Raw genomic sequence first — 47,669 nt, 5'->3', positions numbered from 1 at the left:
GCCCGGTTACATTCCGAACCCGGAAGCTAAGCCTCATAGCGCCGATGGTACTGCAGGGGGGACCCTGTGGGAGAGTAGGACGCCGCCGAACTAATTTTAAGGGAAACCCCCGCACCATTGGTGCGGGGGGTTTTCTGCGTTATGGCGCAATAGCGCAGTTCAGTCTGGCAATTGCTCTTCTGCCCTCTCTTACAGGCGGCCGCCGGCCTTGAGGGACAGGTATGCGTCTGCCAGGGCAGGAGCCAGAGCCTCTGGGGTTGCGTCCACGACCGTGACGCCGTGACGCGTGAGTTGTTCCGCGGTGCGGTGTCGTTCCGATTGCGCCTGAGCGGCTGCTGCCGCGTCGTAGACCGCTTCCGCTGTTCCACGAGCGGACGTCATCTGCTGAATGTGAGGGTCGGCCACAGACGCGATGACGACCTTGTGGCGCTTGGTGAGACGAGAAAGTACGGGAAGCAGGCCCTCCTCGACCGGCGCACGGTCGAGGCTGGTGAGCAGCACGATCAGCGAGCTGCGCGGAGCGGTCCGTAGGGCCATCGACGTCAGGCCTTGAGCGTCGGTTTCGATGAGCTCGGGTTCCAGCGAGGCCAGTGCGTTGACCACAGAGGGCAGGATGTCGCCCGCCGAACGGCCCTGGACGAGGGCGCGAACCCGGCGGTCGTAAGCCAGCAGGTCGACCCGGTCGCCGGCTCGCGAGGCGAGGGCGGCCAGAAGCAGCGCCGCGTCCATGGAGGCGTCGAGGCGCGGGGTGTCACCCACCCGGCCGGCTGAGGTGCGGCCGGTGTCGAGGACCAGGAGGATGTGCCGGTCGCGCTCCGGGCGCCAGGTGCGGACTGCGACCGTGGACCGGCGGGCTGTGGCGCGCCAGTCGATGGAGCGAGTGTCGTCACCGGGAACGTAGTCGCGCAGGCTGTCGAATTCGGTGCCTTGGCCGCGTGTCAGCACGCTGGTCCGGCCGTCGAGCTCACGCAGACGTGCCAGCTTGGCGGGCAGGTGCTTCCGACTGGTGAACGGGGGCAGCGCGCGTATCGTCCAGGGAGCCTTGTGGCTGCCCTGGCGGGCGAAGAGACCCAGCGGACCGTACGAGCGGATGGTCACGCGGTCGGCCTGGTGGTCGCCACGGCGGGTGGGGCGCAATCGCGTCGTGAGGCGGCGCCGTTCGCCGGCCGGGATCGTCAGGCGATGGCGGGACGCGGTGGCGTCGGCCGTGGGCTGTCGGCTGCTCGGGGGCCAGGCGTCGCGAATGACGGCGCGCAGAAGGCGGCCGGAGGGGTTCGTGACGGTGAGGTCCACATCGGCGGTTTCCCCGAGACGTACGGAGGTCTCGCCGGAGCGTGTCAGTCCGATACGGCGTACGGGGGCGGCCAGGGCGAAGTCACACGCGCAGGCCAGCGCCAGTGGGGTGTTGACGGCGAGGATGCCGGTCCAGCCGGGTTCCCAGATGCCCACGGGAAGGCTGCCCAGAGCCGCGAGGAGGACGGCGCGTCCGGTGAGGGCCATCAGCGGGGGACCGGGACCTGGGCGAGGATCGCGTTGATGACGGAGTCGGCGGTGACGCCCTCCATCTCGGCTTCCGGGCGGAGCTGTACGCGGTGGCGGAGCGTGGGGAGGGCCAAAGCTTTGACGTCGTCGGGGATGACGTAGTCGCGGCCGGTGAGCCAGGCCCAGGCGCGGGCCGTGGAGAGCAGTGCCGTCGCGCCGCGGGGGGATACGCCGAGGGTGAGGGAAGGCGATTCGCGGGTGGCGCGGCAGACGTCCACCACGTAGGCGGTGATCTCGGGTGAGACGGAGGTCTTGGCGACCGCGGTGCGGGCGGCTTCCAGGTCGGCGGGGCCCGCGACAGGGCGTACGCCGGCGGCGCGCAGATCCCGCGGGTTGAAGCCTTCGGCGTGGCGGGTGAGGACGTCGATCTCGTCCTGGCGGGAGGGCAGAGGCACCGTCAGCTTCAGGAGGAAGCGGTCCAGTTGGGCCTCGGGGAGGGGGTACGTGCCCTCGTACTCGACCGGGTTCTGGGTGGCTGCCACGAGGAACGGCTCGGGGAGCGGGCGTGGCGTGCCGTCGACGGTGACCTGGCGTTCTTCCATCGCTTCGAGGAGCGAGGACTGCGTCTTGGGCGGCGTGCGGTTGATTTCGTCGGCCAGGAGGAGGTTGGTGAAGACAGGGCCCGGCTGGAAGGAGAACTCGGTGGTGCGGGCGTCGTAGACGAGGGAGCCGGTGATGTCGCTCGGCATCAGGTCGGGGGTGAACTGGACGCGCTTCGTCTCCAGTTCGAGGCTCGACGCGAGGGCGCGGACGAGCAACGTCTTGGCCACCCCGGGGACTCCTTCGAGCAGGACGTGGCCGCGGCAGAGCAGGGCGACGACGAGTCCGGTGACGGCTGGGTCCTGGCCGACCACGGCTTTGGAGATCTCGGCGCGCAGGGCTTCGAGGGAAGCGCGTGCGCTGTCGGAGTCTCCGGTGGGCCCGTTGTCAGTGGTCGGGTCCATCATGAGTGGCGTACCTCACTTTCGAGGGCGTCGAGTTGGTCGGCGAGGGCGATGAGTGCTGCGTCGTTGCTCGGGGCCGGCCCGAAGAGGACGAGGTGCAGGTCGTGGACGGGGGAGCGAAGGTGCGTGGACAGGGCGGGGACCAGGGTTTCGGGTGTGTGCGCCTGCGTGGGCGATACGCCGACGAGAGGTGCGAGGCGGCTGCGGGTGGCGGTGCGCAGGGCGGAGGCCGCGCGGTCGCGGGCGTTCGCTCTGCGATAGAGGCGGGCACGGCCTTCGACCGTCTCTGAGGCGCGGATGACCACGGGGAGGCGTTCGGAGACGAGGGGGCCGAGACGTCGGGCGCGCCACAGGGCGGCGAGTACGGCGGCGATGGCGAGCTGCACAGTGGCCCATCGCCAGCCGGAGGGGATCAGGTCGAAGAAGCCCCGGCGCTCGGTTTCTGTGGCCGCCTGGTCGTCGGAGAGCGAGGGGAGGTACCAGACCAACTCGGGCCGGGAGCCCAGGAGCTGGAGGGCGAGCGAGGCGTTGCCCTGCTTGTCGAGGCGGCTGTTGTAGAGGATGTCGGGCGCGCCGAGGACCACGGTGTCGCCCTTACCGCGGGGGGCGGGGAGATGCAGGAGGCTGGGGAGGCCGTCGCTGAGGTAGCAGGTCTCGGCGTCGGGGGCGCTGGTGTCGTATCGGATGCCGCCCATGTCGGCGGTGCCCGCGCGGCGGGCCGCCGGGAGGGAACAGGCGGGGGCCAGCGTCGAATCGGTGCTGGGGGTCGCGTCGGCGGTGACGCCGGGGGCCAGGGTGCCGGTCGAGCGGGGGCCCGGTGCGATCAGGACGGTACGCCCGCCGGAGTCCTCGGTGGCCGCGTGGAGCCGGGACCTCTGCCGTTCCGTGAGCAGGTCGGGGTTGGCCACCAGGAGCGTCGTATCGGAGCCGGCCGCGGACCGGGCCTCTTCGGTGGTGGTGACCACGCGGGTGGAGACTCCTCGGTCGGCGAGGAGTTCGGCGACGGCCCGGCTGCCGTTGGGCTCGGCGGAGCGCGGGTCGAGGCGGCCGTGGTGGCCGCCGGAGCGGACCACGGCAATGGCCACGGCCGCGGCCAGGAGGACGACCAGGGCGAGGGCGATGCCTCGGGAGCGGGTCCAGAGCTGGCGTGGCGTGGGCGAGATCGACGTCGAGTCGGCCTGCTGCCGTGCCGTGGCCGAGAGCGCGGAGGGCTGCTGTTCGGCGGAGTGAGGCGGCTCGGTGGGGCGAGGCGGCTCGGTCGTGTGTGGGGAGCCGGTCATTCGGCGGCCCCTTGGGAGCTGCTGCTCGGTGTGGTGTGGGCGGTGCTCGTCAGGGTCGGTCTGGTGCGTTCCAGGTCACGGTCGAGTCCGGCCAAGCGGCGGTACGCCGACTCGTCGGCGGTGCGGCCGCCGTACGTCACGTCGTCGAACTCGCGCGCCGCCGCCCGGAGTTGCCCGGAGTGGGCGGGCAGGGTGCGGCCCGCCTCCGCGGCGGCCTCGTCGGCGGTGCGGCCGGGGCGGGGGTCGAGGAGCGCGCGCTCCTCGAGTGCGCGGACGATGGCGCGCATGCGTTCCTGGACGGCTTGGTTCCAGTGGGCCTGGGCGGCGTGTGCCTCGGAGGCGGCACGGTGTTCGGCGGCGCTGCGGGGGCGGTCGTCGAAGAGGGCCGGCGCGGAGGTGGGGGCGCGCCGGGGTGTGCCCAGGCGCCACCAGAGGGCCGCGGCCAGGAGCGCCGCGGCCAGGACGATGACGAGGAGGCCGACTCCGCCGCCCGGGGTGGCCCCCGCGGCGGCGGAGAACAGGTCGTCGATCCAGTCCCAGAAGCGGTTCAGTGCGCGCTGGAGGAGGCTGGGGTCGTTCTCGTGGTACCTCGGCTCGGACAGTTCGCGCTCGGCCGCTTCCCGCGCGGGGTCGCGCGGAATCGTCACCGGCGGTTCGTCGCCGGAGCGCGGCAGGAGCGGTGTGGCTCCGAACCGTATGAGCACTGCCCCCGCCGCGGTCACCGCATCAGCTCCCCGGGGTGCCGGGCGGGTTGGTCGCCTGGCCGGAGAGGCCGGCCGCGCGGGTGAGTTCGAGGTCGAGTGCCTCGCGGCGGATCCGCTGGTCGATGTAGAGGAGCACGGTGACTCCGGCCGTGATCGGGAACGTCAGCATCGAGCCGATCACCGAGCCGACGCCACTCACGATGAGGAAGGTCCAGCCCAGGTCACCGGTGTTGTTGAGGAAGCCCGTGACGCCGTCGCCGCTGAGGGCACCGGCGATGAAGGTGAACGGTATGACGATGATCGACGCCACGATGTTCGCGATGAGGGCGGCGAGCAGCTGGATGCCGAAGACCCGCCACCAGGAGCCGCGGACCAGCTTGACCGAGCGCGCCATGGATTTCTTGACGCCCTGCTTCTCCAGCATGAGCGCGGGAGAGGCGAGCGAGAAGCGGAGCACGGTCCAGACGGCGACGACGGTCGCGGCGAGTCCGCCGAGGACGGCGAGTGCCGCGCCGGCTTCGGAGGAGCCGGCCAGCGCGACGAGGACGCCGGGCAGTACGCCGACGGCGACGATGGCCGTGCCGATGAGCGGGATGAGCAGGGTCAGGCCGAACAGCTTGACCAGTTGGGGGCGCGAGTCCTGCCAGGCCTCGGCCGTCGTCACCGACTTGCCGAGCACCGCACGGCTGGTGACCATCGTGAGCAGGGCCGTCGCGACGATGGTGCCGAGCAAGGTGATCACGAGGACGACGCCCGAGCTCAGCAAGGTGTCGCCCATGGCGCGGGTGAGCTCGCCGAGGGTGGCGCTCGGGTCGTTGAGGGCTTCGGTGTCGGCGGCGTCGTTGAGGACGAGTCCCTGAAGGAGGACGACGACGATTTCCGTGAGGACGGCGACGGTCAGCGAGATGCCGAGGACCGTGCGCCAGTGGGCGCGCATGGTGGACACCGCGCCGTCGAGGATCTCGCCGACGCCGAGCGGACGGAGCGGGATGACGCCGGGCTTGGCCGCGGGCGGGGGACCCTGCCAGGCGCCCCAGCCGGGGTAGCCGCCGCCGGGCCCGCCGGGAGCGCCGGGGCCGCCGGGTCCGCCCGGAGGCGGGCCGCCCCAGCCCCAGCCGCCGCCCTGGCCGGGCGGAGGGGGCGGGGGAGGCGGGGTCTGGCCCGCGTTCGGGTTGCTGGGCGGGGACCATTGGGCGGGCGGCGGCTGCTGCTTGGACCACTTCGACGGGCCGCTCGGCCCGCCGTGATCCGTGGGCTCGCCGGCGTCCGGCTTGCCGGAGTCCTGCCCGTCGGAGGGGGCGGATCCGGGCGAGGCCCAGCCCGGAGTGTCGTTCATCGTCGCTCCTTCACGGTGCCCGACCGCGGGTGCGGCGGCTGGTTGTCAGCCATCGTGCCACGGGGCACCGGCCGGGTGACCGGGGGCCGGAGAGGCTGGACACCTTCAATTGTCCGCGGGGTACGGGGCAGACTGGTCGGATGGCTGATCAGTACGCGCAATCCGGCGAGGACATACGGCCGACCGGCACCCCCGCGATTCCCGCGATCCGCTGGGACGACCCGCCCGAAGGACCCGTTCTGGTCGTCCTCGACCAGACCAGGCTGCCGGGCGAGGAGGTCGAGCGGGTGTGCACGGACGCGCCGGCTCTGGTGGAGGCGATCCGAACGCTCGCGGTGCGCGGGGCACCGCTGCTTGGCATCGCGGGGGCGTACGGCGTCGCGCTCGCCGCTGCCCGTGGGTTCGACGTGGAGGAGGCGGCGGACTCGCTGGCGGGGGCGCGGCCCACCGCGGTCAACCTCGCCTACGGCGCGCGCCGGGCCCAGGCGGCCCACCGCACGGCGCTGATGGGCGGCGCCGACCACGAGGCGGCGGCGGGTGCCGCGCTGGAGGCGGCGCGGGCGCTGCACGCCGAGGACGCGAGGGCCAGCGCGAGGATGGCGGCGCACGGCCTGGCGCTGCTCGACGAGCTGATGCCGGGCGGCGGTCATCGGATCCTGACGCACTGCAACACGGGGGCGTTGGTGTCCGGCGGGGAGGGCACTGCGTTCGCGGTCGCCCTCAAGGCGCATCGGGCGGGGAGGCTGCGCAGACTGTGGGTGGACGAGACGCGGCCGCTGCTCCAGGGCGCGAGGCTCACGGCGTACGAGGCGGCGCGGAGCGGTATGGCGTACACGCTGCTCACGGACAACGCGGCGGGGTCGCTGTTCGCCGCCGGTGAGGTGGACGCGGTGCTGATCGGTGCCGACCGCATCGCGGCGGACGGTTCGGTGGCGAACAAGGTGGGGAGCTATCCGCTCGCCGTGCTGGCGCGGTACCACCATGTGCCGTTCATCGTGGTGGCTCCGGTGACGACCGTGGACCCGGGCACCCCGGACGGGGCGTCCATCGAGGTGGAGCAGCGGGGGAGCCATGAGGTGACGGAGGCCGTGGTGCCGCATGCGCCGGCGTTCGGGAGGGAGGCGGGGGGCGGTGTGCCGGTGGCACCGCTGGGGACGCAGGCGTACAACCCCGCGTTCGACGTGACGCCGCCCGAGCTGGTGACGGCGATCGTGACGGAGGAGGGTGTGCTGTCGCCGGTGACGGCCGAGGGCCTCGCCGAGGTGTGCGCGAGGTCGGGGCAGGTGCCGATCAGCTGAGAGGGTGGCGTGTCGCGGTACATCGAGGTCACGTGACGACGCCGACGCCGACGCCCGAGCCGTCGTCACGTGACGACGACCGCCCCGCCGGTCTGTCGCGGGCGCTTCGGCCTCGGGCGGGGGTGGCGGTTCCGGGCGGGCGTGGCGGTTTCGGGCCGGGGAGAGCTGGGCCTGCTGGAGGAGCCGGAGGCCGTCCGGAGGCCGGTGATCGTGCCGGCCGGGGGCTCGGCAGCCGCTGCCGGGCGGTCCAGCGGTCCCGCAGTCGCGCGGTTCAGCGGCTCTGAGGCGCGGATTCCTGCGCGTGGCGGGGCCGTGGAGGAATGAGGGTGGTGGCTGTTCGAGCAGCCACCTGTGGAGGGGGAGGGCACCTGGCCTGGCGGTCATGGTGCCGGTCGTGGTGCCGACCGAGGGCTGGGATTGGCGGGATTTTGCCGGTCCTCGAGGGCCGTCGTGGCGGCTGTCGGGCGGGCCGGAGCCCGGTCGGGGGACCGGCCACTGTGGATCAACGCACACAGTGATGGCTTTATACGACTATCGTCACAGGTCAGTGACCTCTCTCACCAGCAGCCCAGTCACTGTTACGAGAATGGGATGATGTCAGGCATGAAGGGACGAGTCCTTGTCGTCGACGACGACACCGCACTGGCCGAGATGCTCGGGATTGTGCTGCGTGGTGAAGGTTTTGAGCCGTCGTTCGTAGCTGATGGCGACAAGGCGCTGGCCGCTTTCAGGGAGGCCAAGCCGGATCTTGTGTTGCTCGACTTGATGCTGCCCGGACGGGACGGCATCGAGGTGTGCCGCCTGATCAGGGCGGAGTCAGGTGTTCCGATCGTCATGCTCACGGCCAAGAGCGACACCGTGGATGTGGTGGTCGGTCTGGAGTCCGGGGCGGATGACTACATCGTCAAGCCGTTCAAGCCGAAGGAGCTCGTGGCCCGGATCAGGGCGCGGCTGCGGAGGTCGGAGGAGCCGGCGCCGGAACAGTTGGCCATAGGTGACCTGGTCATCGATGTGGCCGGGCACTCCGTGAAGCGGGACGGGCAGTCGATCGCGCTGACGCCGTTGGAGTTCGACCTGCTGGTGGCGCTGGCGCGCAAGCCGTGGCAGGTGTTCACGCGTGAGGTGCTGCTCGAGCAGGTCTGGGGCTACCGGCACGCGGCGGACACCCGCCTGGTGAACGTGCACGTCCAGCGGCTGCGCTCCAAGGTCGAGCGCGACCCGGAGCGGCCGGAGATCGTGGTGACCGTCCGTGGCGTCGGTTACAAGGCCGGACCGAGCTGACGTGTCCCGGGACAGTTCCACCTCGGCGCCCGGGGGTCCGGGGGCTCGTCCGGGGCGGACTGGCCCGGGGCGGCGCGCGTCCCGGTTCGGGCGGCTCGTCGACGGCGGGCTGCTGTTGCAGGGCGGGGTGCAGGGCAGCCCGGTGCTGCGGCTCTTCGTGCGCTGGGTGCGCCGCCCGCTGCTGCCGGCGGTGCGTCTCTGGCGGCGGAACATCCAGCTCAAGGTCGTCGTCACGACCCTGCTGATGTCGCTCGGCGTGGTCCTCATGCTGGGCTTCGCCGTCATGAGTTCGGTCAACAACGGCCTGCTCAAAGCCAAGGTGAAGGCTTCGCAGAGCCAGGCAGACGGTGGATTCCGGGCCGCGCAGGACAGTGTCAACGCCGCGCGGCAGAGCACCGGGCAGGACGGCAGCACCGTCGACGGGCGGAACGCCGCCGTGTGGATGTCCGACCTCGTCGAACAGCTCTCCAGCGGCGGGCAGAACGCGTTCGCCGTGGTGACGCTCACCTCCGCGAGCGACGTGGGCGTACGCGGCTCGCGGGCCTCGGGCGGTGTGGAGCCGTTCCTGAGTGTGCCGGAGGAGCTGCGCAGCCGGGTCGACAAGGGCGCCGGCGCCTATCAGGCCAACACGCGGATCGTGTTCGACGACGGCCGTGAGGCGCAGCCGGGCCTGGTGATCGGCAAGCGGCTCAACGACCTCCAGGGTGATCCGTACCAGCTCTACTACCTCTTCCCGCTGACGCAGGAGGAGGAGTCGCTCAACTTCGTCAGGACGACCCTCGCCACCGCGGGGCTCTTCGTCGTGGTGCTCCTGGGCGCCATCGCCTGGCTGGTGGTGCGCCAGGTGGTCACGCCCGTACGGATGGCGGCGGGGATCGCCGAGCGGCTGTCCGCCGGGCGCCTTCAGGAACGTATGAAGGTCACCGGCGAGGACGACATCGCGCGGCTCGGCGAGGCCTTCAACAAGATGGCGCAGAACCTGCAGCTGAAGATCCAGCAGCTGGAGGAGCTGTCGCGGATGCAGCGGCGGTTCGTCTCCGACGTCTCGCATGAGCTGCGTACGCCGTTGACGACCGTGCGGATGGCCGCGGACGTCATCCATGAGGCGCGGGTGGACTTCGATCCGGTGACCGCGCGGTCGGCGGAGCTGCTCGCCGATCAGCTCGACCGGTTCGAGCTGCTGCTCGCCGACCTCCTGGAGATCAGCAGATTCGACGCGGGAGCCGCCGCGCTGGAGGCGGACGCCATAGACCTGCGCGAGGTCGTGCGCAGGGTCGTCGGCGGCGCGGAGATGCTCGCCGAGCGCAAGGGCACGCATATACGGGTGGTCGGGGACCAGCAGCCGGTGGTCGCCGAGGCCGACGCCCGGCGGGTGGAGCGGGTGCTGCGCAATCTCGTGGTCAACGCCGTGGAGCACGGCGAGGGCAAGGACGTCGTGGTGCGGCTCGCCGCCGCGGGAGGCGCGGTCGCCGTCGCCGTGCGGGACTACGGCGTGGGGCTCAAGCCCGGCGAGGCGACCCGGGTCTTCAGCCGCTTCTGGCGGGCGGACCCGGCACGCGCGCGTACCACCGGTGGTACGGGGCTGGGCCTCTCCATCGCCCTGGAGGACGCCCGGCTGCACGGCGGGTGGCTACAGGCGTGGGGGGAGCCCGGAGGCGGCTCGCAGTTCAGGCTCACCCTGCCGAGGACAGCGGACGAGCCGCTGCGGGGTTCGCCGATACCGCTGGAGCCCGACGACTCGCGCCGTCACCGCGGGCTGAACGACGCGGGGCTGCCGCTGGAGGGCGCCGGCAAGCAGGCGACCGTTCCGGCGCAGACGTCCGCGTCGCCCGAGAGGGTGTCGCCGCCGGTCCCTGCGAAGGGGCCGATACCGCCGCGTCTGGCGCAGGCGGCGGCCGTGGATCCGACGGCGTTGCCCGGCAGCGGCTCGCGGGTCGTGCCGCGCCGGACCCCGGAAGGCGAGCGTCCGGCTCCGGGGCCTCCGGGATCTTCGGGGCCTCCGGGGCTCGAGGGTGAAGCAGGGCGTGAGGCTGGGGCAGGCTCAGGGGCGGTTCGGGGAGAGGAAAGCAGTCGTGGGCGCTGAGCGTACGGGGCGTGGCCCGGCCGGAGGCCGCGGGCGGCGTCCACTGCGTACGGGGCTGTTGCTCGGGGGTTGCGGGGCGCTCCTGGCGGGCTGCGCCTCGATGCCCGACAGCGGCAATCTGAAGCCCGTCGACGCCTCGCAGCGCCCGGACTCGCAGTCGCAGCGGGTCTACGCGCTGCCGCCACGCGAGGGCGCCCTGCCCGTGGAGATCGTCCAGGGTTTTCTTGAGGCGCTGACCAGCGATGATCCGCAGTTCGCGATGGCGCGGAAGTATCTGACCAAGAGCGCGGCGCGCAAGTGGGACCCGGAGCGGACCACGACGGTGCTCGCCGACGGTCCGAACACGGATGCGGGCAACGCGGGCAATGACAGCGACGGCAGCCGCCGGTTCTCCCTGACCGGGCGGCAGGTCGCGAAGGTGGACAGGCAGCACGCGTACCGCCCGGCGGCGGCCTCCTACAACCAGTCCGTGCACCTCAGCCTGGTGGGTGGTGGTCACGGCCGCAAGGAGTGGCGCATCGACGAGCCGCCGCCCGGCGTGGTGCTCGGCGAGTCGGACTTCCAGCGCATCTACCGCTCCGTCAACAAGTACTACTACGCCGGGTCTCCTGGCTCGGGCCCCGACGGCCGGGCGGGCCTCGTCGCCGACCCCATCTACATACGGCAGCGGATCGACCCGCTGACCCAGACGGTCAAGCTGCTCCTGGCGGGGCCGACCAACTGGCTGGGAGACGTGGCGGAATCGCGGTTCCGCAGCGGTACGCAGCTCAAGGAGCCCGGCAAGCCGCTGACGCCGGACGACCAGAACCGGCTGACCGTACAGCTGAACAGCCGGTCCGACGGGGCGAGCCAGACGAGGTGCCGCGAGATGGCGGCCCAACTGCTCTACACACTGGAGGACTTGTCGCCCTCGGGGGTCGAGCAGGTGACGCTCCAGCGGTCCAACGGCTCGATGCTCTGTGTGCTGAGCCAGGGCCACGCGGAGAGCGTCGCGGCGAACCGCAGCGCGGACCGGCCCGCCTACCAGTACTTCGTCGACGACGAGCACCGCCTGGTGCGGATGCCGGCCAACTCGGGAAGCACCGCCGATCCGGCGCCGGTGAGCGGTGTCCTCGGCACCGGTGACCAGCCGCTGCGTTCGGCGGCCGTCTCGCGGGACGAGAAGCGTGCGGCCGGGGTGTCGCTGGACGGGAAGTCGCTGTACACGGGGTCGCTGGGCTCCGGCGACACGCTCGGCAAGGCGCAGGTGCGCAGCAGGGCCAAGGCCGAGGAGGACCGTCTCTCCACGCCGAGCTGGGACGGCCACGGCGACCTGTGGGTGGCCGACCGCGACCCGAAGCGGCCGCGGCTGCTCTGGCTCGGCCAGGGCGAGGGCAAGCCGGTGCAGGTCGAGGTTCCGGCGCTGGACGGCCGCGTCGAGGCGGTGCGGGTGTCGGCGGACGGTGTACGGATCGCGCTGCTGGTGAAGAAGGACGGCAAGTCGTCCCTCTGGATCGGCCGCGTCGACCGGGGCGAGGGCGCGAAGCCGCGGATATCGGTGCTCGACCCCACCCAGGCGGCACCGCAGATGGAGGAGGTCACCGCCATGTCGTGGGCGGGCGGCAGCCGCCTCGTGGTGGTCGGCCGGGAATCCGGCGGGGTCCAGCAGTTGCGGTACGTCCAGTGCGACGGCTCGGTCCTCTCGGGCACCACGCTGCCGGGGCTGACGGGCGTGAAGGAGATCGCCGCGTCCGAGAGCGACCAGCAGCCGCTGGTGGCGCACTCCGACGACGGGATCGTCCGGCTCCCGGCGGGCTCGCAGTGGCAGACCGTGGTGAAGGAAGGCGCGGCGCCCGTCTATCCGGGATGAGCGTTCCGGCTGATTGCCTCTGATTCCCGCCGCTTCCCGCTGATTCCCGCCGGTTCTCGGGGTCGGGCCGGAGTTATCCACAGGGGTGGTGGCGGCGCCCGCGCATTGGCACAGTGGTGGCCATGCGGGGGTGGTGGCAGGACCTCACCGACCTGGTGCTGCCGGCCGAGTGCCAGGGCTGCGGGAGGCCTCGGACGGCTCTGTGCGAGCGGTGCCGGGCGGGACTGTGCGGCAGGGCGCCGCGGCGGGTGCGCCCGGATCCGGAGCCATGGGGGCTGCCGGTCGTGCACGCGGCGGCGCCGTACGAGGACGCGGTGCGGGCCGTGCTGCTCGCGCACAAGGAGCGTGGCGCCCTGGGCCTGGTGGGGCCGCTGGGGGCCGCTCTCGCGGGGGCCGTGCGTGCCGGTCTGCGGGGCGAAACGCGGGATCCGGGTGATATGGGTGCGCCATCGTGGGTAGACGGCACGCACGGCGGCTCACAGGGGCGCGCGGTGCCGTTGACGCTCGTCCCCGTGCCGTCGGCGCGTGCCGCGGTCCGGGCGCGCGGGCACGACCCGGTGCGGCGGACCGCGTTCGCGGCGGCCGGGGAGCTGCGGCGGGCGGGGATTCCGGCGCGGGTGCTCGCGGTGCTGCGGCAGCGGCGTGCGGTGGCCGATCAGTCGGGGCTCGATTCCCGGCAGCGGCAGGCCAATCTGGCGGGTGCCCTGGAGGTGACCGCGGGGGGAGGCCGGCTGCTCGTCGGCGGCGGGCGGGTGGTGGTCGTGGACGACCTGATGACCACCGGCGCGTCACTGACGGAAGCCGCACGCGCAATACGTGACCTGCACACGGAATGGAAGGCGCGATCGGAGGCCTTGCGGGGACTGGGAAGCGGGAGCGCGAGAGGGCCGGAATTGGGCCGCGGAAACGTGATCAGCGCTGCGGTTGTCGCCGCCTCACCGGATTCTTTCGAAATAAACCGGAACTGAAGGAGAAGTTGCTTCGTTGCAGGTGGTGAGAGGGTCGTCCCACCCGAATGGAGGTATGCGGCAGTAGAGGGTGACGACATAGCTCCGGGCGAGATATGTTCGGTTGTGAGGAATGGCGAACGCCCGACCTCGCATATCGGATTGCCGGTCCGCGGGATTTTCCGCAATCACCCGGACCGGTGGGTGGAGATCTTGCCCATGGGGGAGGAGGAGGTGGAAGTCACCGAGTCCGAGGCCCCGGGAGATCACCGGGGTCTGGTGCAAAAGGGAGATGCTCCGCCGCCGAAGCGGAGCGATCCGGGAACGGAGTTCTGCGTGGACATCGTCGTCAAGGGCCGCAAGACCGAGGTACCCGAGCGGTTCCGCAAGCACGTGGCCGAGAAGCTGAAGCTGGACAAGATCCAGAGGCTCGACGGCAAGGTGATCCACCTCGACGTCGAGGTGTCCAAGGAAACCAATCCGCGTCAGGCCGACCGTTCCGACCGTGTGGAGATCACTCTCCGCGGGCGCGGGCCCGTGATTCGCGCGGAGGCATCGGCAGCCGATCCGTACGCGGCACTCGACCTGGCCACGGCCAAGCTCGACGCGCGGCTGCGCAAGCAGCACGAGAAGCGCCACAACCGCCGGGGCACCGGCAGGCTCTCCGCCGCCGAGGTCACCGAGCGGGTCCCGGACGCGGCGACGCTCAACGGAAACGGCACCGTCGTACGCGAGGAAGAGCCGGACGGCGTTCCGGTCAAGAGGATCGGTTCCCTGGAGATCCAGGGCGAAGGACCCCTCGTGGTCCGCGAGAAGACGCACGTCGCGGCACCCATGACGCTGGACCAGGCGCTCTACGAGATGGAACTGGTCGGGCACGACTTCTACTTGTTCGTCGACTCCGAATCCAAGGAACCCAGCGTCGTCTACCGACGGCACGCCTATGACTACGGCGTCATCCGTCTCAACACCGACCCCATGGTCGCCAGGGCCGAATCGGCCGGTGGCGGCGGAGCACTCGGCGGCTGACCGCCGCCCCCGTGAACCGCTGACGTGGTGCCCCTGGAGCGCGTGTGCGCCCCCAGGGGCACCCTCGTGCGACCAGTGCGCGCACCGCACCGGCGCCAGGCATGAAATCATGACCTCGCCGGCCAACCGGTGTGCTGCCGCCTCGGGTTGGCGCAGCAGAGCCACAACAGGCCACGGCCTTCATGGGGGAGGAACGATGGCGGACAGCTTCGGACCGATGCATCACGGGCATGCCGGGGACGGCATCGGCATCGGCACGGACACGGGCGCCCCGCGCAAGGAGCCGATCAGGGTCCTGGTGGTGGACGACCACGCCCTCTTCCGTCGTGGCCTGGAGATCGTCCTCGCCGCCGAGGAGGACATCCAGGTCGTCGGGGAAGCGGGCGACGGCGCGGAGGCGGTGGACAAGGCCGCCGATCTGCTGCCCGACATCGTGCTCATGGACGTACGCATGCCGAAACGCGGCGGCATCGAGGCGTGCACCTCCATCAAGGAGGTCGCGCCGAGCGCCAAGATCATCATGCTGACGATCAGCGACGAGGAAGCCGATCTCTACGACGCGATCAAGGCGGGCGCCACCGGATATCTCCTGAAGGAGATCTCCACGGACGAGGTGGCCACCGCTATCCGCGCGGTGGCCGACGGGCAGTCCCAGATCAGCCCGTCGATGGCATCGAAGCTGCTCACCGAGTTCAAATCCATGATCCAGCGCACCGACGAGCGCCGTCTCGTGCCCGCGCCCCGGCTGACCGAGCGCGAGCTGGAAGTGCTCAAGCTCGTCGCCACCGGGATGAACAACCGCGACATCGCCAAAGAGCTGTTCATCTCCGAGAACACCGTGAAGAACCACGTGCGCAACATCCTGGAGAAGCTTCAGCTGCACTCCAGGATGGAGGCCGTCGTCTACGCGATGCGGGAGAAGATCCTCGAGATCAGATGAGGGTCGCGGCACCGGGTGCGGGTCAGGCGAGGGCCCGCACCAGGCCGGCCGTCAGCTCGGGGCGGTTCACCCGCTCCACCCGAACGGAATCGCAGCCGACCCACGACGCCGCCTCCAGGAGGGCCTGGGCCATCGGCGCGACCGCCTTCGGAGCGTCGAGCGAGACCTGCTTGGCCACCAGCGTGCTCCCCTCGCGCGCCGGATCGACGCGGCCCAGGAGCCTGCCGCCCGCGAGCAGCGGCATCGCGAAATAGCCGTGTATCCGCTTGGGCTTGGGGACATACGCCTCCAGGCGGTGCGTGAAGCCGAAGATCCGCTCCGTGCGCGCCCGCTCCCAGACCAGGGAGTCGAAGGGCGAGAGCAGCGTCGTGCGGTGCCGGCCGCGCGGCGTCGTCCGCAGGGCCTCCGGGTCGGCCCACGCGGGCTTGTCCCAGCCCTCGACCGTCACCGGCACCAGACCCGAGTCCGCGACCACCAGATCGAACTGCTCGCCCTTGAGGCGGTGATAGTCGGCGATGTCCGCGCGCGTGCCGACGCCGAGCGACTCACCGGCCAGGCGCACCAGGCGGCGCAGGCACTCCACGTCGCTCAGGTCGTCGTGCAGCAGCGCCTCCGGGATCGCGCGCTCCGCCAGGTCGTACACCCGCTTCCAGGAGCGGCGCTCGGTGCACACCACCTCGCCGTACATCAGCGCGCGCTCCACGGCGATCTTCGACTCGGACCAGTCCCACCACTCGCCCTTGTTCTTCGCGCCGCCCAACTCCGTGGCCGTCAGCGGGCCCTCCACGCGCAGTTGCTTGATGACCTGGTCATACGCCCCGTCGGGCAGGTCGTGGTGCCAGTGCGGGCGGGAGCGGTAGGCGCGGCGGCGGAACGCGAAGTGCGGCCACTCCTCGACGGGCAGGATGCACGCGGCGTGCGACCAGTACTCGAAGGCGTGCGGCTGGACGCGGTCCTTCGCCCCCCAGTACGCCGCCTCCACGGTGTCGCGGCCCACGGCGCCGAGCCGTGCGTAAGGAACGAGCTCGTGCGAGCGGGCCAGGACCGAGATCGTGTCGAGCTGGACCGCGCCGAGATGCCGCAGCACGCCTCGCACACCGGCCCTGCGGTCCGGGGCGCCGAGGAAGCCCTGGGCGCGCAGGGCGACGCGGCGGGCCTCGTCGGCGGAGAGTTCCATGGCAGGGCGCGGCAGGCTCGTCATGGTCGAAACGATAGGCGGCGGCACTGACAACCGGGCCCGGAATTCCGGACCCCCGGGATCCGGTTCTCAGGGCCTCGCGGGCAGGTACGGGTACGGAGTCGGCATGCCGAGGTCCGAGGGCAGCAGGGCGCCGACCCAGGCGTCACGGAGCGTGCCCTTGTTGAGCAGGCCCGCGCGGAGTACGCCCTCGACCGTGAAGCCGGCCTTCTCCGCGACCGCGCGCGAGCCGTTGTTGCCCACCTCCGCGCGCCACTCCAGGCGGGGGCAGCGCAGCTCCGTGAAGGCCCAGCGGGCGAGGGCGAGCACCGTCTCGGTCATGTGGCCGCGGCCGCGGTGCTCCTTGGCCGTCCAGTAGCCGACCTCCCAGGTGCCCGAGCGCGGGTGGTGCAGGCTGGCGGCGGCGATCAGGGGGCCGCCCCCGCGGGGCCGTACGGAGAAGGTGTACTCGGAGTCGTTGTGCCATCCCGCGGGGACCATGGTGGCCACGAAGTTCTCGGCGTCCACGCGCGCGTACGGCGAGGGAATCGTGGTCCAGCGCTGGATGTCCGGGTCCTGGCACGCCGCGAAGATCTCGTCGACGTCGGCGGACGTGAAGACGCGCAGGCACAGGCGTTCGGTGGTGAGTGTGACGGGCTCCATCAAGCGATGATGCGGGGGCGCTGTTCCGGGTGCCAGCCCTTTTTGTCCGCTCGTCGCGATCGGCCCGCGCGGGGCACTCGCGGGCCCCACCCGGCACCTTCGGCGGCCCTCGTCCGTTGACCTGAGAGCAGACCTCCCGGCGCAGCCGGGTCCTCGCATACGATGGCCGTTGCCCGACGAGTAAAACCGACCATGCCAGGCCCGACCGGCAAGGAGACCAACCCCCGTGTCCGTCCTCTCGAAGATCATGCGTGCAGGCGAAGGCAAGATCCTGCGCAAGCTGCACCGCATCGCGGACCAGGTCAACTCCATCGAAGAGGACTTCGTCAGCCTCTCCGACGCCGAGCTGCGCGCGCTGACCGAGGAGTACAAGGAGCGTTACGCCGACGGCGAGACGCTCGACGACCTCCTGCCCGAGGCCTTCGCGACGGTCCGCGAGGCCGCCAAGCGCGTCCTGGGCCAGCGCCACTACGACGTCCAGATGATGGGCGGCGCCGCGCTGCACATGGGCTATGTCGCGGAGATGAAGACCGGCGAGGGCAAGACCCTCGTCGGCACGCTCCCCGCGTACCTGAACGCCCTGTCCGGCAAGGGCGTCCACATCATCACGGTCAATGACTACCTGGCCGAGCGCGACTCCGACATGATGGGTCGCGTCCACAAGTTCCTGGGCCTGAGGGTCGGCTGCATCCTCGCCAATATGACCCCGGCCCAGCGCCGTGAGCAGTACAGCTGTGACATCACGTACGGCACGAACAACGAATTCGGCTTCGACTACCTCCGCGACAACATGGCGTGGTCGCAGGACGAGCTGGTGCAGCGCGGCCACAACTTCGCGATCGTCGACGAGGTCGACTCGATCCTCGTGGACGAGGCCCGTACGCCGCTGATCATCTCCGGCCCCGCCGACCAGGCCACCAAGTGGTACGGCGACTTCGCCAAGCTGGTCACGCGACTCACCAAGGGTGAGCCCGGAAACCAGCTCAAGGGCATCGAGGAGACCGGCGACTACGAGGTCGACGAGAAGAAGCGCACCGTCGCCATCCACGAGCCCGGCGTGGCCAAGGTCGAGGACTGGCTCGGCATCGACAATCTCTACGAGTCGGTGAACACGCCCCTGGTGGGCTATCTCAACAACGCCATCAAGGCCAAGGAACTCTTCAAGAAGGACAAGGACTACGTCGTCATCGACGGCGAAGTCATGATCGTCGACGAGCACACCGGCCGTATCCTCGCCGGCCGCCGCTACAACGAGGGCATGCACCAGGCGATCGAGGCGAAGGAAGGGGTGGACATCAAGGACGAGAACCAGACTCTCGCCACCATCACCCTCCAGAACTTCTTCCGCCTCTACAAGCGCGAGGGCTACGACAGCGGCCTGTCCGGCATGACCGGTACGGCCATGACCGAGGCCGCCGAGTTCCACCAGATCTACAAGCTGGGCGTCGTGCCGATCCCGACGAACCGGCCGATGGTCCGCGCGGACCAGTCCGACCTGATCTACCGCACCGAGGTCGCGAAGTTCGCCGCCGTCGTCGACGACATCGCCGAGAAGCACGAGAAGGGCCAGCCGATCCTGGTCGGCACGACGTCCGTGGAGAAGTCGGAGTACCTCTCCCAGCAGCTCTCCAAGCGCGGCGTCCAGCACGAGGTGCTCAACGCCAAGCAGCACGACCGAGAGGCGACCATCGTCGCCCAGGCCGGCCGCAAGGGTGCCGTCACCGTCGCCACGAACATGGCCGGACGAGGCACGGACATCAAGCTCGGCGGCAACCCCGACGACCTCGCCGAGGCGGAGCTGCGCCAGCGCGGCCTGGACCCCGTCGAGCACGTCGAGGAGTGGGCCGCGGCGCTGCCGGCCGCCCTGGAGAAGGCCGAGCGGGCCGTCAAGGCCGAGTTCGAAGAGGTCAAGGACCTCGGCGGGCTCTACGTCCTCGGCACCGAGCGGCACGAGTCGCGCCGCATCGACAACCAGCTCCGCGGCCGTTCCGGCCGTCAGGGCGACCCCGGCGAGTCCCGGTTCTACCTCTCGCTCGGCGACGACCTGATGCGTCTGTTCAAGGCGCAGATGGTCGAGCGCGTGATGTCCATGGCGAACGTGCCGGACGACGTGCCGATCGAGAACAAGATGGTCACGCGCGCCATCGCCTCCGCCCAGTCGCAGGTCGAGCAGCAGAACTTCGAGACGCGCAAGAACGTCCTGAAGTACGACGAGGTCCTCAACCGGCAGCGTGAGGTCATCTACGGAGAGCGTCGCCGCGTCCTGGAGGGCGAGGACCTCCAGGAGCAGATCGCGCACTTCATGGACGACACCATCGAGGCGTACATCGCGGCGGAGACCGCCGAGGGCTTCGCCGAGGAGTGGGACCTGGACCGGCTGTGGGGCGCCTTCAAGCAGCTCTACCCCGTCGCGGTCACCGTCGAGGAGCTGGAGGACACGGCGGGTGACCGCGCGGGTCTGACCGCCGAGTTCATCTCCGAGTCCATCAAGGACGACATCCACCAGCAGTACGCGTCGCGTGAGGAGCAGCTCGGCTCCGACATCATGCGTGAGCTGGAGCGGCGGGTCGTCCTCTCGGTGCTCGACCGCAAGTGGCGCGAGCACCTCTACGAGATGGACTACCTCCAGGAGGGCATCGGCCTCCGCGCCATGGCGCAGAAGGACCCGCTGGTGGAGTACCAGCGTGAGGGCTTCGACATGTTCAACGCCATGATGGACGGCATCAAGGAGGAGTCCGTCGGCTACCTGTTCAACCTGGAGGTCCAGGTCGAGCAGCAGGTCGAGGAGGTCCCGGTCGAGGACTCGGCGTCCGCCACGTCGCTCTCCAAGGACGGTGTCCAGGACGCGGTTCCCGCCGGGGCGCGTCCCGAGATCCGCGCCAAGGGCCTTGAGGCCCCGCAGCGGCCCGACCGTCTGCACTTCCAGGCGCCGAACGCCGAGGGCGGCGTCGACGAGGGTGACTTCGCCACGGACGGCGCCGGTGTGCGGTCGGAGTCGGACGGGATGACCCGCGCGGAGCGGCGGAAGGCCCAGAAGGGCGGGCGTCGCCGCAAGAAGTGACGTGACGCTGTCGCTGTACTGGGCGGCGTCGTCCTCGGCGACTTCGCTCTGAGCCGCTGACGGTGGCTTCGGAAGGGGCCGGAAGTTCTGCTTCCGGCCCCTTCGGCTTGCCCGAGGGGGCCCAAGCGGGGGCCGCTCTCAGCCGCCGCCTCCGTTGCCGTCCAGTGCCATCTCCACCGCCGTGCACCGCCACTTGCGGTCCGCGCCCAGGGCCAGGCGGAACGCCAGGGCCCGCAGCCTCGGGCCCGCCGCGACGCGGGCGAAGACCTCGTAGGCGTCCGGGTGCGGCTGGTAGTGGCCGATCCGGTGGACGGTGGGGCGGCGGCCGTCCGCGCGGAGCGGGTTCAGCTCGGCGAGGCGGACCAGTTCGTCGTAGGCCGTGTTGGCGATGTGCCTGGCCACCCAGTGGATGGGCCGCTGGCCGCTGAGGACGAGGACCAGGCGCTCCGCGAAGAGCTCCGTGGGGTGCGGGGGCGGCTGGGCCGGGACCGTGCCGGGCGGGCGGCCCGCGGAGCGGCTCGTACGGGTGTCCCTGCGGTTCGGGGGGCGGCCTGCGGACGGGCGGGTCACCGACGGGCGCCTTGTCATCACCTTGCGCATCGAGCGCCTCCTTCGTACCGGGGAGTAACTTTGTGTAGCCGTTCTTGTACGGGGATGGCGGGGCGCGGCGCAAGGTCCGGCGCGGGTGCGGAGCGCTGGTCCTGAAGTCACCTATCCGGGTGAGCGGAGGCTCTGGAAGTGCGGTGGCCGTTGGGCGGTACCGGGTGAATCGGTGGCGTGGGGGTGACAGTTCCGCGAGGGGTGGGGGGAGCTCGATGGGGGACTCCCGGACGTATCCTGGGGGTCCTTTCCACGGCTACGGGCCGGCTCCGCGCGGGCCCCGAGTCCGCCCCGTGCGGACGTGAGCGAAAGCGGTCTTTCCATGCGTGTCTACGTTCCCCTGACCCTTCCCCGGCTCGCCGAGGCGCACAAGGCGGGCGAGCTGGGGCCGGGGCCGCTGGTCGCCTACGCGGTGACGCCGGCGCTGCGGGAGTGGTACGTCTCCGACGACATCGAGGAACTGGAGTACGCGGCTCTGAACCGGGCGGCGCTCGCCTCGCTGCGGCTGGTCGCGGGGGATCCCGGGGCGGCGCGGCGGCGGGTCGTCCTCGCGGCGGACGTGCCGGACGGGGCGGCCGTCGCGGACCCCGACCGGGGGCTCGACGAGGGCGCGCTGGGAGAGGTGCGGCTCGCTGCCGCCCTGCCGCTGGCCAAGGCCGCCGCCGTGCATGTGGACTCCGACGAGGCGGAGGAGGACGTCGCGGCCGCGGCCGCCGCGTTGGGGGCGGCGGATCTCGGGGACGCGGACGCGGGGTTCCTCGTGGACGGGGCGGAGGGGCATGAGCTGCTCTGGTTCGCCACGCAGGAGATTCCTGGGCTGCTGAGCTGAGGTGTCAGCTCGGGGGGAGGGGACTCGGTGGCCGGCCGGGTGGGTAGGTTTGTGGGATGGGGAAAGTCGGGCGCGGGGCGCACATCGTCTGGGACTGGAACGGGACTCTGCTGCATGACATCCATGCGGTGATCGAGGCCACGAATGCCTCCTTCGCGGAGCTCGGTCTTGAGCCGATCACGCTGGAGCGGTATCGCGAGCTGTACTGCGTGCCCATCCCGCGGTTCTACGAGCGGCTCATGGGCCGGCTGCCGAGTGACAGCGAGTGGCAGCTCATGGATGCCGTCTTCCACAAGCACTACTGGGCCCGGGCGCAGACCTGCGGGCTCGCCGAAGGGGCCGCGCAACTGCTGGCCGAGCGGCGGGCCGGTGGGCGTACGCAGTCGTTGCTTTCGCTGGCCCCGCACGAGCATCTGGTGCCGATCGTGCGCAGGCACGGGATCCACGAGCACTTCGTACGGATCGACGGGCGCACCGACACCTCCCACGCGGGCAAGGCCGAGCGCATGGCGCGGCACCTGGCCGCGCTCGAAGGTGTCGTCGCGGCGGCCGAGCGGGTCGTCGTGATCGGGGACGCCGTGGACGACGCGGTCGCCGCCGCGCACGTCGGGGCGCGGGCCGTGCTCTACACCGGCGGCTCGCACAGCCGGGTCAGCCTGGAGACCGCCGGGGTGCCCGTCGTCGACAGCCTGACGGAAGCGGTGGCAGAGGCGGAACGCCTCGCGGCCTGAGCCCGGCTGAGCGCCCCGCCCCAGCCGACCCCCAGCCCTACGTCGCCGGTGCCTTCGCTCGTAGGACCGTGAGGAACTCGCGCATCCAGCCCGAGTGGTCCGGCCAGGCGCGGGAGGAGACCAGGGTGCCGTCGACCACGACCTCAGCGTCCTGGTAGGTCGCCCCGGCCGTCTGCATGTCCAGTTCCAGGGCCGGGTACGCCGTGACGCGGCGGCCGCTCAGGCTGCCGGTGGCCGCCGTCAGGAGCGGGCCGTGGCAGATCTGGGCGACCGGCTTGTCCGCGTCGAAGAAGGACTTGAGGATCTTGCGGAGCTCCGGGTCGTTGCGCAGGTACTCCGGGGCCCGGCCGCCCGGGATCACCAGGGCGACGTACTGGCCGGGATCCACCTCGGAGAAGGCGAGGTCGGCGGGCCAGGTGTAGCCCGGTTTCTCCGTGTACGTGTCGAAGCCCGGCTCGAAGTCGTGGACCACGAACCGCAGCGTCTTGCGGGCGGGGGCGGCGATGTGGACGCCGTAGCCCTCCTCGCGCAGCCGCTGGTAGGGGTACAGGACCTCCAGCGACTCCGCCGCGTCACCGGTCACTATCAGGATCTTGGCTGCCATCGGCGCTCGCTCCCCGAGTCCGTCGCGCACGTCCGTTTCCCGTCCTGCTCAACGTGCACGCCCGCGTCCGGTTTGCCAAGGGGGCCGACCACGGGGCGGGCGCCGGCCGGACTGTGCAGACTGTCCATGTTCGGGTCCTGGTTTTGTACACATACGGCTCATGACGGTTGCCCGGTGCGGAGCGATAGCCTTGACCCGTGATCAGCGCGATATCCCGCGGGGGCATGGACGCCCCCGCCCTGCGCCCGGGGAACACGGAGGACATCCGTGCCCGGGGCCTCGCTGACGCTTCTTCGCGGTACGGCCGACAGAGCCAACCCAGCCATCCGTCAGCGAAACCGCTGAAAATGGCGGAAAGCCGTCCGCTCTTCTTTCACCGCGGCATAACGTCGATCCCGGCCGGAGAACCCGCGTCGTGGCGTTACGTCACATCACTTCCTTCTACGTCACGCAACGGCGCGCGACAGGAGTCAGAGGACAATGCAGACCAAGCTGGACGAAGCCAAGACCGAGCTGCTCGCGCGGGCCGCCCGGGTAGCTGAGAACAGCCCGGTCGGGGGGCGCCTACCGAACGGTGCACCGACCGGGACGACGAGCGGGGCCACGCCGGACCAGGACACGGCTCTCGCGTTCCTCCAGCGCTACTACCTGCACACCGCCCCGGAGGACCTGGCCGACCGCGACCCGGTCGACGTCTTCGGAGCCGCCTTCTCGCACTACCGCCTCGCGGAGAACCGCCCCCAGGGGACGGCCAACGTGCGGGTCCACACCCCGACGGTCGAGGAGAACGGCTGGACGTGCAGCCACTCCGTCGTCGAGGTGGTCACCGACGACATGCCCTTCCTCGTCGACTCCGTCACCAACGAGCTCTCCCGCCAGGGCCGCGGCATCCATGTCGTGATCCACCCGCAGGTCGTCGTGCGCCGTGATGTCACCGGCAAGCTCCTGGAGGTCCTGCCCGGCGGCGCGAGCGGCGAGCGGCCGCACGACGCGCTCGTCGAGTCGTGGATCCACGTCGAGATGGACCGCGAGACCGACCGGGCCGACCTGAAGCAGATCACCGCCGATCTGCTGCGGATCCTCTCCGACGTACGCGAGACGGTCGAGGACTGGGAGAAGATGCGCGACGCGGCGCTGCGCATCGCCGACGAGCTGCCCACCGAGCCGACCGCCGGTGACCTGCCCGACCAGGAGGTCGAGGAGGCCCGCGAGCTGCTCCGCTGGCTCGCCGACAACCATTTCACCTTCCTGGGATTCCGCGAGTACAACCTCACGGACGACGACTCCCTCGCGGCCGTCCCCGGCACCGGCCTCGGCGTCCTGCGCGCCGACCCCCAGCACGGCGACGACCACCACCCGGTCAGCCCGTCCTTCAACCGGCTGCCCGCCGACGCGCGCGCCAAGGCCCGCGAGCACAAGCTCCTCGTCCTGACCAAGGCCAACAGCCGGGCGACCGTGCACCGCCCCAGCTACCTCGACTACGTCGGCGTGAAGAAGTTCGACGCCGACGGCAACGTGATCGGTGAGCGGCGCTTCCTCGGGCTCTTCTCGTCCGCCGCGTACACCGAGTCCGTACGGCGGGTGCCCGTCATCCGCCGCAAGGTCCAGGAAGTCCTGAAGGGCGCCGGGTTCTCCGCCAACAGCCACGACGGGCGCGACCTGCTCCAGATCCTGGAGACCTACCCGCGCGACGAGCTGTTCCAGACCCCGGCCGACGAGCTGCGCTCCATCGTGACGAGCGTCCTCTACCTCCAGGAGCGCCGCCGGCTCCGGCTGTACCTGCGCAAGGACGAGTACGGGCGCTACTACTCCGCCCTCGTCTATCTCCCGCGCGACCGCTACACCACCGGCGTCCGGCTGCGGGTCATCGACATCCTCAAGGAGGAGCTGAACGGCGCCAGCGTCGACTTCACCGCCTGGAACACGGAGTCGATCCTCTCCCGCATCCACTTCGTGGTCAGGGTGCCCAAGGGCGCCGAGGTCCCCGACCTCTCCGACGCCGACGTCGAGCGCATCGAGGGACGGCTCGTCGACGCCGCCCGCTCCTGGGCCGACGGCTTCGCCGAGGCGCTGACCGCCGAGTGCGGCGAGGAGCGCGCCGCCGAGCTGATCCGCCGGTACGGGCACGCCTTCCCCGAGGGCTACAAGGCCGACCACACCCCGCGCGCGGCCGTCGCCGACCTCCAGCACCTGGAGCAGCTCTCCCAGGCGCACACGGACTTCGCGCTCTCCCTGTACGAGCCGGTGGGCGCGGCCCCCGGCGAGCGCCGCTTCAAGATCTACCGCTCCGGCGGGCAGGTCTCCCTCTCCGCCGTGCTGCCGGTGCTCCAGCGGCTCGGCGTCGAGGTCACCGACGAACGCCCGTACGAGCTGCGCTGCGCGGACCGCACGCACGCGTGGATCTACGACTTCGGCCTGCGCATGCCCAAGGCGCCGGGCAACAACGGCGACTACCTCGGTGACGACGGCCGCGAGCGCTTCCAGGAGGCCTTCGCCGCCGCCTGGACCGGCGAGGCCGAGGTCGACGGCTTCAACTCCCTGGTGCTCCGCGCGGGCCTCGACTGGCGCCAGGCGATGGTCCTGCGCGCCTACGCGAAGTACCTGCGCCAGGCGGGCTCGACGTTCAGTCAGGACTACATGGAGGACACCCTCCGCAACAACGTCCACACCACACGGCTGCTCGTCTCGCTCTTCGAGGCGCGGATGTCGCCCGGCCGCCAGAGTGCCGGGACCGAGCTGACCGACGGGCTCCTGGAGGAGCTGGAGGGGGCGCTCGACCAGGTCGCCTCCCTGGACGAGGACCGCATCCTGCGGTCCTTCCTCACCGTCATCAAGGCGACCCTGCGCACGAACTTCTTCCAGAAGACGGAGAGCGGCGAGCCGCACTCCTACGTCTCCATGAAGTTCGACCCGCAGGCCATCCCCGACCTGCCCGCGCCCCGCCCCGCGTACGAGATCTGGGTGTACTCGCCCCGCGTCGAGGGCGTGCACCTGCGCTTCGGCAAGGTCGCGCGCGGCGGTCTGCGCTGGTCCGACCGGCGCGAGGACTTCCGTACGGAGATCCTCGGCCTGGTCAAGGCGCAGATGGTCAAGAACACCGTCATCGTGCCCGTCGGCGCCAAGGGCGGCTTCGTCGCCAAGCAGCTCCCCGACCCGTCGGTGGACCGTGACGCGTGGCTGGCGGAAGGCGTCGCCTGCTACAAGACGTTCATCTCGGCGCTGCTCGACATCACCGACAACCTGGTCGCGGGCGAGGTCGTGCCCCCGGCCGACGTCGTGCGGCACGACGAGGACGACACGTACCTCGTCGTCGCGGCCGACAAGGGCACGGCGACGTTCTCCGACATCGCCAACCAGGTCGCCGAGTCGTACGACTTCTGGCTCGGTGACGCCTTCGCCTCCGGCGGCTCCGCCGGTTACGACCACAAGGGCATGGGCATCACCGCCCGCGGCGCCTGGGAGTCCGTCAAGCGGCACTTCCGGGAGCTCGGCACCGACACGCAGACCGAGGACTTCACCGTCGTCGGCGTCGGTGACATGTCCGGTGACGTGTTCGGCAACGGCATGCTGCTCTCCGAGCACATCCGCCTGGTCGCCGCATTCGACCACCGGCACATCTTCATCGACCCCAAGCCGGACTCCGCGACCTCCTACGCGGAGCGCCGCCGCCTCTTCGAGCTGCCGCGCTCCTCGTGGGCCGACTACGACAAGGAGCTGCTCTCCGCCGGCGGCGGGATCTTCTCCCGCTCCGCCAAGGCGATCCAGCTCAACGGCCACATCCGGGCGGCGCTCGGCATCGAGGGCAACATCGTCAAGATGACCCCGGCCGACCTGATGAAGACCATCCTCCAGGCCCCCGTGGACCTGCTGTGGAACGGCGGCATCGGCACGTACGTGAAGGCGACGGCGGAGACCAACGCCGACGTCGGCGACAAGGCCAACGACGCCATCCGCGTCAACGGCGCCGACCTGCGGGCCAAGGTCGTCGGCGAGGGCGGCAACCTCGGCCTCACCCAGCTCGGCCGCATCGAGTTCGGGCGCGCCGGCGGCCGCATCAACACCGACGCCATCGACAACAGCGCGGGCGTGGACACCTCCGACCACGAGGTGAACATCAAGATCCTGCTCAACTCCGTGGTCGCCAACGGCGACATGACGGTCAAGCAGCGCAACAAGCTGCTCGCCGAGATGACCGACGAGGTCGGGCACCTGGTCCTGCGCAACAACTACGCGCAGAACACCGCGCTCGCCAACGCCGTCGCCCAGTCGCCGTCCCTGCTCCACGCCCACCAGCGCTTCATGCGCAGGCTCGGCAAGCAGGGCCACCTGGACCGGAGCCTGGAGTTCCTGCCCAACGACCGGCAGATCCGCGAACTGCTCAACTCCGGGCGCGGGCTCTCCCAGCCCGAGCTCGCCGTGCTCCTCGCCTACACGAAGATCACGGCCGCCGACGAGCTGATCCAGACGACGCTGCCGGACGACGCCTACCTCCAGCGGCTGCTGCACGCGTACTTCCCGAAGGCGCTGCACGAGCGGTTCCCCGAGCAGGTCGACGGGCACGCGCTGCGTCGCGAGATCGTCACGACGGTCCTGGTCAACGACACGGTGAACACCGGCGGTTCGACCTTCCTGCACCGGCTGCGCGAGGAGACGGGCGCCTCCCTGGAGGAGATCGTGCGGGCGCAGCTCGCCGCCCGCGAGATCTTCGGCCTGAGCAAGGTGTGGGACGAGGTGGAGGCGCTCGACAATGTCGTCGCCGCCGACGTCCAGACCCGCGTACGGCTGCACTCGCGCCGCCTGGTCGAGCGCGGCGCGCGCTGGCTGCTCAACAACCGGCCGCAGCCGATCCAGCTCGCCGAGACCATCGACTTCTTCCGTGAGGGCGTCGCCAAGGTCTGGGACGAGCTGCCGCAGCTCCTTCGCGGCTCGGACTCGGAGTGGTACCAGGGCATCCGGGACGAGCTGACCGACGTGGGCGTCCCCGGCGAGCTCGCGCAGCGCGTCGCCGGGTTCTCCTCGGCCTTCCCCGCGCTGGACATCGTGGCCGTCGCCGACCGGATGGGCAAGGAGCCGATGGCCGTCGCCGAGGTCTACTACGACCTCGCCGACCGGCTGCGGATCACCCAGCTCATGGACCGCATCATCGAGCTGCCGCGGGCCGACCGCTGGCAGTCCATGGCGCGCGCCTCCATCCGCGAGGACCTGTACGCGGCGCACGCCGCGCTGACCGCCGACGTGCTCGCCGCGGGCAACGGCGAGTCCACGCCGGAGCAGCGCTTCAAGGCCTGGGAGGAGAAGAACGCCCCGATCCTGAGCCGGGCGCGGACGACCCTGGAGGAGATCCAGAGCTCGGACTCCTTCGACCTGGCCAACCTGTCGGTCGCGATGCGGACGATGCGCACGCTGCTGCGCACGCACTCGTAGCCTTCGGCGGTACGTGAAGGGGGGCGCCCCGGGCCATCGGGCTCGGGGCGCCCCCCTTTTGCGTGCGGCTTTTGCGTGCGCGCTTTCGGGTGCGTGCTTCCGGGCGGGTGCTTCCGCGTGGGGTGCCAGGCAACGTGAGCGGGGCGGAAGACGTCTTCGGTAGGGCCTGCCCGTCGCCGTCGGCCCGTCGCCGCCGGCCGGGTGATGGGAGTCGCCATACCGCATTAATCCGGGCATTCGGGCTAAGGTGGGTGAGATTGTCTGACGGAGGTACGAGATCACGAGATTCAGGCCCGGCAGAGTGGAGGGCTGCCCCGCGCCGCCCCGCCCCTCTCGCCGGATTCCGGACCCCGGACTCCGGAGTCCCCCGGACCATCGACCGCGGACCACCGAAGGGCTTGAGTCATGACCGTGAACACCCCCGAGAACCTCTCCGAAGACCTCGCCGCGCGGCTGCCGGAGTCCTGGGCCGCCACTCCGCTGACCGTGGTCATGCCCACGTACAACGAGGCCGGGAACCTGCCCGGCATGGCCGAGGCCCTGATGGCGCTCCCGCTGCCGGGCCTGCGGCTCCTCGTCGTCGACGACTCCAGCCCCGACGGCACGGGCGCCATCGCCGAACGCTTCGCCGAGCGGTACGGCAGCACCCGGATGAGCGTGCTGCACCGCACCGAGAAGGACGGCCTCGGCCGTGCCTACGCCGCCGGGATGACGCGGGCCGTCGCCGAGGGCGCCCACTACGTCCTCCAGATGGACGCCGACGGCAGCCACCCCACCGCCAAGGCCGCCGAGCTCCTCGGTGTCGCCCTCGCCACCGACGCGGGCGTCGTCATCGGCAGCCGGTACGTCGAGGGCGGCACCCTCTCCGAGGCCTGGGGCGCCCACCGCAAGCTGCTCTCCCGCTGGGCCAACGCCTACGCCGGCACCATCCTCGGCACCCGCGTCCGCGACATCACCGGCGGCTTCAACCTCTGGCGCGCGGACGCCCTGCGCGCCATCGACCTGGCCTCCGTGGACAGCGCGGGCTACAGCTTCCAGGTCGAGATGAAGTACCGGGCGGTGCGGCGCGGCTTCGGCGTCATGGAGGTGCCGATCCACTTCGAGGACCGCACGGTCGGCGAGTCGAAGATGAACCTCATGGTGCAGCTGGAGTCCATCGTCATGCCGTGGAAGCTGCGGCTCGACGCGAGAGCCGCCGGCCGTGGCACGGGGCCGCGCGGATGACGCCCTCCACCCTCCAGGAGGCCCCGCCCTCCACTTCCCGCCAGGCCCCGCCGGTCCCCGCGGCACCGGCCCCGCCCCGCTCGCCCCTCGTACGGCTGCGCCTGCTCGTCCTGGAGCTGGTGAAGTTCGGCCTGGTCGGCGGCAGCGGAGTCGCGGTCAACCTGCTCGTCTTCAACCTCCTCCTGCACGGCATCGGCTCGGGCGCGATGACGGCGACCGTCCTGGCGAGCTGCGTGGCGATGGGCACCAACTACCTGGGCTTCCGCTTCTTCGCGTACCGGGACCGCGCCTCGCGCACCAAGCGCCAGATCGCCCTCTTCTTCGTCTTCAGCGGGATCGGCGTGGCGATGGAGAGCGCCCTGTTCTACGCGGCGTACCACGGAGCGGACATGAGCGGACCGCTCACCTCGAACATCGCCAAGGCCCTGTCGATCGTCCTGGCCTCGGCGTTCCGCTTCCTGGTCTACCGGACGTGGGTCTTCCAGCACGGACAGGGCGCGGGCCGGCTCTGAGCGGCCGTCACGGGGTGAACTCGTACCGCAACTCGTACAGATGCCCCGCCTTGACCATGACCGTGGCATGCAGGAGGCGGGCCGGATGGTCCGCTGCCGGTGCTCGCGGACGGTGACCGCCGTCCTTGAGCAGGTGCAGTGCGCTCATGATTTCGTCCCGGAGATATGGGGCACTGTCATCCGATCCTGATCTCGTAGCGCAGCCGCTGGCGGTGGGCGGGCATGACCATCATGTCGACCTGGATCGGGCGGTCGTCGTGATCCAGGGTGACCCGGGTCAGTCCCAGGACGGGTTCGTCCGGCGCCAGCCGCAGGGCTTCCCGCTCGGCGAGCAGGGTCACGGCTCCGCCGCGGATCTTGCCGGTCTCGGCGAGGCGGGTGCCGCGGGCGATGTCGACGGGGTAGTAGGTGTCTGTCAACTCGCAGGGCCAGCCATCGAGTTCGATGATTCGGCGGCGTACTACGACGGTGTCGCCGTCGGCCGTGCCGAGCAGGGGGGCCACCTCGTCCGGCGCGGGCACCTCGCCGGCGTGCACGATGCGCTGGCCGCCCTTCGGTGACCTTTGCCGCTCTACACGTTCACCGTGGCTTTGTCACGGCGGGGGGGGCGCGCCAAGGCGTCGAAGAGGTGGATGGGCGAGGGGCGGTCGTTCGGAGCGTGGTGTGGGGTGTGCGGTGCTGCCGGGTGGGCGCCCGGCGGGCAGGCGCGAGCCGGGCGGGGGTCGAAGCGTCTCCCTGCCGAGCCAGGCCGCCCGGGAGCGCGTCAGCGGGCCACGCTTGCCGCCAGGCGGGCCGCCTCGCGCAGCCGTGCGCCCGTTCCCGATGCCGCCCTGCGGGCCAGCGGGCGTATCACCCGGGCCGTTACGCCCACCGGGGTCCAGCGGAGCTGGAGGCGGCCCGCGCCTCGGCCCTCTGGTTCTACCGTGACCTCGTGGGGGGTCGTGCCGCCCCGGTAGGCGATGCGGGCCCTGAACGGCGGGAACGACAGGGGGGCCAGGAGCAGCGACGTGTTGCGCAGGCGGCCCGAGGTGAGGAGCAGGACCGGGTGGCGGGTGCCCGCGAAACCGTCGAGAGGGAGGGGGGCTTCCGCCAGGTCCAGGCGGGCCGAGCCCTCGAACACGCCGGGGCGGACCGGGTCCAGGCGGAAGGGGACCTGCATCCGGCGGCGGCCGGGGGCCAGGAGCAGGGTCGCCACCTGCGGGCCCACGGGGAGCCGCAGCCCCGGGTCGTACGTGCGGACGGAGAGGTCGATGGAGGCTCCCGGGCCGCGCTCCACCCGCGTGATCTCGTGGCGGAACTGCGCGCTCGCGAAGGGGCGGGATTCCAGGCCCAGGTCCGTCACGTCCAGCTCCGCGCGGGACGCGGGGGCCGAGGGGACCTCCGCGCCCCAGTACACGCGGCCCTCCGCGTCCAGCGACGTCTCGCGGGGCGCGACCCCGTGGCCCAGGCCCCGCGCCGCCAGCCGCGCCTCCGTCAGCCGGCCGTCCCGTACGAGCTGGATGACGACCCGTTCGGCGCGCGGCAGACGGGCGTACGCGCCGGGGGACAGCTCCGCCAGGTACGGGTTCACGGTCTCCGCGAAGCCCCTCAGCCACTCCTCGTCACGGAAGGGCAGGTCTCCCGCGTACATCCGGAAGTCGTGCTTGAGGAATTTGTAGTCCTTGGTCTCCCGCACGGCGTCCGCCTGGCCGCTCGACGCGAGGAAGCCGTCGATCAGGCGTTGCACGTGGACGCGGTCCCGGACGTTCGTCAGCTTGTGGCGCTGGTTGGAGATCGACGCCGACTCCGCCGCCTCGAAGGGGGCTATGTACCAGCGGTAGACGGGGTCCGGGATCACCGTGAAGGCCCGCGCCAGGCAGTACGCCTGTGCGGAGAAGAGCTGGTCCTCGTAGTGGATGCCCTCCGGGAAGCGGAGACCGTTCCTGTCCAGGAAGTCCCTGCGGTACATCTTGCTCGTCGACAGGTGCTCGAAGAACAGGGACGGTTCCGCCTCGATGCCCCGCACCGTGCGGCGCTCCGCCACGAGGTGCGGCATCCAGGTGGAGGTGCGGCCCGTGTCGACCCGTACGCGCTCCACCGCGCCCATCGTGAAGTCCACGTCCGCCTCGGCGTGCGCGGCGAGCAGCAGCTCCACCGCCCGCTCGGGCAGTTCGTCGTCGCTGTCCAGGAACATCAGGTACGGGGCGCGCGCGATGTCCAGGGCGCGGTTGCGCGGCACGCTGCACCCGCCGCTGTTCTCCGGCAGGCGCAGATACGTGACGCGGTCGTCGTCCGAGGCCAGCCGCCGTGCCACGGCCGGCGTCGCGTCCGTCGAGTGGTCGTCGCTGATGACGATCTCGATGTTCGCGTGCGTCTGGCGGCGCAGCGACGCCACCGCGCGCGGCAGCCGCTCCGCGTCGTTGTAGACGATCACCGTGACCGTCACGTCGGGCGTGGTGCTCACTGAGCCTCCTCGGGCGTCGGTGCCGGTGTGCGCCCGTCGACCGGGGTCACGGGCGGCAGGGACGCCTCGCTCTCGCCGAGGAAGACGCGGCGCACGACCCGCTCGGCCGCGCGCCCGTCGTCGTACTCGCAGAACCGGTGCCGGAACGCCTTGCGCGCCTTGGCCGACGTGTCGTCGCGCCACGCGGGGGAGGTGAACAGTTCCGTCAGCTCGTCCTGCGTGCGCGCCACGTGGCCGGGGGCCTCGGCCATGAGGTCGAAGTAGACGCCGCGCGTCTTGGCGTACGTCTCCCAGTCGTCGGCGTAGACCACGATCGGGCGGTCCAGGTTGGCGTAGTCGAACATGATCGAGGAGTAGTCCGTGATCAGTGCGTCGGCGGCCAGCGACAGGTCTTCCACCGGGTCGTACGACGAGACGTCGATGACCCTGCCGCTCCTGCGCAGGCCCGCCAGGGGCGAGGCCGCCCCGCCGTAGAAGTAGTGGCCGCGGACCAGGAGGACGGTGTCCTCGCCGAGGCGGTCCGCGAGCGTGGCCAGGTCGAGGCGCGGGGTCCAGGCGGCCTCGTAGTCGCGGTGGGTGGGCGCGTAGAGGATGGCCCGCCTGCCCGGCGCGATGCCGAGCCTCTCGCGGATCGCGCGGATGTCGGCGGCCGTCGCGCCGTAGAAGACGTCGTTGCGCGGATAGCCGTAGTCCAGGGACGTGTAGTGCGAGGGGTAGGCGCGCTCCCACATCTGCGTGGAGTGGCTGTTGGCGGAGACGCTGTAGTCCCACTTGTCGACGCGTTCGAGCAGGCTGTGGAAGTTCAGGCCCTTGGCGGCCGCGGGGTAGTCGAGCTGGTCGAGGCCCATGCGCTTGAGCGGCGTGCCGTGGTGGGTCTGGACGTGGACGGCGTCGGGGCGCTTCACGACCGCGTTGGGGAAGTTGACGTTGTTCACCAGGTACTTGGCGCGGGCCAGGACCTCCCAGTAGCGGCGCGTGCCGGGCACGACGTGGTCGGTGCCGGGCGGCAGCAGCGGTACGTTCGCCGCCGAGACCACCCAGACCGGGTGGATGTGCGGGGCCAGTTCGGCGGCCTTCGCGGCGATGGCCGCCGGGTTGCAGGCGACGCCGCGGTCCCAGTACGCCGTGAAGACCGCCAGGTGCGGGTCGACGGGGCGATCGAGCTCCCTGCGGTAGCGCAGGTCACGGACCTTCAGGCCCACCTTGTGCTTGCGCGAGACCAGCGCCGTCCTGAGCCTGCGCCGCTGCCGGTTGGCGGTCTGGAACGTGCGGTACTTCGTGTACGCGTCCTCTTCGAGGATGCGGCGCCGCACGCCGTCGAGGCCGCCGGGATGCTGATGGCCCTCGGGGCGCCACGCCACGGCGGCCCGCGCCGCGCGGTGGAAGAACTCCCTGCGCACCGGGTCGGGCAGCCGCTCCCGGGCGACGACGCGCAGGCAGTCGCCGAGCATGAGGTCGTAGAGCGCGGCGAGCGGCGCCGGGCCCGTGCCGAGGTCCATGGCCAGGGCGAGGAGCGCCTCGTAACGGTCGATGACCTCGTACCGCCGCTCGGGCGGCCCCGAGGGGATGCTCTGCGCGCGCAGCTCAAGGACGTTCAGGGCGATGTGGTCGAGCGCCGCGACGCGCTCCGCGACGAGCAGCGAGGCGTACGCGGCGAACCTCTCGTCGGACACCGCGAGTTCCGTGCGGCGGGCCCGCCAGAAGTCGGCCCTCAGTATCCGGTTGCCGAGCAGCGGAGCAGTCTTCAGCAGGTCGGGGCAGTCCACGAGCGGCAGGTCGCGGCGGCCCTGCCGGGCGAGGATCCTGCCGTCGGGGCTCGGCATCCCCTGGTGCCGCCACGTCGAGCGGACGTGGTCGACGACGAGGACGTCCACGCCGTCCGGCAGCTCGGCCACGCGGTCGGCGACGGTGCGGGGCGCGCCCGTCGGCACGGTGTCCTTGCTGTGCACGAAGTGCAGCCACCGGCCGGCCGCACGCTCGGCGCCCGCGGTGCGCGCCGCTCCGTCGTCCGTGCCCTCGGGCAGCGGGACGACGGTCACGCCGGATCTGTCCGCCGCCGCGTCCTGCGCGGAGGCGCCCACCGCGGCGACGACCACCTCGAAGGACTCCGAAGCCTGCGCCGTCAGGGCGTCCAGGCAGGCGCCAAGACGGCCCTGGACGTTCCGCCCGTGGACGATGACACTCAGCCGTGGCTGCACGCGCACTCCTTCGGTCGCGAGACGCTCCCATAGTGTAAGGATGCGATCATTGTTACGACAAAAGGGACGGTTGCCGTGGGGTGGGTCAGCCCTTGCCGCCGCCCGTGAACCGCTCGTACTCCTTCAGGACGTCTTGCGTGGGGCCGTCCATCCGCAGCTCGCCGCGCTCCAGCCACAGCACCCGGTCGCAGGTGTCGCGGATCGACTTGTTGTTGTGGCTGACCAGGAAGACCGTGCCCGCGCGCTCCCGCAGCTCGCGGATGCGGGCCTCGGAGCGCTTCTGGAAGGAGCGGTCACCCGTGGCCAGTGCCTCGTCGATGAGCAGGACGTCGTGGTCCTTGGCGGAGCCGATGGAGAAGCGCAGGCGGGCCGCCATGCCGGAGGAGTACGTACGCATCGGCAGGGTGATGAAGTCGCCCTTCTCGTTGATGCCGGAGAAGTCGACGATGTCCTCGTAGCGCTGCTTGATCTGCTCGCGGGACATGCCCATGGCGAGGCCGCCGAGGTGGACGTTGCGCTCGCCGGTCAGGTCGTTCATCAGGGCCGCGTTCACGCCGAGCAGGGAGGGCTGGCCGTCGGTGAAGATGCGGCCGTGCTCGACGGGCAGCAGCCCCGCGACCGCCTTGAGCAGCGTCGACTTGCCGGAGCCGTTGGTGCCGATCAGTCCGATGGCCTCGCCCTTGCGGGCGGTGAAGGACACGTTCCTGACGGCGTGCACCGTGCGTACGCCGCGGTGCCCGCCGCGCTTCAGGATGCGGCCGAGCGCGGCGGTCGCGGCACCGCGGCCCGCCGTGGCGCCCGCGCCGTGCACGCGGTAGACGATGTCGACCTCGTCGACGACGACGGTGGGTGCGGGTTCCTGGTTTCCGGTCTCAGCCACGGCCGTACGTCTCCTCTGCCTTCCAGAAGTAGATGAACCCGCCGACCCCCGCGAGCACGGCCCAGCCGGCCGCCCACGCCCATACGAGGTGCGGGAGCCGGTCGTAGGCGAAGCTGTCGATCAGCGCGAACCGCATCAGGTCGATGTAGACGGCGGCCGGGTTGCACTCCAGCAGGACCTTCAGGGCCTGCGGCAGGTTCCGGTCGGCGAGGACCGCGTCGAGGCTCCACATCACCCCGGACGCGTACATCCAGGTGCGCAGCACGAACGGCATGAGCTGCGCGATGTCCGGCGTCTTGCTGCCGATCCTGGCCATGGCGAGCGCCAGACCGGTGTTGAACGTGAACTGGAGCGCGAGCACCGGCGGCGCGAGCAGCCAGTACACCGTCGGCGGGACGCCGAAGCAGAGCAGGATCACGATCAGCGCGCACATGGAGAACAGGAGCTGCTGGAGCTGTTGCAGGCAGTACGAGACCGGCAGCGACGCCCGTGGGAAGTGCAGGGCGCGGACCAGGCCGAGGCTGCCGGAGATGGCGCGCGTGCCCGCCATCACCGACGCCTGCGTGAACGTGAAGACGAAGACGCCGGTGACCAGGAACGGGACGTAGTCCTCGACGTCGTGCTTGGTGTCCATCAGGACGCCGAAGATGAAGTAGTAGACGGCCGCGTTGAGCAGCGGCGTCATCACCTGCCACACCTGGCCGAGCTTCGCCTGGCTGTACTGGGCGGTCAGCTTGGCGGTCGCGAAGGCGGTGATGAAGTGGCGGCGCTGCCAGAGCTGCCGCACATAGGCGGGCAGGGAGGGGCGGGCGCCGCTGACGGTCAGGCCGTGCCGGGCGGCGAGCTCGGCGGGCGAGAGCTCCGGGGCCGGCGGCGCTTGGTGGTGCGGTGTGTCGAGGACCTGGCTCACATCCGCTGCTTTCTCGGGGGGCGGGGAGTGGACGGCGGTGCGTACGACGGGACGGGCCCGTATCGTCGCAACGCCGACAGTAGGACCTCGCCACGTCGGAACGCAACCGTATCGTCGTCTCGTTCTATGCTGTCCGTATGACGACGAGCAGGCCACAGGATGAACAGCCGCGCCGCAGGCTCCCCGCCGGAGCCGCCGTGCTCCGCGAGGACAAGACCGAGGCGATCCGGGCCGCCGTCTTCGGGGAGCTGGCCTCCGTGGGGTACGCCCGCATGTCCATCGAGGGCATCGCCCGCCGCGCGGGCGTCGGCAAGACCGCCGTCTACCGCCGCTGGCGCTCCAAGCTGCACCTCGTGCTCGACCTGGTGTCGGCCGTCGCGGTGCAGGGGCTGCCCGCGCCGGACACCGGCTCCCTGGAGGGCGACCTGCGCCTGCTGTACGAGGTGACCTCGCGCGCCCTGCGGCACCCCGTGGCCTCGCAGGTCATCCCCGACCTCCAGGCCGAGGCGGCCCGCAACCCCGAGATCGCCGAAGCCCTCCAGAAGGCGCTGCGCGAGGGGCAGTACGGGGTGGCGAGCGGCATCGTGGGGGCCGCCGTCGAGCGGGGCGAACTACGCGAGGGCGTCGACCAGGAGCTGGCCCTCGACCTGGTGTCCGGGCCGCTCTACTGGCGCTCGGTGGTGGTCCGCGCGGAGCTGCCCAAGGGATACCTGGGGCGCCTCGCGGCGGCCACGGCGGCGGGGCTGCGGGCGCTCTGAGCCTTCTGAGCGTTCTTCGCCGGGCTCAGGTATCGGGGCCGGGTGCCGGGTGCCGGGTGTCAGGTGTCAGGCGGCGCGCCGCCGCGTCGCGTACAGGCCCGCGCCCGCCGCCAGCGCCACGACGCCCGTACCGACGCTCATCAGGACGCGGGTGACGCCGTCCCACGGCGTGAAGCTGAGCATCACGTTGGCGGTGATCGCGAGCGAGAAGACCAGCCAGAGCAGGGGCCTCATGGGAGTCGATCCTTCCGGGGGAGCGTAGGCCGCCGCCTCATGCGGTGACCTGGGGAAACTCTCCCGTATCCGCGGGCCCGTCACGAGGGCGCGCTCTCCCGGAGCCATGGTGTAGCGCGCTACACCATGGCGGGAGAAGCCGCTCACTCCGCCCCGCGCGAGCGGTGACTTAGCCTGACCGGATGACGGAGACGACGCGTGCCGCGGGGCATGCCATGGCACAGCTCGGCAAGGCGGCCGGGCTCGCCCTCCTCTCGTACCTCTTCATGGCGCTGATCCTGTTCACCGCCGCCGTCACGCTGCTCGTGGTCGGCGCCGCCGTGCTGCCCGAGACCGTGCTGCTGCTGCGCAGGACCAGCGGCCTCAAGCGGCGCCTGGTCGCCGACTGGACCGGCGTACCCGTCCCCGAGGCCTACCCTCCGCTCACCGGCGGCGTGCGCGAGCGCGTGAACACCGCCCTCAAGGACCCCGGCACCTGGCGTGACCTGCGGTGGCTCGTCGCCCACTTCGTGTACGGCTTGGTCCTGCTGTACGTGGCCATGCCCCTGTTCCTCCTCGGCCTGCTCGTCGACGGCTTCTGGTGCGGGCTCCTGCGGCGGCGGGCCGTGGCCCTGCCGCTGCTCGGCCGCCTCGCCGACCTGGACGCCGCCTGGTCGCGGGCCCTGCTGCTGCCCTCCCCGGAGGCGCAGCGCAACGCGGACCTCGCCGAGCGCGTCGAGGAGCTGACCGTCACGCGTGCCGGTGCCGTCGCCGCGCACGGCGCCGAGCTGCGGCGCATCGAACGGGACCTGCACGACGGGACGCAGGCCCGGCTCGTCGCCCTGTCGATGCGGGTCGGGCTCGCGCGCCGCGCCTCCGTCAAGGACCCCGAAGCCGCCCGCAAGCTCCTCGACGACGCCCAGGAACAGGCCGAGGAGGCGCTGACCGAGCTCCGGCACGTCGTACGCGGCATCCACCCGCCGATCCTCACCGACCGCGGGCTGCTCGGTGCCGTCCGGGCGCTGGCCGCCGGCAGCGCGCTCGACGTGACGGTCACCGCCGAGGGCATCGAGGACCCCGCGGGCCGGGCGGTACGTGCCCCGGCGGCGGTCGAGGCCGCCGCGTACTTCGTCGTCGCCGAGGCACTGACCAACGCCGCCAAGCACAGCGGCTCCGAGCGGGCCACCGTGGAACTTTCCCGGACGGGCGGAGTGTTGGCCATAGCGGTACGTGACGAGGGCCTGGGCGGGGCCGACGACAAGGGCGGCAGCGGGCTGCTCGGCATGCGGCGCAGGGTCGCCGCCCTCGACGGGACCCTGACCGTGACGAGCCCCGCCGGGGGGCCGACCGTGATCGAAGTGGAGCTGCCGTGCGCGTGGTGATCGCCGAGGACAACGCCCTGCTGCGGGAGGGCATGGTGCTCCTGCTCACCTCCGCGGGGCACGAGGTGGCGGCGGTCGCCTCCAGCGGGCCCGAGGTGCTGCCCGCCCTCCTCGAACACCGGCCGGACGTCGCCGTCCTGGACGTACGGATGCCGCCGGGCTTCCGGGACGAGGGCCTGCGGGCGGCCATCGCGGCCCGCGCCGAGCTGCCGGGCCTCCCCGTGCTCGTCCTCTCCCAGTACGTCGAGGAGACGTACGCCGCCGAGCTGCTCGGCGGGGGCGCGAGCGGGGTCGGCTATCTGCTGAAGGACCGCGTGGGCCGGGTCGACGAGTTCCTCGACGCCCTGGAGCGGGTGGCCGACGGGGGCACCGCGCTCGACCCGGAGGTCGTGACGGAACTGCTCACGCGGCGCCGCGACGACCCCATCGACTCCCTCACGCCCCGCGAGCGCGAGGTGCTCCAGCTCATGGCCGAGGGCAGGGACAACGCCACGATCGCGTCGCTCCTCGTCGTCTCGGACCGCGCGGTCAGCAAACACATCGGCAATGTCTTCGTGAAGCTGGGGCTGCCGCAGAGCGACAGCGGGCATCGGCGGGTGCTGGCGGTCCTGGCGTATCTGAACAGGGGATAGGGCCTGGCCCCGCCCTGGGTACCCGGGCCCGGCGGCCCCGGGAGAGAGGGAGGTGCCACCGACGGCGCGGCGCCGCACGCGCCGCTCCCGGTCTGTTACGTTCCGCTGGTCACGGCCCGTACACCCCCCGTGGCGGCGCGAAAGTTTACCCATCTCGACCAGTGGCCATGCGCCATGAGGCCAGAAATTCTTCCCCTAACGGGCTGAACTTTTGTTGATCGTGGGTCAGTTGACCGCCGCTCAGCCCTACCCTTCAGAGGGTGAACCAACTGATGTCCCGTGCGCCCGAAGAGGAGTCCGACGACGTGTCAGGAACGGAGCCCGCTCCCGGGGAAGCGCTTCCCGCGGAATCGCTTCCCGGCGCACTGCCCGAACCGCTGCGCGTCGAGCTCATCGCCTTCCGTCGTGACCTCCACATGCACCCGGAGCTCGGCAACCAGGAGTTCCGTACCACCGCGGCCCTCAAGGCCCGCCTGGAGGAGGCGGGCCTCGCGCCCCGGGTGCTCCCCGTGGGGACGGGGCTCGTCTGCGACATCGGGGAGTGGGACGGCGTGCGCCCGATGCTCGCCCTGCGCGCCGACATCGACGCGCTGCCCATCCCCGACACCAAGCGCGGCGTGCCGTACCGCTCCACCGTGCCCGACCGCGCCCACGCCTGCGGCCACGACGTGCACACCACCGTCGTCCTCGGCACCGGCCTCGTCCTCGCCGGGCTCGCGGCCAAGGGGCAGCTGCCCTTTCCGGTGCGGCTGATCTTCCAGCCCGCCGAGGAGGTGCTGCCGGGCGGCGCCGCCGACGCCATCAAGGCGGGCGTCCTCGAAGGCGTCGGCAAGATCCTCGCCGTGCACTGCGACCCCCGCGTCGACGCGGGCCGCATCGGGCTGCGGCACGGCCCGATCACCTCCGCCTGCGACCGCCTGGAGATCATGCTCGACGGGCCCGGCGGGCACACCGCGCGCCCGCACCTCACCACCGACATCGTGACCGCCGTGGCCAAGGTCGCCACCGAGGTCCCCTTCCTCGTCGCCCGCCGCGTCGACGCCCGCTCGGGGCTGTCGCTGACGTGGGGCCGCATCGAGTCGGGCCACGCCCCCAACGTCGTGCCGCAGCACGCCGAGCTCGCGGGGACCGTGCGCTGCCTGGACCTCAAGACCTGGCGGGAGGCGCCCGACCTGGTGCACGCCGCCATCCAGGAGGTCGCCGACCAGTACCGCGCCAAGCTGGAGATCAACTACGTACGGGGCGTGCCGCCCGTCGACAACGCCCCCGGCGCCGCCGATCTGCTCCGGGACGCCATGGTCGCGCGGCGCGGCCCGCTCTCCGTGGAGAGCACCGAGCAGAGCCTCGGCGGCGAGGACTTCTCCTGGTACCTGGAGCACGTACCGGGCGCCATGGCCCGGCTCGGCGTGCGCAAGCCGGGGGATCGCGGCGTCCGTGACCTGCACCAGGGCGACTTCGACGCGGACGAGTCGGCGATCACGGTCGGCGTCGAGCTCTTCACCGCGGCGGCCCTCCTGGACACCGCCCGCATGTGATCCGGGACAGGGCAGAGGCGGAGAGAGACGGAGGGGACAGAGGGGCGCCCATGTGGCGCTCCTTTCTCCCCGGCTCCACCGGGACGTAACCGACGCTCGGCACGAATGGGTAACGGCCGCGCGAAAACCCGTTCCCCTCCCTTTCTACGCGCGTTAATGTGCGCCGAAATCAACGCCGTCAACGGTGCGTTGGGGAACGTAAGGAGTACGTCCTATGCGTCGTGTATCGAAACTTTCCCAAGTGGCCGTGGCGGTGGCGTCCCTCGCCCTCGCGGCTTCCGCGTGCGGCAAGACGAGCAGCGAGGCGTCCAAGGACGACGACGGCAAGGACGGCAAGGGGTCCGCGGGTTCGTCCTCGTACAAGGGCAAGGGCATCGGTCTCGCGTACGACATCGGTGGGCAGGGCGACCAGTCCTTCAACGACGCGGCCTTCAGCGGCTACGACAAGGCGCGCAAGGAGTTCAAGATCGGCGGCGTGGACATGGAGCCGGGTGACGGCGAGTCCAGCGCCGACAAGGTGCAGCGCCTCGAACAGCTCGCCAGGCAGGGCTACGACCCGGTGATCGGCGTCGGTTTCGTCTACGCGCCCGCCGTCGAAGCGGCCGCGAAGAAGTACCCGAAGACCACTTTCGGGATCATCGACGACAACACCGTGAAGGCCGACAACGTCGCCGATCTCGTGTTCCACGAGGAGCAGGGTTCCTATCTGGCGGGTGTGGCCGCCGCGAAGGCCAGCAAGGCCAAGCACGTCGGATTCATCGGCGGAGTGGACATTCCGTTGATCCACAAATTCGAGGCCGGATTCGTGCAGGGCGTGAAATCCGTCGATCCGAAGATCGAGATCGAGAGGCGTTATCTGACGGAGAAGCCCGAGGAGGGCGGCTTCTCCAGCCCCGACAAGGGGCAGAACGCGGCGAGCGGGCAGATCGAGGCGGGCGCCGACGTGATCTACCACGCCGCCGGCCTCTCCGGGCAGGGCGTCATCCAGGAGGTCGGCTCGCAGAAGAAGTGGGCGATCGGCGTCGACTCCGACCAGTACGAGCAGAAGGCGCTCGCCAAGTACAAGGACCACATCCTCGGCTCCGCGCTGAAGGACGTCGGCGGCGCGGTGTACGACCTGTCGAAGTCGGTCGTCGAGGGCAAGCCGATGAAGGGCGAGCAGCGCTACGACCTCAAGTCCGGCCGCGTCGGGTTCGCCGACTCCAACCCGAAGTACCGGGCGATGAAGGACGTCGTCGCCGCGGTGGAGAAGGCCAAGAAGGACGTCATCAGCGGCAAGGTCGAGGTCAAGACCGTCCCGTAGGCCGCGACCGCGCGGGCGGGGCCGCCACCCCGCCGGGCGCCGGCCGCGGGTTTTACGTAGCACGTCCTCTGCCACCTGGGCGTCCCCTGTCACGGGGACGCCCTTGGCGTGTTCGTGCCCCCGACACCCCCGCGACGCCCCGTGGCCACAGCTCGATAACGGACCGGACAGAAGGGTTCTTATGTCAGGTCTACGCGCGTTACGCTGCGGCGAAATCAGCGCCAGGTGAGGCGCTGATGCGTGCTTGTACTTGTTTGTACTAAGGAGTTCGTCTCTATGCGCCGGGTGTCTCGAATAGCTGTCGCGGGCGCCGCGACCGCAGCCCTTGCCGTCTCCGTCTCCGCCTGTGGTGGCACGTCAAGCGACGCCGCCGCGAGCAAGGACGACAAGAACAAGGGCGTCGCCATCGCCTACGACGTCGGCGGCGCCGGCGACCAGTCCTTCAACGATGCCGCCACCGTCGGCATGAAGAAGGCCGCAGCGGAGTTCAAGACCGGCGAGAAGGCCGTCGAGCCGGTCGACGGCGAGTCCGACGCCGACAAGGCGCAGCGCCTGACGCAGCTCGCCAAGCAGGGCTACAACCCCGTCATCGGCGTCGGCTACGCCTACGCGCCCGCCATCAAGGAGGTCGCGGAGAAGTTCCCGAAGACCACCTTCGGCATCGTCGACGACGAGACCGTCAAGGCGGACAACGTCGCCGACCTGGTCTTCAGCGAGCAGGAGGCGTCCTACCTCGCGGGCGTCGCCGCCGCCAAGACCACCAAGTCCAAGACCGTCGGCTTCATCGGCGGCGTGGACGTCCCGCTCATCCACAAGTTCGAGGCGGGCTTCGCGCAGGGCGTGAAGGACACGAACTCCAAGGTCAAGGTCGTCAAGCAGTACCTGACGGAGAAGGCCGAGGACGGCGGCTTCTCCAGCCCCGACAAGGGCAAGACGGCCGCGCAGGGCCAGATCGAGAAGGGCGCCGACGTGGTCTACCACGCCGCGGGCCTCTCCGGTCAGGGCGTCATCGAGGCCGCCGCCGCCAAGAAGGTCTGGGCGATCGGCGTCGACTCCGACCAGTACAAGCAGGACGCGCTCGCCAAGTACAAGAAGTACATCCTGACGTCGGCCACCAAGGACGTCGCGGGCTCGGTCTACAACCTGGCGAAGGCCGTCGAGGACGGCAGCGCCAAGGGCGGCGTCGTCCGCGCCGACCTCAAGTCCGGCGGTGTCGCGCTCGCGGAGTCGAACCCCGAGTTCATGGGCATGAAGGACGTCCAGGCCGCCCTCGAGAAGGCCGAGGCGGGCATCAAGGACGGAAAGATCAAGGTCAAGGCCACGCCGTAAGGCCGAGGCGTGACGCCGTGACGGCGTGACGGCAGCGGGATTTCCGTGCGACGGGGTGTGGGGGACGATGGTTCACCCCGCGCCCCGTTCGCGCGGACCGCGGCCCGATTCCCCCTCGTACGAAGGCACTTCGTACGAGGAACCTCCTCAGCAGCATCCACGAGGACCCAGCAGCACCAAATAGCGGGGGCACTGCGCGCGTAGGCGGCCCCTTTCCTTCAGTTCCCCGAGGAGAGTGCGCCATCGACGCGTCCACCAACCCTCCGCCCATCGCCGTCGAACTCGTCGGCATCACCAAGCGCTTCCCCGGAGTCGTGGCCAACCACGACATCCGGCTCACCGTCCGCAAGGGCACCGTGCACGCCCTCGTGGGCGAGAACGGCGCGGGCAAGTCGACCCTGATGAAGATCCTCTACGGCATGCAGAAGCCGGACGAGGGCACCATCACCGTCGACGGCGAGCAGGTCGCCTTCGCCGGCCCCGCCGATGCCATCGCCCGCGGCATCGGCATGGTGCACCAGCACTTCATGCTGGCCGACCAGCTCACCGTGCTCGAGAACATCGTGCTCGGCAGCGAGAAGCTGCACGGCATCGGCGCCGCCGCCCGGCGCAAGATCGCCGAGATCTCCGAGCGCTACGGCCTCGGGGTGCGCCCCGACGCGTACGTCGAGGACCTCGGCGTGGCCGACCGGCAGCGCGTGGAGATCCTCAAGGTCCTCTACCGCGGCGCCACCACGCTCATCCTCGACGAGCCCACGGCCGTGCTCGTGCCGCAGGAGGTCGAAGCGCTCTTCGACAACCTGCGCGAGCTGAAGTCCGAGGGCCTGTCCGTCATCTTCATCTCGCACAAGCTGGGCGAGGTGCTGTCCGTCGCCGACGACATCACCGTCATCCGGCGCGGCACGACGGTCGGCACGGCGGTCCCCTCCGAGACGACGCCGCGCCAGCTCGCCGAGCTGATGGTGGGCAGCGAACTGCCCACGCCGGAGACGGCGGAGTCGACGGTCACCGACCGGCCGATGATCGAGGTCGAGGGCCTGAAGCTGCTGGCCGACGGCGACTCGGGGCGTGCGCTGCTCGACGACATCTCGTTCACGATCCACGAGGGCGAGGTCCTCGGCATCGCGGGCGTCGAGGGCAACGGCCAGACCGAGCTGATCGACGCGCTCATCGCCCTCAAGCACGCCGACTCCGGTGTGATCCGCATGGCGGGCGAGGACATCACCGCCCACCCCACGCGCAAGCGGCGCGAGGGCGGCATCGGCTACATCCCCGAGGACCGCCACCGCCACGGACTCCTCCTGGAATCCCCGCTGTGGGAGAACCGCATCCTCGGTCACGTCACCGAGAAGCCGAACGCCGGCGGCACCGTCGGTTTCTGGCTGGACCTCAAGAGCGCCCAGGCCGACACGCGCCGCATCGTCGAGGAGTACGACGTCCGTACGCCCGGCATCGACGTGACGGCGGCCTCGCTCTCCGGCGGCAACCAGCAGAAGCTGATCGTCGGCCGCGAAATGAGCCACAAGCCGCGCTTCCTGATCGCCGCCCACCCCACCCGCGGTGTGGACGTCGGCGCGCAGGCGCAGATCTGGGACCAGATCCGCGAGGCCCGCCGTGAGGGCCTCGCCGTACTGCTGATCTCCGCCGACCTGGACGAGCTGATCGGCCTCTCCGACACCCTCCGCGTGATCTACCGCGGAAAGTTCGTCGCGGACGCCGACCCGGCCACCATCACGCCGGAGGAGCTGGGGTCGGCGATGACGGGTGCCGCCTCCGGTCACCTGGAACACGTCGAGTCCGGTGACGGCTCCGAGGAGGACGAGATCCGATGAAGAAGTTCGACAGGGAGCGCGTGCTCCTCGCGGTGGCCGGACCGGTCATCGCCCTTTTCGTGGCCGTGGCGCTGACCTCGGTCGTGCTGCTCGCCTCGGGCAAGAGCCCGATCGAGCCGTACAGCCTGATGCTGGAGCAGGCCACCTTCTCCGACATCCAGGTCCTGATCCTCAACCAGGCGGGGATGTACTACCTGGCGGCGCTCGCGGTGGCCATCGGCTTCCGCATGAACCTGTTCAACATCGGCGTGGACGGGCAGTACCGTCTCGCCGCGATGGTGACCGCCGTCGTCGGCGCGCACATCGCGCTGCCGTCCTTCCTCCAGATCCCCCTGCTCATGCTGGTCGCCATGCTCACCGGCGCCTTCTGGGCCGGCATCGCGGGCATCCTCAAGACCACCCGCGGCGTCAGCGAGGTCGTCTCGACGATCATGCTCAACGCCATCGCGACGAGCGTCATCGCCTACCTCACCCTCACCGACAACTTCGGCGTCCCGGTGGGCAACAACCAGACGACCGGCGTCATGGAGAAGTCCGGCTGGTTCCCCGGCATCAAGGTCGCGGGCGGCGAGATCTACGGCTTCGTGATCATCGCGGTGCTCGCGGGTGTCCTGTACTGGCTGATCCTCAACCGCACCCGGTTCGGCTTCGACCTGCGCGCCACCGGCGCCTCCGAGTCGGCCGCCGCGGCCTCCGGCGTCAACGCCAAGCGCATGGTGCTCAGCGCGATGCTGATCTCCGGCGCGGTCTCGGGCCTCGCGGGCCTGCCGATCCTGCTCGGCGACACCCACACCTACAGCCTCTCCTTCCCCGCGGGTCTCGGCTTCACCGCCATCGGCATCGCACTCCTCGGCCGCAACAACCCGGTCGGCATCGCCTTCGCGGCGCTGCTCTGGGCCTTCCTCGACAAGGCCTCGCCCGCCCTCGACTACGCCCAGCCGGAGGCGTACGACAAGGAGATCGCGGTGATCATGCAGGGCCTCATCGTGATCGCGGTCGTCGTCTCCTACGAGGAGGTGCGCCGCTGGGGCCTGCGCCGTCAGCAGCGCCGCGTCGGTGAGGAACTGGCCGCCGCCGCCCGGGCGAACGGCAACAACGGCAACAACGACTCCGTGAAGGAGGTGGCTGCCCGATGAGCACGGCAACCGTCGCCAAGCCCCCGGCCAAGCAGCCCGCGCCGGGCCGCCGCCGCGTCTCGCTCCCCGTCCTCCTGCTGATCATCGCGGGCGTCCTCGTGCTGACCTCCGTGGTCCGCCTCATCACCGGCGCGGACGGCATCACGTCCACCGGCCAGATGTCCACGGCCCTCAAGCTCGCCGTGCCGATCGGCCTCGCGGGCCTCGGCGGCCTGTGGGCCGAGCGCGCGGGCGTGGTCAACATCGGCCTCGAAGGCATGCTCATCCTCGGCACGTGGTTCGGCGCCTGGGCCGGCTTCCAGTGGGGCCCGTGGGTCGGTGTCCTCTTCGGCATCCTCGGCGGCGCGCTCGGCGGCCTGCTGCACGCGATCGTCACCATCACCTTCAACGTCAACCACATCGTCTCCGGTGTGGCCCTGAACATCCTCGCCCTCGGCGCCACCCGCTACCTCGCCACCTTCGCCTTCGAGGGCGAGGAAGGCGGTACGTCGAAGCAGTCGCCGCCCGTCGAATCGCTCGGGAACTTCTCCGTGCCAGGTCTCTCCGACTGGCTCATGGACCTGAACGACAAGCACTGGTTCCTGGTCTCGGACCTCGCGGGCCTGCTCGGCGGCCTGATCACCGACCTGTCGCCGCTCACCGTGATCGCCGTCGCGATGGTGCCGCTGAGCTGGTGGATCCTGTGGCGCACCTCGTTCGGCCTGCGCCTGCGCTCCTGCGGCGAGAACCCCATCGCGGCCGAGTCGCTGGGCGTCAACGTCTACAAGTACAAGTACCTCGCCGTCGTCATCTCCGGCGGCCTCGCGGGCCTCGGCGGCGCCTTCCTCTCGCTGGTCGCCTCCAACATCTACCTGGAGGGCCAGACCGGCGGGCGCGGCTACATCGGCCTCGCCGCGATGATCTTCGGCAACTGGATGCCGGGCGGGCTCGCGCTCGGCGCGGGACTGTTCGGTTACACCGACAGCCTGAAGCTCCGGGGTGGCGGCACCAACGTCCACGCACTCCTTCTGCTCATCGCGATCCTGCTGGTCATCGGCGCGATCTACCTCGCGTGGCGCAA

At 70.9% G+C, this 47,669-nt stretch carries 37 protein-coding genes, 1 rRNA gene and 1 pseudogene (1 of these 39 running past the window's edge); 23 read left to right on the top strand and 16 right to left on the bottom strand.

Going from position 1 to position 47,669, the window contains the following annotated elements:
• A 5S ribosomal RNA gene (gene rrf / locus ACZ6JY_RS22365) occupies positions 1 to 91 on the top strand; the annotation flags it as partial.
• A gap of 98 nt (positions 92 to 189) precedes the next feature.
• Here the strand turns inward: rrf and ACZ6JY_RS22360 are convergent.
• Genes ACZ6JY_RS22360 through ACZ6JY_RS22340 form a run of 5 tightly spaced genes read right to left on the bottom strand, consistent with a single transcriptional unit; the run spans position 190 to position 5,806 of the window.
• On the bottom strand, positions 190 to 1,500 hold the full coding sequence (locus ACZ6JY_RS22360; protein ID WP_469197997.1) for a DUF58 domain-containing protein: 1,311 nt from the start codon (positions 1,498 to 1,500) through the stop codon (positions 190 to 192).
• Positions 1,500 to 2,486, bottom strand: a complete 987-nt coding sequence (locus tag ACZ6JY_RS22355) for an AAA family ATPase (RefSeq protein ID WP_469197995.1) — start codon at positions 2,484 to 2,486, stop codon at positions 1,500 to 1,502. The genes ACZ6JY_RS22360 and ACZ6JY_RS22355 overlap by 1 nt, the downstream gene beginning before the upstream one ends.
• The gene (locus ACZ6JY_RS22350; protein ID WP_469197993.1) at positions 2,486 to 3,766 is read right to left on the bottom strand and encodes a DUF4350 domain-containing protein; all 1,281 of its coding nucleotides are present in this window, start codon (positions 3,764 to 3,766) and stop codon (positions 2,486 to 2,488) included. Before ACZ6JY_RS22350 ends, ACZ6JY_RS22355 begins: the two co-directional genes overlap by 1 nt.
• The gene (locus ACZ6JY_RS22345) at positions 3,763 to 4,488 is read right to left on the bottom strand and encodes a DUF4129 domain-containing protein (protein WP_469197991.1); all 726 of its coding nucleotides are present in this window, start codon (positions 4,486 to 4,488) and stop codon (positions 3,763 to 3,765) included. Before ACZ6JY_RS22345 ends, ACZ6JY_RS22350 begins: the two co-directional genes overlap by 4 nt.
• Before the next feature lie 4 nt (positions 4,489 to 4,492).
• A complete protein-coding gene (locus tag ACZ6JY_RS22340) occupies positions 4,493 to 5,806 on the bottom strand; it encodes a DUF7847 domain-containing protein (protein WP_469197989.1) in 1,314 nt (437 codons plus the stop codon).
• A 140-nt stretch (positions 5,807 to 5,946) separates the two neighbouring features.
• Here ACZ6JY_RS22340 and mtnA point away from each other — a divergent pair, with 140 nt between their 5' ends.
• The 7 genes from mtnA (at position 5,947) to ACZ6JY_RS22305 (ending at position 15,233) form a co-directional block, all read left to right on the top strand.
• Positions 5,947 to 7,104: an S-methyl-5-thioribose-1-phosphate isomerase gene (gene mtnA, locus ACZ6JY_RS22335; RefSeq protein WP_469197987.1), complete on the top strand. Its 1,158-nt coding sequence runs from the start codon at positions 5,947 to 5,949 to the stop codon at positions 7,102 to 7,104.
• Positions 7,105 to 7,695: 591 nt separating this feature from the next.
• Positions 7,696 to 8,385 (top strand): two-component system response regulator MtrA, encoded by a 690-nt coding sequence (gene mtrA, locus ACZ6JY_RS22330; protein WP_189176211.1) that lies wholly within the window; start codon positions 7,696 to 7,698, stop codon positions 8,383 to 8,385.
• A gap of 1 nt (position 8,386) precedes the next feature.
• The gene (mtrB, locus tag ACZ6JY_RS22325) at positions 8,387 to 10,468 is read left to right on the top strand and encodes an MtrAB system histidine kinase MtrB (protein WP_469197984.1); all 2,082 of its coding nucleotides are present in this window, start codon (positions 8,387 to 8,389) and stop codon (positions 10,466 to 10,468) included.
• Complete coding sequence (locus tag ACZ6JY_RS22320; RefSeq protein WP_469197982.1) at positions 10,458 to 12,317, top strand: LpqB family beta-propeller domain-containing protein; 1,860 nt, start codon at positions 10,458 to 10,460, stop codon at positions 12,315 to 12,317. Before mtrB ends, ACZ6JY_RS22320 begins: the two co-directional genes overlap by 11 nt.
• Positions 12,318 to 12,439: 122 nt before the next feature.
• Positions 12,440 to 13,285, top strand: coding sequence for a ComF family protein (locus ACZ6JY_RS22315; RefSeq protein WP_469197980.1), 846 nt, complete (start codon positions 12,440 to 12,442; stop codon positions 13,283 to 13,285).
• Between the two features lie 315 nt (positions 13,286 to 13,600).
• On the top strand, positions 13,601 to 14,293 hold the full coding sequence (gene hpf / locus ACZ6JY_RS22310) for a ribosome hibernation-promoting factor, HPF/YfiA family (RefSeq protein WP_469197979.1): 693 nt from the start codon (positions 13,601 to 13,603) through the stop codon (positions 14,291 to 14,293).
• Between the two features lie 196 nt (positions 14,294 to 14,489).
• Complete coding sequence (locus tag ACZ6JY_RS22305; RefSeq protein WP_469197977.1) at positions 14,490 to 15,233, top strand: response regulator; 744 nt, start codon at positions 14,490 to 14,492, stop codon at positions 15,231 to 15,233.
• Between the two features lie 22 nt (positions 15,234 to 15,255).
• Here the strand turns inward: ACZ6JY_RS22305 and ACZ6JY_RS22300 are convergent, their stop codons facing one another.
• Both ACZ6JY_RS22300 and ACZ6JY_RS22295 read right to left on the bottom strand, forming a co-directional pair.
• Positions 15,256 to 16,434 (bottom strand): winged helix-turn-helix domain-containing protein, encoded by a 1,179-nt coding sequence (locus ACZ6JY_RS22300; RefSeq protein WP_469197975.1) that lies wholly within the window; start codon positions 16,432 to 16,434, stop codon positions 15,256 to 15,258.
• 66 nt (positions 16,435 to 16,500) lie between these two features.
• Complete coding sequence (locus ACZ6JY_RS22295) at positions 16,501 to 17,073, bottom strand: GNAT family N-acetyltransferase (protein WP_469197973.1); 573 nt, start codon at positions 17,071 to 17,073, stop codon at positions 16,501 to 16,503.
• A gap of 226 nt (positions 17,074 to 17,299) precedes the next feature.
• Here ACZ6JY_RS22295 and secA point away from each other — a divergent pair, with 226 nt between their 5' ends.
• A complete protein-coding gene (gene secA, locus ACZ6JY_RS22290) occupies positions 17,300 to 20,134 on the top strand; it encodes a preprotein translocase subunit SecA (protein WP_469197971.1) in 2,835 nt (944 codons plus the stop codon).
• Positions 20,135 to 20,272: 138 nt separating this feature from the next.
• On the opposite strand, the gene ACZ6JY_RS22285 is transcribed toward secA, so the two are convergent.
• On the bottom strand, positions 20,273 to 20,734 hold the full coding sequence (locus ACZ6JY_RS22285; protein WP_469197969.1) for an Rv3235 family protein: 462 nt from the start codon (positions 20,732 to 20,734) through the stop codon (positions 20,273 to 20,275).
• 322 nt (positions 20,735 to 21,056) lie between these two features.
• Between ACZ6JY_RS22285 and ACZ6JY_RS22280 the strand changes: the two genes are divergently transcribed.
• Together ACZ6JY_RS22280 and ACZ6JY_RS22275 are read left to right on the top strand one after the other, a co-directional pair.
• Entirely contained in the window at positions 21,057 to 21,563 is a 507-nt protein-coding gene (locus ACZ6JY_RS22280) for a DUF6912 family protein (protein WP_469197967.1), read from the top strand.
• Between the two features lie 56 nt (positions 21,564 to 21,619).
• Entirely contained in the window at positions 21,620 to 22,294 is a 675-nt protein-coding gene (locus ACZ6JY_RS22275; protein ID WP_469197965.1) for an HAD family hydrolase, read from the top strand.
• 37 nt (positions 22,295 to 22,331) lie between these two features.
• Here ACZ6JY_RS22275 and ACZ6JY_RS22270 read toward each other — a convergent pair whose 3' ends face one another.
• Positions 22,332 to 22,898 (bottom strand): DJ-1/PfpI family protein, encoded by a 567-nt coding sequence (locus ACZ6JY_RS22270; RefSeq protein ID WP_469197963.1) that lies wholly within the window; start codon positions 22,896 to 22,898, stop codon positions 22,332 to 22,334.
• Between the two features lie 480 nt (positions 22,899 to 23,378).
• Between ACZ6JY_RS22270 and ACZ6JY_RS22265 the strand changes: the two genes are divergently transcribed.
• The 3 genes from ACZ6JY_RS22265 to ACZ6JY_RS22255 all read left to right on the top strand — a co-directional run bounded on the left by ACZ6JY_RS22265 (position 23,379) and on the right by ACZ6JY_RS22255 (position 30,058).
• Positions 23,379 to 28,322, top strand: a complete 4,944-nt coding sequence (locus ACZ6JY_RS22265) for an NAD-glutamate dehydrogenase (RefSeq protein ID WP_469197961.1) — start codon at positions 23,379 to 23,381, stop codon at positions 28,320 to 28,322.
• A 405-nt stretch (positions 28,323 to 28,727) separates the two neighbouring features.
• On the top strand, positions 28,728 to 29,546 hold the full coding sequence (locus ACZ6JY_RS22260) for a polyprenol monophosphomannose synthase (RefSeq protein ID WP_469197960.1): 819 nt from the start codon (positions 28,728 to 28,730) through the stop codon (positions 29,544 to 29,546).
• A complete protein-coding gene (locus ACZ6JY_RS22255; RefSeq protein ID WP_469197958.1) occupies positions 29,543 to 30,058 on the top strand; it encodes a GtrA family protein in 516 nt (171 codons plus the stop codon). Before ACZ6JY_RS22260 ends, ACZ6JY_RS22255 begins: the two co-directional genes overlap by 4 nt.
• A 7-nt stretch (positions 30,059 to 30,065) precedes the next feature.
• Here ACZ6JY_RS22255 and ACZ6JY_RS22250 read toward each other — a convergent pair whose 3' ends face one another.
• From ACZ6JY_RS22250 to ACZ6JY_RS22225, 6 genes and pseudogenes are all read right to left on the bottom strand, one after another.
• The gene (locus ACZ6JY_RS22250; RefSeq protein WP_469197956.1) at positions 30,066 to 30,206 is read right to left on the bottom strand and encodes a hypothetical protein; all 141 of its coding nucleotides are present in this window, start codon (positions 30,204 to 30,206) and stop codon (positions 30,066 to 30,068) included.
• Between the two features lie 28 nt (positions 30,207 to 30,234).
• Positions 30,235 to 30,621 (bottom strand): annotated as a pseudogene (locus ACZ6JY_RS22245) (UTRA domain-containing protein); the annotation flags it as partial.
• 200 nt (positions 30,622 to 30,821) lie between these two features.
• Positions 30,822 to 32,501: a glycosyltransferase family 2 protein gene (locus ACZ6JY_RS22240; RefSeq protein WP_469197954.1), complete on the bottom strand. Its 1,680-nt coding sequence runs from the start codon at positions 32,499 to 32,501 to the stop codon at positions 30,822 to 30,824.
• The gene (locus tag ACZ6JY_RS22235) at positions 32,498 to 34,699 is read right to left on the bottom strand and encodes a CDP-glycerol glycerophosphotransferase family protein (protein WP_469197952.1); all 2,202 of its coding nucleotides are present in this window, start codon (positions 34,697 to 34,699) and stop codon (positions 32,498 to 32,500) included. Before ACZ6JY_RS22235 ends, ACZ6JY_RS22240 begins: the two co-directional genes overlap by 4 nt.
• Before the next feature lie 85 nt (positions 34,700 to 34,784).
• Positions 34,785 to 35,579, bottom strand: a complete 795-nt coding sequence (locus ACZ6JY_RS22230; protein ID WP_469197950.1) for an ABC transporter ATP-binding protein — start codon at positions 35,577 to 35,579, stop codon at positions 34,785 to 34,787.
• On the bottom strand, positions 35,572 to 36,489 hold the full coding sequence (locus ACZ6JY_RS22225) for an ABC transporter permease (protein WP_469197948.1): 918 nt from the start codon (positions 36,487 to 36,489) through the stop codon (positions 35,572 to 35,574). Before ACZ6JY_RS22225 ends, ACZ6JY_RS22230 begins: the two co-directional genes overlap by 8 nt.
• A gap of 137 nt (positions 36,490 to 36,626) precedes the next feature.
• Here ACZ6JY_RS22225 and ACZ6JY_RS22220 point away from each other — a divergent pair, with 137 nt between their 5' ends.
• The gene (locus tag ACZ6JY_RS22220; protein WP_469197946.1) at positions 36,627 to 37,247 is read left to right on the top strand and encodes a TetR/AcrR family transcriptional regulator; all 621 of its coding nucleotides are present in this window, start codon (positions 36,627 to 36,629) and stop codon (positions 37,245 to 37,247) included.
• Between the two features lie 66 nt (positions 37,248 to 37,313).
• On the opposite strand, the gene ACZ6JY_RS22215 is transcribed toward ACZ6JY_RS22220, so the two are convergent.
• Positions 37,314 to 37,481: a hypothetical protein gene (locus tag ACZ6JY_RS22215; protein WP_469197944.1), complete on the bottom strand. Its 168-nt coding sequence runs from the start codon at positions 37,479 to 37,481 to the stop codon at positions 37,314 to 37,316.
• A 182-nt stretch (positions 37,482 to 37,663) separates the two neighbouring features.
• Between ACZ6JY_RS22215 and ACZ6JY_RS22210 the strand changes: the two genes are divergently transcribed.
• From ACZ6JY_RS22210 to ACZ6JY_RS22175, 8 genes are all read left to right on the top strand, one after another.
• Positions 37,664 to 38,842 (top strand): sensor histidine kinase, encoded by a 1,179-nt coding sequence (locus ACZ6JY_RS22210; protein ID WP_469197942.1) that lies wholly within the window; start codon positions 37,664 to 37,666, stop codon positions 38,840 to 38,842.
• Positions 38,830 to 39,474, top strand: coding sequence for a response regulator transcription factor (locus ACZ6JY_RS22205; protein ID WP_469197940.1), 645 nt, complete (start codon positions 38,830 to 38,832; stop codon positions 39,472 to 39,474). The genes ACZ6JY_RS22210 and ACZ6JY_RS22205 overlap by 13 nt, the downstream gene beginning before the upstream one ends.
• Positions 39,475 to 39,734: 260 nt before the next feature.
• Positions 39,735 to 41,009 (top strand): amidohydrolase, encoded by a 1,275-nt coding sequence (locus ACZ6JY_RS22200; protein ID WP_469197938.1) that lies wholly within the window; start codon positions 39,735 to 39,737, stop codon positions 41,007 to 41,009.
• Positions 41,010 to 41,223: 214 nt separating this feature from the next.
• Positions 41,224 to 42,312, top strand: a complete 1,089-nt coding sequence (locus ACZ6JY_RS22195) for a BMP family lipoprotein (RefSeq protein ID WP_469197936.1) — start codon at positions 41,224 to 41,226, stop codon at positions 42,310 to 42,312.
• 276 nt (positions 42,313 to 42,588) lie between these two features.
• Positions 42,589 to 43,641: a BMP family lipoprotein gene (locus ACZ6JY_RS22190; protein WP_469197934.1), complete on the top strand. Its 1,053-nt coding sequence runs from the start codon at positions 42,589 to 42,591 to the stop codon at positions 43,639 to 43,641.
• A 242-nt stretch (positions 43,642 to 43,883) separates the two neighbouring features.
• Positions 43,884 to 45,473 (top strand): ABC transporter ATP-binding protein, encoded by a 1,590-nt coding sequence (locus ACZ6JY_RS22185; RefSeq protein WP_469198041.1) that lies wholly within the window; start codon positions 43,884 to 43,886, stop codon positions 45,471 to 45,473.
• A complete protein-coding gene (locus ACZ6JY_RS22180) occupies positions 45,470 to 46,609 on the top strand; it encodes an ABC transporter permease (RefSeq protein ID WP_469197931.1) in 1,140 nt (379 codons plus the stop codon). Before ACZ6JY_RS22185 ends, ACZ6JY_RS22180 begins: the two co-directional genes overlap by 4 nt.
• Positions 46,606 to 47,669 carry the 5' portion of an ABC transporter permease gene (locus ACZ6JY_RS22175; RefSeq protein ID WP_469197929.1) on the top strand. It continues 199 nt past the right edge of the window, so the window shows 1,064 of its 1,263 coding nt (coding positions 1–1,064); the start codon lies at positions 46,606 to 46,608; its stop codon lies off the right edge, out of view. The genes ACZ6JY_RS22180 and ACZ6JY_RS22175 overlap by 4 nt, the downstream gene beginning before the upstream one ends.

The sequence above is a fragment of the Streptomyces sp. NPDC046335 genome, assembly GCF_055587985.1.
This window is presented reverse-complemented; position numbering and strand designations above follow the sequence as displayed.

Coding starts and splice junctions, on each gene's coding strand:
- ACZ6JY_RS22355 (WP_469197995.1), bottom strand. CDS start 2,486: ATGGACCCGACCACTGACAACGGGCCCACCGGAGACTCCGACAGCGCA.
- ACZ6JY_RS22190 (WP_469197934.1), top strand. CDS start 42,589: ATGCGCCGGGTGTCTCGAATAGCTGTCGCGGGCGCCGCGACCGCAGCC.
- mtrA (WP_189176211.1), top strand. CDS start 7,696: ATGATGTCAGGCATGAAGGGACGAGTCCTTGTCGTCGACGACGACACC.
- ACZ6JY_RS22255 (WP_469197958.1), top strand. CDS start 29,543: ATGACGCCCTCCACCCTCCAGGAGGCCCCGCCCTCCACTTCCCGCCAG.
- mtnA (WP_469197987.1), top strand. CDS start 5,947: ATGGCTGATCAGTACGCGCAATCCGGCGAGGACATACGGCCGACCGGC.
- ACZ6JY_RS22300 (WP_469197975.1), bottom strand. CDS start 16,434: ATGACGAGCCTGCCGCGCCCTGCCATGGAACTCTCCGCCGACGAGGCC.
- ACZ6JY_RS22215 (WP_469197944.1), bottom strand. CDS start 37,481: ATGAGGCCCCTGCTCTGGCTGGTCTTCTCGCTCGCGATCACCGCCAAC.
- ACZ6JY_RS22295 (WP_469197973.1), bottom strand. CDS start 17,073: ATGGAGCCCGTCACACTCACCACCGAACGCCTGTGCCTGCGCGTCTTC.
- ACZ6JY_RS22275 (WP_469197965.1), top strand. CDS start 21,620: ATGGGGAAAGTCGGGCGCGGGGCGCACATCGTCTGGGACTGGAACGGG.
- ACZ6JY_RS22350 (WP_469197993.1), bottom strand. CDS start 3,766: ATGACCGGCTCCCCACACACGACCGAGCCGCCTCGCCCCACCGAGCCG.
- ACZ6JY_RS22280 (WP_469197967.1), top strand. CDS start 21,057: ATGCGTGTCTACGTTCCCCTGACCCTTCCCCGGCTCGCCGAGGCGCAC.
- ACZ6JY_RS22210 (WP_469197942.1), top strand. CDS start 37,664: ATGACGGAGACGACGCGTGCCGCGGGGCATGCCATGGCACAGCTCGGC.
- ACZ6JY_RS22340 (WP_469197989.1), bottom strand. CDS start 5,806: ATGAACGACACTCCGGGCTGGGCCTCGCCCGGATCCGCCCCCTCCGAC.
- ACZ6JY_RS22260 (WP_469197960.1), top strand. CDS start 28,728: ATGACCGTGAACACCCCCGAGAACCTCTCCGAAGACCTCGCCGCGCGG.
- ACZ6JY_RS22265 (WP_469197961.1), top strand. CDS start 23,379: ATGCAGACCAAGCTGGACGAAGCCAAGACCGAGCTGCTCGCGCGGGCC.
- ACZ6JY_RS22180 (WP_469197931.1), top strand. CDS start 45,470: ATGAAGAAGTTCGACAGGGAGCGCGTGCTCCTCGCGGTGGCCGGACCG.
- ACZ6JY_RS22270 (WP_469197963.1), bottom strand. CDS start 22,898: ATGGCAGCCAAGATCCTGATAGTGACCGGTGACGCGGCGGAGTCGCTG.
- ACZ6JY_RS22305 (WP_469197977.1), top strand. CDS start 14,490: ATGGCGGACAGCTTCGGACCGATGCATCACGGGCATGCCGGGGACGGC.
- ACZ6JY_RS22360 (WP_469197997.1), bottom strand. CDS start 1,500: ATGGCCCTCACCGGACGCGCCGTCCTCCTCGCGGCTCTGGGCAGCCTT.
- ACZ6JY_RS22250 (WP_469197956.1), bottom strand. CDS start 30,206: ATGAGCGCACTGCACCTGCTCAAGGACGGCGGTCACCGTCCGCGAGCA.
- ACZ6JY_RS22315 (WP_469197980.1), top strand. CDS start 12,440: ATGCGGGGGTGGTGGCAGGACCTCACCGACCTGGTGCTGCCGGCCGAG.
- ACZ6JY_RS22220 (WP_469197946.1), top strand. CDS start 36,627: ATGACGACGAGCAGGCCACAGGATGAACAGCCGCGCCGCAGGCTCCCC.
- ACZ6JY_RS22285 (WP_469197969.1), bottom strand. CDS start 20,734: ATGCGCAAGGTGATGACAAGGCGCCCGTCGGTGACCCGCCCGTCCGCA.
- ACZ6JY_RS22195 (WP_469197936.1), top strand. CDS start 41,224: ATGCGTCGTGTATCGAAACTTTCCCAAGTGGCCGTGGCGGTGGCGTCC.